The sequence below is a fragment of the Nostoc sp. KVJ20 genome (genome assembly GCF_001712795.1).
Lineage (GTDB): Bacteria > Cyanobacteriota > Cyanobacteriia > Cyanobacteriales > Nostocaceae > Nostoc.
Genome location: NZ_KV757542.1, coordinates 1 through 57,671, shown reverse-complemented (window position 1 = coordinate 57,671; position 57,671 = coordinate 1). Strand labels below are relative to the sequence as shown.

Sequence of the window (57,671 nt, the reverse complement as noted above, 5' to 3'; positions counted from 1 at the left end):
TATTGATGACCTTATCATAGGCTAGAAGTACTGTCTTCAAAGGGTCTGAACTAAACTGTCCATGAGTGCTAATATGAACGATTGGGAAATTATTTTTACTTATTTCTTGCTCTAGACGGGGAGTAGTAAACTTTTCGTCTAGTAGTGTAAGGGAAGATTGTGTTTGACTTTGGACATCTTTTACTTCTTCTTTGGCTTTGGGTAGTGATCTAACGCCTTTAGGAGCGTTGCGATCTAACAAGCTGGGGCTGGGCTTAGACAAAGCAGCAATGAGAGCTGTAAACCGCTTTTTTGATAAGGGTTTGGGATATCTAATTCTAGAACCGAGAGTGGCTGCAATACTGTACTGCTCGAGTAGATAATTTTTCCCATTATATAATATGCCCATTGGTATACTTTGAAAAGATTTATCTAAGATAAATATCAATGTTCCTGATGCAGGTAAATATGATGCTATTGGCGCAATTAATTTTTCATAAAGTGCTTGAGAAGGCGAAATAATTTGTTGTACATCAATACTAGGGAGTTTTTGATCCTGTAAACTCCATAAAAGATCACTAAGATTATCTTTAACTATATTTGCTTCAACAGAGTAATGATGAAGAGAGCGGTTTGAAGACTGGAAAATAACTTCTATAGTGTCATCTAAATCAATGATATGAATGATCCCATAAGCACTATTTAAGTCTGTAATATCATTCAGAGCAATTAGGTCAAGCTTGCCACATTTTAAAAAATTTTCTAACTGTGCTGTTTGTAAACGTTCGTTTATTTGAATGACTTCTTTTAGATTAGGATTAGAATCTTTCAAAAGTAACTTCATATAATCACGGTACACAGGTTCAACTTCTTGTTGAAAGAAGAACTGTATATCTATATTGCTTGACAATATGCTGTCACGAATATGTGCCAGATTGTCAATAGCAGATTTGTACATTGTGAGGGCTTCTTTAGCCCTTCCTTGCTTGTTGTACAAGTTTCCTAGCTGTTGTTGCCATTGGTAAGCAATATCTTCTGCTTGAATTGATTGAGCCAAACTTAAAGCTTTTAAAAAATATGCTTCTGATTTTTCTGGTTGTAATTTACCCAGAGTGCCAAAACTGTAAGACTTGATTCGCTGATTACTTGTACTTTTAGCTGTTTGCAAAGCGGACTGACCATATTCAATAGCTAATGAACGTAATTTCTGATCTGGAATTTGACTTAAACTATTAGCAAAATTGAGTTTAGTATAAACAAGTTGGGTAGCTGATAATTGAGAGAATGTAGAAGAATTTTTTAAAATTATGTTAACAGCTGGTTGAATTTGTTGTTGAATTTGATTGCGAATCTCAACTAATTTTGAATTACCTAAATTTAACTCTGTTGTTAAGAAGTTATCAAAATCTATTAGCAGGCTAAAATGATGCAGTTGAGATTTTAATTGTGTTACCGGATAATTTGCTGACACCAGATTCACTTGATGATAAATTTCAAGTGAATTGAGTGCTTGTTGCTGAATCATCTCCACAATTTCATTTTTAAAATCTGGTTCTTCTACTTCATAATATTTATTTCGTGCTTGCTTATAAATAGCTTCATGAGTATTAGCTAATGACAGCAAAATCTCATGATTATCAACAGTGGACGTTTTTTGAGCAATTGATAGTGTTTTTGCTAGAACAACCTTTGATTCATCTAATTTACCAATTAAGCGCAAGACATCTCCTAAGTTGTGCCATGCAAATAGATTTACTGGCAAATGTTTTTGACTATCAATCGCTGCTATCAATAGTTTTGTTGTAAATTCAGTAGACTGTTGTGGCAAGATGGCACAAATCTTAGTATCTGTATTTAGCTTTAGAGCTTGTAATAGTGTATTACAAGCAAAACGATTTAAACCCAAAGCTTGTAGAGCAAGATTTTGGTTAATTAAGCTGCCAGTAATACCCTCTTCGTAGCCAAGTTGACGATAAATTTTTGTGGCTGTTTTCCAAGACTCAAGAGCCTCCGATGCTCGTCCTTCATTTAAATACTTTTCTCCTATTTGGGTTAGTAGTCGCGCTTGATTACGTTTTTGTGCTTCTTTATTTACAGCTTGAGCAGCGATAATGGATGGCTTGCCTACAACTGTTAATAACCCTAGAATGCTTGAAAATACATACTTAAACCAATCTCGGCGTTTAATCATTGCTGGGCATGGGTTGTTATAGTACTTTTTGACACATTTTCTTCAGAACATAAGCTAGCGAACGACGCAGCATAAGGTGTTGCTGAATTTGCTTCTGCCGTTAAGATCACATTCCCGTAAGAGTCTTGCACCCAACCTTGAGCTTCTACAATTTGTGTTGCTTGTTTTTGCAATTTTGGCTCCTCTGAATTATTGTTGACCTGACTAGAAACAAAATTATCTTGCCAAGTTGGTTTAATAGGTGGTACATCGTTAGGACTCAGAGGTAATCTGTCCACGCCACTCATAACAAATTCACTTTCTGCCACGTCTGACTGTCCCTGGCAAGCTGATGCAACTTTTGGACTTTGTGCAAGTCCTTCTGGTACGGACTCAATACCATTAGGGTCAACGTAAAAGCCGTTGATCTGAACGTCACCATTCAATCCGAATTGTGAACTAGCTGTAATTTTACTGTTGGGAGAGAAAAATAATCCACGAGCATTTATCAGGATATTTCCGCCTCGTCCTTTAAAAGCGTTAGCTGTGATGCTACTGTTTTCCGCAAGAACTAGGATATTTGTGTTGATATTGATGTTGCCACCATCACCATTTGTGTCTTGCTGACCAGCAGTTGTAGAGATAATTCCAATGCGTATAAAAATATTATTTGAGGTAATATTAATATCACCACCCTGTCCGGCAGTAGTGGTTGCGGTAACGCCTCCGTTGTTTGTAATGTTAATCGTATTGGACTTAATTTCAAGTCTTCCTGCATCACCCAAACCTCCATTTGCTACGCTAATTAAACCTCCTTGGTTGACATTTAAAAGAGGAGTGTCAATGGTTATATTTCCAGCAGAACCAGTTGGTATCAAAGGTAGTCCAAATATTTTTCTGACAGTTTCATTTGCAACATTGGCAGATGAGCTTATAAAACTAGGTTGAGAGTTAGAAGCTTTTCCACTTACTTCTATAAAGTTTTCAGCATTAATATTTATACTGCCAGCATTTCCAGTAGCAAAAGCAACAGAATTAACTATTCCTCCATTTTTCAATCGCAATTGTGATGTATTTATGTTTATACTTCCAGCATTTCCAGCATTAAAGGCTGCTGCTGCTATGGTGCTTGGAGCAGAACGCTCTGGTTTTATCCCTGTAATTTCGATAGAATCTGCATTGACAATAACGTTGTTTCCATCTCCAGTTCCAAAGCTTGATGATGCCACTGTTCCTCCATCAGTAATTCGTAGCTGATCTGTTGACATTTGAACAGAACCTGCTTGCCCAGAAGCGAAAGTAGCAGCACTGATTAAGCTAATAGTATCTCCACGACGAAAAGGATTAGCAAGCCTGTTTTCTAACAATTGCACAGAATCAGAGGCATTAATAGTTACGTTACCTCCAGAAGCGTTACTGTATGTACCTGCTCCTACTCTTGCTCCATCCTGAAGCGTTAATCGTTGGGTAAAAACTTTTAGATCGCCACCTTTTCCAGTATTTACTGTTTCCGTGAGTATACTACTAGAAATATTGCCATTTGGAGAAGTTCCTTCCAAAACCAAAGACCTAGAAGCATTAATATTGATATTTCCAGATGAAGTCTCGCCTAAATTCTGAATCAACATTGTTGAACCGTCTGTCAGATGGACATTATTTCCATGTACCTGAATTGTTCCAGCGCCTATACCACTAGCATTGATTAAAGCTTGTTTCGATAACTGAATATCTTCAAACTTGCGAACTCCTTCGTAATCAAAAGTCCATCCTTGGTTATTGGATTTGAGGTCAACAAAACCAGATCCTACACTACCCAATTCAGATTGTCCCCCTGGAGTGGTTATAATGCCACCTTCCAGATTTACGTTACTCCCGATTAAAGCTAAAGTCTTTCCTGGTTGTACTAAAAGCCCTGTTGAATTGTTGTTTACTATGGTAGGGAATAAACCTGCATTTGGTGTAATTTGATGTCCGCCACCTAAAACTTGAATAGTTCCAGTTGAATTATCTCTAAATGCTAGCCCTGTAGGGGCGCTAATTGTTAGCAATGGTTCTTTCTGGTTGGGTTGAGCAAAAAACTGTTTACCATCAGCAAATTTAATACTGTTGGCTGTGGTTGCGACAAGTGACCCACCAATATTTAGTTGAGCATTAGAACCAAAAATAATTCCATTGGGGTTGATCAGAAATAGGTTAGCTATTCCATTAGCACGAATTAAACCATTAATGTTAGAAACAGATTTGCCTGTGACACGGCTAATAATGTTTGTAATATCAGCAGCATTATTAAAGAAAGCAGTATTCCCAGTAGAAACAGAAAAGTCTTGAAAGCTGTGGAACAAATTAGTTCCTGCTCTAGTTCCTTCATTGATAATATCAATACTGCCTTGATTAGTGACGCGAGAATTGTTAGTAAGACTAGTATCTGGAACGATTTGTGCCGCAGTTGGATTTGAAAATGATATGTAATATAATATACTAGCTTTAAATAAAAAAATACTAGCTTTTCCCCATTCTATTTTAATTTTTGTCTTATGCACCTGTAGCTAAATCCTTTTTTTTTACACGAAAATATTATAAAGTTTAAAAAGAACTAGCTACAAATGATTTAAATGATTTTGACCATGAAGTTAATATATGCGATTAATCAGTTATCTCTCTATCTATTGCAATCATTGAACTTCCCCTCTATGCAAGCAACACCCCACTGACAAAACTTGGTAATCAACTTTTGGATAAGAATCTATAAGCACTGAGTTATTATCCCAACACTCCTGAAAAAACTCAAATCTGGAATTAGTGTTCAAAATTCTTGCCATCTTGAGCTTTTTCACTCTGGTCAATCATTTGACCAAGCGATATTGCCTCACTTGACGATTTATTTATCTGTTATCACTCACGGTTCATTGGCTGCTTACCATTAATATCTCATTATGGCGGTTGCATATACTAAACGTATAATTACTTTTTGTTTACTCAAATGAATACAAAAATACAATCTGATTTTGATTTTTTTCGACAATGGTATCCACTTTCTCCTATCGAAGATATCAATCCAAAGTGCCCCACCACAGTTGTTATTCTGGGATTACGCTTAGTCATTTGGAAGCCTAAATCATCTAAAGCTTACCAAGTATTTCTAGATCAATGCCCCCATCGCCTTGCTCCCTTAAGTGAAGGACGTATTGATGAAAAGACGGGTAATTTGATGTGTAGTTATCACGGCTGGCAGTTTGATTCTCAAGGAGTTTGTACATATATTCCCCAAGCAGAAGATCCAGAAATTATTACTAGGAATCAAAAAAACTTCTGTGCAGTTACATTCCCTGTTCGTCAGCAAAATGATTTACTTTGGGTTTGGCCAGATGCTAGATCAGCAGAACAGGCTGCAACTACGCCATTACCTCTTTCACCTCAAGTAGATGCTAGCAAAGGTTTTGTTTGGGATTCTTTTGTACGCGACTTGGAATATGATTGGCAAACTCTTGTTGAAAATGTGGCAGATCCAAGTCATGTTCCTTTTGCACATCATAAAGTACAAGGCATTCGAGAGCAAGGAGTACCTATACCTATTAATATTGAGAAATCAACAGTAAATTTGATTGAAGCAGTTATTGAAAGAAGCTCAGGACGAACAACAATCATTTTTGAACCACCTTGCCGCTTAGAATATGCAATTAGTGTTGGTTCTGGAAAGCAGTTAGGAATTGTCACTTACTGTATTCCAGTGTCTCCAGGCAGATCAAGAATTGTGGCTCAATTTCCTATTAATTTTGCTAAAACAATCTATAGTTTATTACCACGTTGGTTAGAACACATCATAATTCGGAATCCACTTCTTGATGGAGATATGATTCTTCTACATCAGCAAGAACGTTTTTTTCAACAAAAAAAGTTAGTTGAAAGCTGGAAAACTGCCTACAAGCTACCTACAAGTGCAGATCGTTTAGTGATTGAGTTCAGAAATTGGTTTGAAAAGTATTGTAATGGGGATTTACCGTGGAATGAAGTTGGAATTAATTTCTTACAAAACTCAAATATTAATGACAGTCGTACTGTACTGCTTGATCGCTACAAACAACATACTCAGCACTGTAGTAGCTGCCGAGGAGCGCTAAGGCTGATCCAGCGTTTGCAAGTGGTATTGTTGGCATACTCTGCTATTACTATTTCAGGAGTTGCTATCCTCCCAGATCCGCTTCGAGTTAAGCTTGGTTTAACGCTAATTATTACAGCACTATTAAGTTTAGCAGCTTACACTTGGCTCAAATTTTGGCTTGTTCCTAAATTTTACTTTGTAGACTATGTTCATGCTCAAAAATAACAGAAATAGGCAACAATTACAAAATTAATAATTTTGTAAGTAGCTCAACATATAGCGCCAATTCCGCAGTACTTATCTTCACCAAATGCTGTGCCAGGGGTATCTCTGCCTTGCTGGAAGGAGTACGCTAGCACTAATGGCAAGAAACCAGTAGCGACCGAGATAACCCAGGCGAAATTCTAACAACGACTCTTGTACTCCAAATAAAGTCATCCAAAATGCAATACTCGTGGTCAAATAATCAAGCATTAGCCGTTGTTTTACCCGTGTGTTGAAGAGGGTATTTCTAGAAGAAGCTGAAATTGAATTCAGTTGTCAGAAGTCAGAATTGAATTCAGGCTTTTGACAACTGAAGTTTTTCTTGTTGACTGTGGTATTCGGCTGATTTTCGTTAAAGTATTCTTTCATCGGTGCAAAATATAGAAAGCAATGAAAAACCCCAACCTGTTTAAAGGATGGGGGCATAAATAAAAACTCTATATTTCTATGATGACACAACTCAATATTTGTTCGGCTGCTGTCAGCCTAGAGGTGGGGCAATGAACAAACCACCATCCAGACGCAAGAAAGTTATCCCTGGGGCATCTGGGGAACCAAAGCCAGCAACCGATTCTGCTCCCGAAAATACTTCTGGCCAAGACAACCCAGCCTCAGCAACGATTACGGTGACTGCTGTTGAAATAAGAGAGTTGACCGAAGAAGAACAAAGCTTACGCTTGCAATTGGAACGTCAGGTAGAAAGGGCATTTTTGTCAGCAGGTCAGGCGTTGATGGAGTTGCGGGACAGACGGCTGTACCGTTCCACGCACCAGACATTTGAGGAGTATTGCCGCGAACGCTTCAATTATAGTCGTGATGCAGCGTACTTAAAGATTTCGGCTACTGTGGTTTATGAGAATCTTCAAAAGTTTTTGCCGACCATTGGTCGGCAAATTCCAATGCCGACCAACGAACGACAATTGCGCTTTTTGGCGAAAGCCGAGTTGGAACCGGCTGTGCAAGCGGATGTTTGGCAGCAGGCAGTAGAGCAAGCTGGCAATAAGATTCCATCTGGTCGCATAGTGAAAGACGTAGTGGATAGGATACGCGAAAGTCCGAAAGTACCCAATCCTTACCATATTGGTGAAATATGCATTCTTTTGCCAAAGGATAACCCAGACTTGAGAGGTAAAGCGGGTTATTGGGGCGTAGTCAGCCATGTTGGAGAATACAGTTGTACAGTCCAGACATGGGACGGTGACTACACGGTAAAAATCGAACACCTGAAATCACTGGAATTGCTTGACGAAGATTGCCAATTCATGCAGCAGCTATGTGTGAGGTTACAGCAGTTGCATCAAGTGGCCAGGCGTGACGAGGCTGTGGATTGGCTGTTGCAGGGGTTGGGGAAACAAGCTAAACCTTATTTATCTTCGTTGCAGGCAAAGCTGCTGGCGGCTATGGAACGGGAGTACAAAATCGAGTGGAGGCAACAGAAATGATTGTGTAGCGAGGAAACAATAATTTAATGCAACAAAGTTTACTTAACGAGTTCACTTTCAAATATTTCTCGCCACAATTCAAATTCTGGACAATTACACCAAAGGGTAACGAACCCATCAAAAAGTTTAGTTCCTGAATTTTGAACTCCCCTTGGGAGAACTTGGATCAAGATAGGAATATCCAAATCACATGTCCAATTTTCTATTTCTTTTTGAATTTGGGCAATAGTGTCTTGATGGAATCCTCGGTCGTTGTTAGAACACTGAACAAGTAAACATCCACTATCAGAATCTTTGACTCGCTTGAGCGAGAAATTAATCTGCGTCCACATTGATTGGACTTCATTCAAAATATTAGGCAAACCATAGTGATTGCCTAATATCGCCTTTCGGCGTTTCGATTCACCCATAAGTCCCCCTCAGCAATACAAATTTTGACAAGGATGACGAAGAAGATAAGAAATCTCCTGACGACGAGTAAGCTCAATAGCGCTCAGACTAACCCTCTGGGGGTTATTAACTACTAATACTATTGTAACGATAAATCAATGTTTCAAGCATTTTGCAGTTGCAAGAATTGGGGATTTTGCCAAATTTACCAAAAGCTGAAAACTATTGGCTGGCGGCTGTTAGTCCGAGTGTCTTGGGACTGATCACGCACTGCGTAAAAAAGCAATCGCACTCATACGTTCCAAAATGAGTAGCTACCAACTAGCAAAGGAGCGAGGCGATCTCTTCATCTTCATGCAAGTCATTTCCCCGATTTAGGTGGTAAAAATACACCTTTAAAAGAAAAACCTAAATATAGACGAAATAAATAAACTAAAAATGACTTTATAGTTAATAAATGATATGTCAGGTCAAAAACATACTCTAAAATTTGTAGTATATAAATATTACAAATAGAGACTTTGGTTAAAGAAAACGGGTAAAGGTGCTTATTTCAAAGGACTTGTACAAAATTTTCCCGTGCTTGTCTTGCTTTCACGCCAAATGATGTCTTATCGGAATAATCCGCTTTTTAATCGCTATCCTGCCATGAAACTATAGAGTCATTTTTAGTTTATTTTTTGAGAGTGGTGGTAGTGTCTTTTCGATAACTTTATTTAGAAAACTAGCGTGACGGGCTTCATCACGAGACATCAGGGAGAATCCACTCGAAAGGACGCTGTTTGTTTCCTTAAGTTTATATGATAATTCTTTGTATAGGATAAACCCTGAGTACTCAGCAGCACAGTACATTTCCAGAAGTTTAATTATGAGTTCTCGCGCCTCACCTTGAATGTGATCCCAAGACTGCTCAAATTTCTCGTCACGTATATACTTGTCTTTAGTGTAGTCGTTCTTTAGATTGGCGATAGCAGTACTAAAAGCTCCTTGAAAACTTGAGGTATCAGTACTAGAAAATTTTTTGATGTTAGTTGTATAAAATCCTGGGAAAATGAGAGTTTCTTTCGCTAAAATCTCAGTGTTTGACTGTGTGTTTTCAACATATCCCATATTCTAAATCCTCTATTAAATGTCAGTCTTGATACTATTCCAATAGAATAACCTAAGCTTTATTTATCGCCTTTTTCTGCACCCTCACAGACATTAGTGCAATTACCTTAACCTGATTTTATGCGCTTTTTTGGACTTTTTGACCGTCATCCCTCAAGGATGTTGCTGCTCATAATTGGAGAACTTTTCACCCAGACATTATGGTTGTGATAAAAATCTCCACGTTGCTCCAAGGTAAACCCACCCAGCAATAATCCCAACCATACTTCTACCATCGGCATTTGCAACACACGTTGCAGTTTAACTAAAGAAATCTCATCTTTGACATTTATCAGATGGTTAGCGATCGCGCTCTGCCATTTTTCCACATTCTCATCTGATGCCAAATTGCGGACATCTTCTAAAGTTGTCACCTCATCAAGCATTGCCAAAACATTTGCTTTTTCAACAGGTGCTGCTACAGAATCACCCAACTCAGTAGGAGATGAAAATTGGTGTGGGCCGTGTGGTTTAAAGGTTTGTGGTATTTGCGGTTCAATCAAATCATCTAAATCTAGGTGCATTGTTGTCCGCACTAAACCAGCAAAGAGATCGGTGCTAACAATTGGCCCCTTTGGGTTATTGCGATCGCGCGTATCTTGCAACAGCATTTCTGCACGAGACTTAAGAATATCCGCAATTTGGCTGAAGGCAAGCGCTGCGGTTAATAACTGTGCCTCTAAGGGTAAACTTTCTAGCTCGGCATCCAAATAATCCCACATAGCATCAAGAGAAGAAGTTGGTGGAGATTCGGACAACTCATCTAATACATCCCAGATTGTTAATTGGTGGTATGTGGCCATCTCTAGGATTCTGGATGTAACGGGCAAGGACGAACTGGGCAGTAACTTGAGGTAATTTCAAACATATCTTTATATTGATAGAGCGAAACACCATATTGTTTCGCAAACGCCTGCAACACCTGATCTGTATAGGTGCGGATCTTGCCAGCCGTTAGCCCAAAGCAGTGAATTGGTTCTAAGCGACAAACAGGTTTTTGCCCCAGCCAGAGTTCTGCCGACATAGCGTGCAATGGCTTATCCCCCGGTTCTTTATACAAATACAGCACTGCAAAATATGTTGCTGGTGGTTCGACTGCGATTGCATCAATTTCTGCTGAATTATTCTTGTCGCGGTGGCGGTAAAACGAACGGCGATTGTGGCAGACTTTTGGATTCCAACACCCGTCCCCTTGTGGCCCATGCAGTAGTTTTGCTTGAGTTGTTGGTAATTTGGCGCATAGCTGACACTTGGGGTCTAACGGTTTCGGCATACCTTACTCCGCTTCTTCACCGATTGCACGATAGTAAGCAGCGATCGCCGCTTCTTGTTCACTGCGAAGGGTATAGCGCCGAAACGCTTTCTCGCTTTGATGTCCTGTTAATTTTCGTGCATGGCTGGGGTCAACTCCCAATAGCAATAAGTCAGTAGCGTAAGTATGTCGAAAGGAGTGAGGGTGCAAATCCTCAATGTGAGCTATTTCACCAATTTTTTCCACCGCGAAGTAAATGCCGTGATAACTTAAGCGTTCACCTTTGTATGAAGCATGGTGTGAAATCATCAATGGACTGAGGCTGGTCAAAACCTCTCCTTGCTGTTCGCGCGTAAGCAAATATTCTGCTAAAACTTCCCGGCTCTCTTTTCGCAGTGGAACCAAGCGTGGTTCATTGGTTTTGGTGTCTGGTAAGAATAGCAGCTTGCCATCAAATGAGCCAACATTTAGCTGTACAACTTCCCCTGCCCGGAGTCCATGACTGAGAATGTGAACGAGTGCTGTATCCCGTTGCCTTGTTTCTCCGAGCAATTCCAACGCTGACCAAACCCGTTCCATCTCTTCTGGGGTTAAACTCTGGGCTGGTGGTAGTGGCACTTTTTCCAGTTTAATCCCCAGTGTAGGATTAGTAGCAATAATTTCAGGATACGTGTAACACATCCATTTGAAAAAGCTTTTGAGTGCCGCAATTCCCGCATTGATGCTGCTTTTTGAAAGCGGTTTACCTGCATCAGTCCGTATTTCATCACGGAGATATTCTTTATATAGCGCAAGGTGACGTGGACGCAGTTCATGATAGTGCAGCTCACTCCATGCCAAAAACCGCTTCAGTTCGCGCTCATAAAGCTTACGGCTGTTGGGTGCAAGGTTATTGCTGCGTAAAAATTCCAGCACCTTTACCCACCGAATATCGGTTGGTGGTCTTGTAACTCTAGTACGCCCAGAGAGCGATGCAGTTTCAGCGTCCAGAGGAATAAGTTTAATCGGAGGTAAGTTATTTAGTTCAGGGTTATTCACAGTAATCTTGCGCGATCGCACTCGGTAGTTCTGAATTTGATGGTTCAGTATACACCACGTACAACACAAAATAAGTAACCCTTATCTTTTATCCGCCAAAAACTACGATTAAAACCACTTTCCTTGATATACAACACTTCCACCAACATGCGATCGCGGAGGGTGCATGTTGGCAACGGAATACAAACTATTACGCCGCCGATAAATTTTGCTTGTCTTGGTATCGCCTTTGATGCGTAATCCAAGCGATAACCATTTACAGGGTGCTAACTTCCAGTTATAGTTAGCCGTAACTTATTATAGGCACAATGCAACTATAACTTTGACTTGGTGCAAAGATAGTTTACAAAAGTTGCTCAGGCGGTTGCCATAATATTGGTTCAGCGAAGAGACAGAGGTATTGCTGCACAAGAATGCATTCGGGAAAACTTTTCTCCCTTGCTTGATGCCTGTCCCTCAATCTCTAAGATTCGGATCATGGATAATTGCAACCGCCTTGATGCAGAACCGTCTGGGAATACAAATTGTCTGCTTTAACTACAGAAATCATCTACCCGAATATCCCGCCAGACATCAGAAACCTGCCAGCCGGAATTGCCCACCGATTGTACAGGAGGATTGTCAAGAAATGGAACATAGTCAGGAACTCTAGGCTCTGAAATTGCTACTGGTTTCTCCTCAACCACAGAGGCTGGAGAATTGTCAGTATTAGCTTGAAGAAGTTGGTCTTCTGCGTCTTGGATTTCCCTCATTTCCTTCAAAGTCAGCTTAGACGGTTTTTTGATGATCTTCTTCGTCTCTATATCATTAGAAGTTTTCATTGGCTGTTCCCTCGAAGGCATTGGTTCAAAATTTGGATGGGTAAAGTTAGGAGAAGTTAGGTGTTAATGATTGCACGGAATTAACAAGGTACACCAAATAAGATTGAAAATACGAGTACCTTGCTGAAGAATTTATCTTTTTCGATACAATTTTCTTTTTCGTGCAGATGCTTTTATAAGCAAGCGATCGCTTTTTAATCGTGAGTGTACGTCAATATTTTTTCCCGCTTAGAAATATTACAGCAATTGTGGGGTTTTGTACCAGAACTTCATGCAGACACCCGTGTGGTAGATGTGCATATCTCTAGAAAAGCGGACAAAGGTAGAATCCAACCCCAACGACCCAGAAGTTGCGCGCGGATTTTCTCCTGATTTAGCTGCTGGAATCAGGGGAGCTAGGATTTCCCACTCCATATCAGTTAAGTCTGTGGGGTAAGAGTTTCGCACCATAAGCAACTATGTAAATATACTGTTTGTAGTGTATTTACCTTTGCTTGAACTCCTTTCTCCTCGCTTCTAGATTTACTTATAAATAGCCTATAATTTACACCACACAGCAAAAAATGACTACGCTCTAGGGGTAGTAACAAAAGATAGAAAACATATAGGTTAAATACGAAATCTTTCATTTAGACTGGCGTAAGCGGCGAAACAGCCATTTAAATGGCGAAAAAGAGCGATCGCTATTTAGGTGGATAACATTAAACGGTAGTTCGATGGTAAAAGTACTACCTTTACCTAATTCGCTTTGCACATTCAAACTACCGTGGTGTACCTGAACAATTGCAGAAGCGATCGCCAATCCTAATCCAGAACCACCAGTGGTACGAGAGCGATCGCTATTCACGCGATAAAAGCGATCGTAAATTCGAGTCAGTTCCTTCTCTGGGATACCGATACCCGTATCATGAACCCGAATCACAGCATGATGGTCACTACAACCCAGGCAAACAGTAACCTCCCCTCCTTTGGGTGTATACTGAATTGCATTGACAATTAAATTAGAAACTAAACGATAAAGCTGGTCACTATCACCGACAATATCTACTGGCTTATTTACCTTGATGCTAGATTGCAGCATTACACCTGCCGCGATTGCCATCGCTTCAAATTCCTCGACTAAATCGCTAACAATATCATTTAGACAACATTGTTCTAGTTGTACTGGCAACTGTTGCCTATCTAAACGAGCCAATAATAATAAATCTACAACCAAAGTAATAAGTCGCTGATTCTGACGGTGGATAGTTCGCAGAATGTCCCGTGTTTCTTCTTCATCCAGTTCCGACATTAAAAGCGCTGATTCCACCGTTGCGCCTGTTGCAGCTAAAGGCGTTCGCAATTCGTGTGCAGCATCTGCTGTAAACTGTTGAATTTGTCGATAAGATTGATAAATTGGCTGCATAGCTAATCCTGATAGCCACCAACTAGCAACTGCAACCATACCCATTGCGATCGGCAATCCCAAACCTAAACTTAATTTCACACTATCCAGATAACGATTAAATTCTTCAAGACTTCGCCCCACTTGCATATAGCCCCAATCCCGATGATCTTGGGTGTGTAGCATTAAAGAATTTTGGTGATAATCATTGCCTTTGCTGTCTTTGAGAAATAACCATTTTTCATTACTGAAGACAGTAGACAATCCTTCTGGATAATTGCCTGTAGTAGCAATCAAGCGTCCTGAAATATCAAAAAAACGCACATAGTAGTGATCTTTGTTAACTACACCAAGAAAATGGCGTTTAGTATCTGACTGCTGTTGAGTACAGCCGGCTTCAACTCTACATAGATTTATATTTGGGAATAGCTGCTGTATAACAGGTTCCAAACTCCCAGGTTGCCTGAGCTTAAATTCAATAGTGTCATGGAGTGTTCCGGCTACAGACTCAATTTCACTGTCCAAGGCTACCACATGGGCACGGAAAACAGCTCTGTAGACACCGAAAGCACAAACGCTTAAAATTGAACCCATGACGAGGGCATACCACAGAGCTAAACGAACACGAGTTCCTCGAAACAGTTTATTTTGATTCATTAGTCACATTAAGACGATATCCCATACCGTGCAAAGTTTCAATCGGGTTGGCGCAGTCGAAGCAGGCTAGTTTGCGACGCAACAAACGTACTTGCGCTGCTACCACATTGCTAGCAGGTTCTGCACTCACTTCCCAAAGCTGATTGCGAATCTGTTCGGTGGTAACAATTTGATTGGAGTGCTTCATAAAATATTCCACCAGTTGGAATTCTTTATTAGTTAAAGAAATTTCCTGTTTTTCCCCTGTCGTATTTTGACCGACAACTGTACTATTGCTGTAATCTAAAGTAAAGTTACCAACGGTTAGTTGTTGAGGTTGTAAGTGGGGATGACGCCGCTGCAATGCCCGCAACCTTGCCAGTAATTCTGCCATTCCAAAAGGCTTCACCAAGTAATCATCAGCACCCGCATCTAAGCCAGCAACTTTATCTTCCATGCTATCTCTAGCTGTGAGCATCAAGACAGGCAAAGATTTTCCTTTTAAACGCAGCTTTTTACACAATTCCAAACCAGTAAATCCTGGGAGCATCCAATCTAAAATCGCCACTGTATATTGTGCCGAACTATTTTCTAAATATGCCCATGCTTCATTACCATCCATCACCCAGTCAACTAAATATTTTTGTTGCTTCAGCGTTCGCTTAATAGCAGCGCCCAAATCTGACTCATCTTCGACTAGCAGTATCCGCATATCAAATTGAAAAGTTAGAGGCTCTTGGCAATTTTGTGAAATCAGCATAGTTAATAACAGGGTTATCCCTTAGAAACAGATTGACAGAAGTTTATGAAATTAGGATGAAATTTTGGGTTATTAAATCATGTATACGAGTAAGCTATCTAAGATCATAAACAGATGCTACGCCTTGGCAGTAGATAATCTATAAGAAAAACTCAGTACATTCCATTGCTCAATTGGTGTGAGTGATACTCAGTTAGAGAAGTTAACAAGTCTAACTAATTGCAATAGGTCTACTGAGTTATTTTTTATTCTGACAGGTAATGATGAAATCAAGATGAAATCTTAAGTCATCTCAGAAAATCTCTAATTGCACTTAACCCAAACCACAATACACAAATCAAAAGCTAGGGTTTTGACTTCGTTTATGTACTAACAAATAAGTATTAGTTTTGATATACCACCCTAGACAAAATAGCCCTTATTTATATCAATTATAAATTTCAATAAATTGCTCATTTTCCCATATAAAAGCCCGCCCGCAGGCGAGCTAAAAATTTTCCAAATGAGAATAGCTAATAGCTAATAAATATTAACTATTATCTGTTAGCCTAGCCGTTTTAGAAAGCAAAAGTGTTACGCAGTTTACTAACGTAGATGGTGTCGTTCTAGCCACCGTAAGTCTGAATCCGGGCTAAACCAAGTGGAATTTCTTCTTTCATATCAACCTTTTTGACAGATACTGGATAATGCCAATTTTCCTCATAACCTGGAGTATTAACTCCTTTCATACGAATTGATATGCTTGTACCAGGGGCTACTGGTTCCGAAAAAGCTACTGTAGCTTTTCTGTTGTTAATGGAAACCGTTGTCGGAATTTTTTGACCTAATTTATTTTGGACTTCAATTCCTTTATCAATACTTACCCCCTCTGGTAAATCAATCGCTAATTCTGAAAGAGCTTTACCTTGGACATGAACATCAAACTTATGAGTAGCATCTAGGGTACGGGCATTATTAGGAACAGCAGCACTATTTCCGAGATGGGAAAATTTAGCATCATTTGGATTTTTCGCCCAAGCAGTAGGAACTGAAGATGCGAGAACTAAGGTAAAAGCAAATGTGTAAATCAGCTTTTTCATCAATATTCTCCTTGTTTTGTTAATCGGTTAATTACCTCTATATCTATAATTGTGAAAGGTCTTGATGAAATAGAAATGAAATATTCTTATCTTACGTAAGATTTAAACTATAGTTATTAATTATCAATAATTTAAAATTATTAATAATTAATAATATTTGGAAAATTGTGTTAAAAAATCAAAAAAGCTCCTGACATTTAACTTANNTATAAGTTAAATGTCAGGAGCTTTATTTATTGAAGAGCGCTAAGTTTAAGGATTTATACGAAATCTAGCTACACCTATAGGTATTTCTGCATTAGTGCCAACAAGATTAGCAGATAAATGGTAGACAGGGCCATTACCGAGAAATGGTTGTTTGACATTCTTGATGTCAATCTCTAGCTTAGTATTAGGAACAATTGGTTCAGCAAAAGCTAGTAGTATAGTTTTGCCATTTACAGAAACATTAGTGTTAATTTTTCGACCATTCTTTTCGTTTATAACGACATCATTAGTATTATCACTCCACCTGACAGTATTTGGAACTTGAATTTTTAACTGCGAAACACTCTTGCTATTTTTGGGAACGTGTACTCGCAAAGTATGTCTAACAGCCGACCAGCGAGTCTGAGGAAATTGAGAGTTACCATCAACATGAGGAATATTACCATCTTCTTCATTGGCACTTGCATCATTGGCAGGAATTAAAAGTGCAGCAGCTAGAGTAGATATAGCAACGTAAATTAGCACTTTATTCATGTTTACTCCTCACTTAATTATTAATGTCAGCAAATCAAAATGAACCTGTGATAAATCAATACGTAACAATCTGGTAAAACTAAATTTAACTACCTTCTACATTTCTTACTTTTCACAATGTGAAAAAAAGATTAGGTGTAAAGGTTTTAAGTTTTTACACTTTTACACCTCGTAATACCAACAAGTTCAAAAATTTCCATGAAAAGTCAGTCTACGCTTACACGTTAATTAAAGGAAGTTAGAAATATTACCGTTGACTTGTTTACCGTTTGAAGTTCAAAAGGTATACTACCTTTATTGATCAGTTTGACAGGTCGGAATGAAATCAAGATGAAATTTTTGATTAATGTCAAAATTTAAGGATTAAAATGTAGGGAATTGAGCTACACCAATGGGAATCTCTATCTCACTACCAACAACCTTCGCTGAAAAGTGGTATACAGAAGCTGGGCCTGTCACTGGTTGTTGAACTTGATTAAAATTAACTAAGAGTTTAGTGTTAGCAATAACCTTTTCAGGGAAATCTATAATAATCTGTTTGTCATTGACGGAAATATTAGTATTAATTTTCTGACCATTCGCATCGAAGACATCAATGTTATTACTCACTGCTACAGTAGATGGAGTTTCAATAATAAGTTGGGAAAGAGGGTTGTTATTTTGAGGGATGTTTAACCGAAAAGTATGTTTTACAAGCCGCCAACTATTAGCAGGATATTGCAAATTATTATCAATATTAGTTTCCTTAGCACTTGCATGACTAAGGGAAATGAAAGCTGTAGTGGCAAGAGCAAACACTGTACTTGTGTAAATCAATCTTTTCTTCATCGGGAATTTATAAGTAATAATTATGTAAAATAAGCTACATATTTTTGCTTATTGAATGAACCTTTACATTATGAGTTTGACAGGTCACGATGAAATCAAGATGAAATTTCGGCTGGTTTGGGAAAATTATTCATTCATGCTATGGTAGGTAGCCACGGCTGAAGGAAAACTGCGGTTGACGTAGCGAAAAATCCAATATTTGAAAATTGTATCCATGACAACTGGGACAATAGCAATGAATAGTGAAATCAGACTTTTGTTTTCTGGAAGACCAAAATGCTTTGAGGTGTTTTCTAAAATTATTTCCCAACCATAGGTAGAGTGATAGCCGACAAAGATATCAGTAGCGAGAATAATGAAAAAAGCTTTCGCAGAGTCGCTTAAGCCATAAATTAAGTCGGCACTAAAAAATTGAATAGTGGTAAGCTGCTGCTTACCAAAGACACATAATATAATAAATGACAATAATGAAAGTATATCTGCAAATACGTTAGCAACTGCATCAATACTTTCAGTTTTGTATTTTCGGGATAACGCAATAGCCTCATCTTTGACCTTCTGTTCTACAATATTTGAAGAAAGTTCTGGAGCTTTTCCCAGCAGTACTTCAAATTTAATTTTTCGCTCAAATCTTTTCAATTCAGTTAAGGCTCTTTCTTCCTGAGAAGAATTTAAGAAAATTTCTGATGCTTCTTGGCTCCAGTATTTATAAATCAAAGGTTTGATTACAAATGTTTTAAACAGATTATTCACTAATAATGGAACAATAAATAGAATTAACAAATAACGGAGAGAACTAATTGTTCTCTGACGAGAAGCGCGAAACTCTTCAACAACCTTATGCTCCGCATTTGGCTCTAGTGATTGTTTTAGCTTGTTTAGGGTTTGTAGTATCGACCGAGGAACAAAGCTAGGTTTTTGAGATTTTGGATTAGGTTTCATTCTCATTTGCTCGATAAAGTCAGGCTAGTAGTATTACCGTTATGGCTGAACTAAAAAGCCTGAGAATAGTGTGGAGCAAAGCCAAGGAATAAGCTCCTAAAAGTTACTATATATAATCAGGATGAAATTAGGATGAAATAAATCATCGAATACTAAATATTCAATAATAAAAAATCAAACTTTTGTTCATACAGTAACTAGTTATGACCAAAAGTCTGATTAAGCTTTAAAAATAAGGAGCATGAAACTAAAATCTAGTATAGACACTTTAATTACATTGATATGCAATAGATTTAAATTTTATTCTAATAAGTAGATTGCTTGGCTTAAGTCTTACTACACAATTATGAAATTGAGATGAAATTTCTAGGAAATTTTAAATAAAAAACTTACTCCTGTAGACAGAAGTTAATGCTGGGATAAATTCATAAATTTAAATCTTATAACGAGAAAGCAAGTCAGATTCAAGTCAGATTAAGGTATATAGTTGAATTTTCAATACAAAGCTGGGCACAGTCAAAAATATTTGGGAGTTTTAATAATTAATCAAGCTTTTTAATTGATAAATATACATTATTCTTCTTTTTAAATTCAGCAATAATTATCATTTTTGTTAGGAAATATAACTAATAGTTTTGCTTGACTTAAAGTTAAAAACTTGATATAAACTAAAGGTTAAAATCCTGATAATAGGGTACTTTATCTGCTTTCAACCACCCCGATATACTTAGAGGTTTGGGGTCTGTTATGGCGAGGAGCAGGACTCTATGCTGAATTTGAGAAATGTATTACCAAGTTTGCCAAATAAGTAGATTCTTCGGAAAAAACAGTCAATTTTAATAATTTATCTGTGTGCCGCAAAGATTATCAAAACGTAAACGTTTAAAAAAATTGCTAGCTTTGGTATTCAACTCTTCAGGTTGGATTCCTACCCACGCCTAAATGATGGAGTTAGACAAACATCAAAAAATGCTGGCAATTTTCCAAACGATTGTAACTAGTCTGTGTGGGCGGCATAGCCTTTTAAAGGCACCTCAGTTGGTTGGCTGTTTTTTTATGTCCACGTACCTACAACTAAAAAAATGGCAATCAGAGACATCTTTGACAAACGATTCATCACCGATGACCTATTAGCATCCATAGTTGTATTTCTTGTCGCACTGCCGCTGTGCATGGGGATTGCGATCGCTTCGGGAGTGCCTCCAGCTCGTGGCTTAGTGACAGGAATGGTAGGCGGAATTATTGTTGGCGCGATCGCAGGTTCCCCACTACAAGTCAGCGGCCCAGCTGCTGGACTTGCTGTCATTGTCGCAGAACTGATCCGCGATTACGGCATTGAAATGCTCGGGCCTATTCTTCTGCTGGCAGGATTAATCCAATTGCTGGCGGGAGTATTCAAGCTGGGTCAGGTGTTCCGCGCCATATCTCCGGCAGTGATCTATGCAATGCTTGCAGGTATAGGCGTACTGATCTTCGCTTCCCAATTCCACGTAATGGTCGATGACTTGCCACGCGCGAGCGGAATTGAGAACCTAATTTCTATTCCCAACGCCATCTACAAGGGTATCTTTTTCAGCGACGCCAACAATCATCAAACTGCTGCGCTTATAGGTCTGGTTAGCATCTTCACCCTCGTAGTTTGGGATAAGTTTAAGCCTCGAAGATTGAACTTGCTACCTGGTGTTCTGATTGCTGTGGTGGTAGCAACTGCGATCACCGCCATCATGAAGCTGCCAATTAAATACATCGATGTGCCTGCTAATCTTGCTTCTGCAATTCAATTGCCAACGCCTGGTTCCTTAACGCGCCTGCTTCAAGCACCACTGCTTATGGAAGCAATAGCGATCGCCTTAATCGCCAGTGCAGAAAGCCTACTCTCAGCCGCCGCAGTAGACCGACTGCACCAGGGACAAAAAACGGATTTTGATCGCGAACTAGCCGCGCAAGGTTTTGGCAACATAATTTGTGGAGTGCTGGGGGCGCTACCAATGACAGGGGTGATTGTCCGCAGTTCCGTTAACGTGGAAGCAGGGGGTAAAACGAGACTTGCCACGATGTTTCACGGCGTGTGGCTGCTGGCTCTGGTGATTGCTGCACCAGATGTTCTAAAGCTAATTCCTACTTCCAGTCTGGCAGCGATTCTAGTTTACACGGGCTACAAGCTGGTGGAAGTAGAGAAAATCCGCAAGCTAAAGCAGTACGGGCGCTTTCCTCTGGCGATTTACTTTGCCACCTTAATCGGTATTGTCGTTACCGATTTACTTACTGGCGTGCTAATCGGCATTGTACTGTCAGCGGTCAAGCTGATCTACAAAGTATCTCATCTGAAAATTCACTTTGAAAAAGATGAAAAAAATCAACGGATTGATATGTACTTAGAAGGAGCGGCAACATTTATTCGGTTGCCAATGCTTGCAAAAGCCCTAGAACAGGTTCCACCAAGAACTGCACTGCATTTGCACCTAGAAAAATTAGCTTACATTGACCACTCTTGCCTCGACTTATTCTCAGTGTGGGAGAAGCAACAGAAGCAGACGGGAAGCACCCTCGTCGTGCAGTGGGATGGTTTGGTGGAGCGCTACCGCCAACCGTTTGTCATTGGGCGATCGCAAAGAGCGACGTAGAAATCTTCGCTGTCTGCTTGTTCTGGAGAGGAGTATGCAGATTCCCTGCTACTTCCACCAACTTCTCATTGGAAAGGGATTGAAAGTAGTCCTGGTGAGGCGATCGCTGTCATTGACCGTTCGACTCAGGGTAGCCAGTACTTTGGATTGGGAATCAATTCTCAGGGCGATCGCTTGTATGCCACAGGTCAATTAAACTACATAAAGCTATACTAGTATTAAATCAAACAATCACTTACACATAGCTCACTCCAAATCGTGGTTTAATTATCTGAAAATTGCTGTAATTCAAGCTATAAGCACTAGTATCCAAGTTATTAGTGTTTTTTCATTAAGTGTGAGGACGAACAATGTCAAAAATTTTCAAGAAGGCTTTACGGATCAGTCCAGTCTTCTTGGGTGCTATGTTGGTGCTTGCTAACAGTGCCATTGCAGCTGAGGCTCCTGCTGTTGAAACCGCTCAAAATCAGTTAATTACAGTCACAGACCTATCTACAAGTTTTCAGCAACCAACCAATCCATGTACCCAAGAGTCTAATACGTTGGCGCAAATAACTCCCGTCTTTGAGCAGTTGGATGTCAATTCTATGCGAGTTCCGACAAATAGTGTCCTTACTGCTGAAATGGCTCGAACTCAGTTAATTCCAGCTATCATTCAACCCATTAACATTAGTCTTCTTGCATCAATTTATCGACCGACTCAAGAGTCCAAGTCCAATACCTTAACTCAATTACCTAACCTTTCTCAGCAATCTGGGGATTGCCTCAGTCTCTCTCCACCTTCCTACAGCCTGAAAGCTAGCGACCTCCAGCTTAATACTCCATCTCCTGTGCCGGAAAAGAGCCAATATTACTTACCCACAGCCAAACAGGAGATATCAGAGGCAGTTACTCAACAGCCCAATCAACCTGAAAATACCCCACCTGACAAGAGCCAATACAACTTGTTCAATCCCACACCCAGGGAACTGATGCGAGATTTTAATTCAGGTCGTCCTAGCAAAACTGACAGTCCCTATACCGTTGATGCCGGACATTACCAAATTGAGGTGGATTTAGTAACTTATACCAGGGATACTAATAACCAAGACGACATAGATGTTAAAAGCTTCCAAACTTTCATTCCCAACATTCGAGTAGGTTTGCTAAATAACGTTGAGCTTCAGATTAGCCCGCAAACATACAACAACGTGCGTACCGAGTTTAGAGATGGTACTACAGAAAAGAATTCTGGCTTTGGTGATACTACAGTTGGTGTGAGAGTCAACTTTTGGGGCAATGATGGCGGCACAACTGCTTTTGGTATGGTATCTTTTATCAAATTGCCCACCAATCAAGATAATCTAGGAAATAATTCGATTGAGGGTGGCGTTACTTTTCCCTTGGCGATTGAGTTATCTGAAAAATGGAACGTAGGTTTGCAGACCCAGTTCAACTTCAATAAAAATGAGGCTGACCTCGGATATAATGTGGGATTTGTCAATAGCGTTGTCTTCGGCTACCAAGCTACAGATAGACTGGGTACCTATTTCGAGCTATTCACAGATATTACTACTGAGAGTGGCTCAGAATTAGTTGCCACCTTTGATACTGGTGTAACATACCTCCTGACAGAGAATTTGCAGCTAGATGCGGGTGTCAACATTGGGATAACGCAGGCAGCAGATGATTTTAATCCTTTTGTAGGCTTCGCTGTGCGCTTCTGATACCTACTGGAGCTTTTGGGCGATCGCGCACAATATTAACGGATGAAAATGGGCATGGGGTATGGTATCTATATCGATAAACATCGAAGTAGTATTTTCAAGTCAGCTAACAATTGAATTAAACTAGGTTATCAGGAGCAAAAGGACATTGGTAACTCGGATCGCCTATTTCCACCTGAATGGTTGGGTGTTCAATGCTGAAATTGTCGTGAAGCTCACGGACTACCCGTGCTAAAAAAGTATCACCGGGATAACCTGCTGGGATGACAAGGTGAACAGTGAGTGCTGTTTCTGTGGTACTCATTGCCCAAATATGCAAGTCGTGAACTTGAGCCACGCCAGGGAGTTCGGTTAGATAAGTACGGACAGCCAAAGGTTCTATTCCTGCTGGTACAGCATCTGTAATTAAATTCAAGGATTCCTGTAAAAGTCCCCAAGTGCCAGCTACAATCACCACAGTAACAATCAAACTCACCGCTGGATCAAACCACAGCCAACCTGTAGCAATAATTGCAATACCAGCCAGTACAACCCCTACAGATACCGCAGCATCTGCAACTAGATGTAAGAATGCGCCTCTGATGTTCAAGTCACTTTTACGCCCCGACAAGAACATCAAGGCACTTACTGTGTTAATGACAATTCCTATAGCTGCTACTGTAATTACTATTCCTCCTGCTACCGGAGCAGGTTCACGAAACCGTTGAATTGCTTCCCAGCCAATACCGCCAGAAACAACTAGGAGAAAGGCGGCGTTCAAAAGCGCAGCCAAAATTGAAGAACGGCGCAGCCCGTAGGTGCGACGTGATGTCGGGCGACGACGGACGAGAATGCTTGCTCCCCAAGCAAGTAGTAAACCCAGAACATCGCTTAAATTGTGACCTGCATCAGCAAGCAAGGCAAGGGAGTTAGCAACAATGCCATAGGTTGCCTCAATGACGACAAATCCTGTGTTGAGGGCAACACTGATAACAAAGGCACGGTTGTAATTACTGCCACCGCGATCGTGTCCGTGACTATGATTATGAGACATGACTGCCTTTCACGCTCCGGTGGAGAGAACTTCTATGGTTTGACAAGTAACAAACTTGCCTTTAAGCATATATTTGACCAAGGAAAAAAATTCGGTTATTGCAGTTTCACTATCAATAACCGTAACGAGAAGCGGTAATGCAGAGGACTCAGTAGACGAGTCTAGCTGATTTAGAGTACGAAAAACGCCATGTTTGCCATATCCAGAAATTGCCCGCACTACCGTTACCCCTGTTAATCCTTGTCTGCGAGCCATTCCGAGTAGAACTTGATGAAGGGGTTGATGTTCCCAACAATCCAACTCGCTAACATAAATTGTTAATTGTTTCCATGTTGTCATGATAATTTCTTTATATTTACGAATATGTAAAGATAATTTTTGACTGAGATACTAAGTAGGTAGACAGGAATAAATAGACGTGGTAATGGAAGGCTTTGGCTATCTCAGCTTTTCAAAAATTAAATGGAATTGCTATATCTCCCTTTCATCTTAAATAATAGAAATTATTCTAGTTTTGAACTTTGCTTAGTAACACAAGCAGTTGACTCTCGTTGTTTATATAATTAGGGACAGGAGTTAAATAATGAAATAAACTCATTTGAAACATAACTGTCCCACAAGCAAGACAAACTTGCTATTGATTAAAATTAAACCGACCGTTTAGCTTTTCACCGCCGACATCCGCAGTAATTTTCACCTGATATTGACCAGTTGCTTGTTCTGATACTTCTGCTTCGTAAAGTTTACCATCAGCGTTATAGGCAAGAGGTACCGACTTTTGTTTCCCATCTGGTAGTTGAATTGCAGCTGTCACTTGAGCATTAGAAACTACCTCATGCTTCTCGCCTTTTTTCAAATAAAAATCTAAATGAGTTCCTTTATCTTCTTTTTCTGTGACTAACTCTAAATGATATTGACCTGATTCAACAACTTGACCACCATGTGAATGTTCTTTACCTTCTTGTGATTCATCGTTTTTATGAGAATGGCCTTTTTCATCATGTTCTTTAGATGAATCACCTGATTTAGTAGCTTCGGTTTTTGAAGTATTTGCTGCTGGATTTGTAGTAGATTCCGTGTTACTGCTTGAATTATTTTCTTGACTTCCACCACTACAAGCTCCCAAGAAAAGTAATCCTATACTTGTAAAAGTAACCAAACCTAATTTTAATGATTTCATGGGTTCACTCCTTATCACTTGTTAGTAATTGAAACACAATTTGGTATCTGAATAGTTGGCAAAAATATAGAAAAATAGTCCTAAATACCAATTCATACGCATTATAGTTACAAATCATTCCTCCCTTGCCGCCTGCTCCCTTGCTGCCCATTTGTAGCAACCTGAAAGTGAAATGGTATAAACCAGTTAACAAGGAGCAGGTAAAGGGTACGGCGTTATCAGCCCCAGAAAATATGAGGTTTTTACCTCATGCAGTCGAACCTTGGGTAACTTCAATATCTTGTATTGGTGTGGTCTTTCTCGGCACCAAAAATTTCCTAAACTGCACATAGGAAGCTGGAAGTACTAACAGGGTTAAAGCAGTAGAGGTAAACAATCCACCTAATACTACAACGGCTAGTGGCTGAAGAATTTCTTTGCCTGCACCACTACCAATTACCAAAGGTACCATACCCAATGCTGAAGCCAATGCTGTCATCAAGATAGCAACTAAGCGTTCCATTGAACCTTCCATCAAAACCTGCGGTAAAGGTTGTCCTTCTGCCAATCTGGCATTGTAGTTCTCAACCAACAAAAGTCCGTTACGTGCTGCCACACCAAATAGAGTAATAAATCCTACCATTGAAGCTACGGAAATGATGCCACTTGTCAAGGCTATGGAAATCACACCACCAATTAATGCCAAAGGCAAATTAATTAAAATCATGATGGTTGCAGGAATTGATTTAACAGCAAAGTAAAGGATGAGTGCGATCGCCACAAATGCTAATGCCCCAGCCGAAAGTAAAGTTTTCGTCGCTCCCTCTTGCGCTTCAAATTGACCACCGTATTCAATAAAATATCCAGAGGGTAATTGCACCTGTTGCTTAACTCTCTCCCGAATATCCTTAATTACAGAACCTAAATCTCGTCCAGCCACGTTGCTGGATACGACAATATAGCGGGAGACGTTTTCGCGGTTGATGGTATTGGGGCCTGTACCATAGTTGATTTTTGCGACTTGGGCTAAGGGAATTTTTTGTCCGTTGGGTGTATCAACTAGCAAATTACCGATAATTTCAATATTGTTACGGTATTTTTCTTGCAACCAAACCACCATATCAAAGGTTTGTTGTTGCTCCAATACTTGGGAAACGACTCGCCCATTCAGTGCAGTTTCTACTACCTCTGACAATTCGCCAATAGTTAAACCATAACGAGCTGCTGCGTCGCGGTCAAATTGAATTTGTACCTGTTTAATCGGTACTTGCGGTTCTAGTTGCAAATCTACTAGACCCGAAACCTGGCCCATAGCTGATTGTACTTGTTGACCAAGGGTGCGGAGTTGTTCCAAATCGGAGCCAAAAATTTTCACAGCGATCGCACTCCGTACACCTGAGAGTACCTCATCCATCCGGTGCGAAATAAACCCGCCGATATTGGGAACGACTCCGGGAATTTTATCAAATTCTTTACGAATCGTTTCAATTGTTTTTTCTCGATCTTTTGCCCCCTCCTCACTGAGTTGGACATCTATTTCCGCCCCGTTTACACCAGCTACCTCAGTATCCCCCACAGCCCGTCCAGAGCGCAATTGAGCCGTTTCAACCCCAGGATTTTTTTTCAGGGCTTCTTCGATCGCTAACCCTACTTGATTAGTCGCATCCAGAGATTGACCAGGCATTAAAACTGCGGCGATCACCAAAGAGCGGTCTTGGAATTCTGGTAAAAAAACTTGCCCTAAACCCTGCATAATTACCAATGAAGCCACAAAGGCAGCCATTGCCATTCCCAAAACAATTTTGGGGCGGCGCATAGAAAATTTCAAAGCTGGACGGTAAAGTTTATGGGTTTGTTTTTCCAACCAAGTTTCTGTACTGGGTAATCTTGTATTCGTTAGCAACAGGGCGCACATTGCTGGGGTTAATGTCAGCGCTACTAGGGTGGAAGCAGCAATTGACAGCAGATAGGCTAAACCCATTGGTGTAAAAATTCGACCTTCCACACCAGAGAGGGCGAAAATTGGTGCGAAGACAACTGCAATAATAATTGTGGCGAAGAGGACACTAACCCGCACCTCAACTGAACCATTGAAGACTACTTGCAATGGTGGAATGGGATTACCCGCTAGTTGGTTTTCCCGCAAGCGGCGGTAGACGTTTTCCATATCTACAATGGCATCATCGACCACTGAACCAATAGCCACCACCAGTCCGCCCAAAGTCATGGTGTTAATGCCTTGTCCTGTCCAGTTCAGAATCATCATTCCTAATAATAAGGACACGGGTAAGGCGCTCAAACTAATGATTACCGTGCGCCAATTCATCAAAAACAGAATCAGGATGACGGAAACGATGATAGTACCATCACGCAAAGCTTCTTCGACGTTTTCGATCGAGGCTTCGATAAAATCTTCCTGACGGAAAGTAGTTGTAATTTTGACATCTTTAGGCAGACCGGCTTGAATTTCCTCTATTGCTGTCTCAACCGCCTTCGTTACTTTTGGCGTATCTGCTGTTGGCTGTTTGTTGACTGTCAAAATTACTGCTTTTTTACCTGCAAAACTGCCATCGCCGCGTTTGAGTGCTGCACCGATTTGTACATCCGCCACTTGTTCCAACAGTACTGGCGTGCCATTTTTGGCTTTAATTACTGATTTTTTCAACTGCTCGATAGATTCAATCCGCCCTACCCCTCGCACCAATGTCTCTTGGTCAGGAGTAATTAAAAATCCCCCTGGTGCATTGGCGTTGGATGCTTGTGCTGCTTTGGTGACATCATCAAGGGAAACATTAAACGCTTTCAGCTTATCAGGGTTAACCAACACTTGATACTGACGCTCATCCCCACCAAATACAACAATATTACTTACACCAGGGACAGCCAGCAGGCGGTTCTTCACTTGCCAGTTGACAATCCGCCATACCTCCATTAGTGGAGTGGTTTCGGAGGTAAAGGCGTATTTGACAGTCCATCCTAAAGGCGAACTGACGGGAAGAACCTCTGGATCTTCTACACCTTGCGGTAGTTGACTGCGTGCTTGTTGTAACCGTTCTGTCACCAATTGGCGAGCGCGATAAATTTCTGTATCCGAGCTAAAAGTCGCTCTCACAGCAGAAAGACCTACAGCTGAGGAAGAACGCAATGCTTCCAGTCCTGGGGTACCGTTGATAGCACTTTCTATTGGTCGGGTGACTAGGGACTCAACTTCTTCTGCTGCAAGTCCTGGGGCTTCGGTCATAATTTCCACTTGCGGGGGAGCAAAGTTGGGAAATACATCCAGTGGCATTTGCGTAAGGACGAGAAAGCCCCAAACAGATATGAGGATGGAAGCAATAACTATTAGCCAGCGTTGAGCGATCGACCATTTAACAATATAATCAAGCATTTTTAAACGTTTTAAGGGATGTCTGCTTGCTGTGCAGCTAAGTAAGTTTAAAGATCAAGTACTTTACCTACTCTCCCAAATGAAGATGAAATTGAGATGAAATTTTTAGCTTTAACTTAAAGTTGCCCCACGTCTGTCCCTTCGGGAAGCGCGGGATGAATTTTTGGGCATTGTTACTAAACCATCAACAGTCAATCTAATTCGCAATTGGTAATTCCAATGGGAACCCGGCAGAAGGTTGTAATCACGACTTGGAAGGTAATTTTGGAAGCCTTATGGAACAAGGGCTTTAGAGCCTATACCTGACGCTTTTTTCTATGGAGAAACAGGTTTTCGGGGTGTTTTGAGGACTGAACCCTCCAAATCGTGAACTTATCTCGGTTAGCCGTTGCTGGAGAACGTTGCGATATATATTGGGCATAGTTTTTAACCTATTCTCTCTATCTTTACTGCATATCATATTCCCAAAAAGGATCTTTTTGAAGAGCGGTTAAGAGAATTGATAACTTGCATAAAATAGTTAAAAAATATGAATTTATTGCCAATATATCAGTGCAACTGTACACAATCCGATATTGTCTGAATGCTACATCGGGTCTGGAAGAGTTAGTTACCAGCGTTAACAGTGAGACTTTAATGTTAAATGACTATCACGCTCTGGTTGCTGAGTCACGATGTTTATTGATCTATTTAAACTCTAATATTGGGAGATACACAGTGTTAAAAATCCAGCTTGTTGCTAACTACAAACAAAAATCATCAACGGTAACTTTAACAAAGTTTTACTTAGGAATTGCCTTCTTAACTTGCATAGGACTTTTAAGTGCTGCTCATCCAGCTTTAGCACATCATGCCATTGGTGGTAAAACACCGTCTAATTTCTTTGAAGGGTTTTTGTCTGGGTTAGCCCACCCCGTTATTGGTCTTGACCATTTTGCCTTTGTGGTTGCTATTGGTTTACTTAGTGCTAGACAACAAAATGGATTGTTAATTCCAGTAGCTTTCGTTTTGACAGCTATGGCTGGAACTGGAATTCATATACTAAAATTCGATTTACCCTTAAGTGAGATCGTCATCGCTAGTTCGGTGATTGCTTTTGGTGCAATGTTGCTGCTATCGAAAAAACCCAATTGGTTTGTGCTAGCTCTGTTAGGAGCAGTTGCTGGTTTATTTCATGGTTATGCTTACGGTGAGTCCATTGTCGGCGCACAAATGACACCGCTAGTAGCTTACCTAGCAGGCTTCACCTTAATACAATATGGGATTGCTATCGGTGCGTTACTAATTGGTAAAGTTGTAAGCGAAAAATTTGCCAATCAATTCTTAAAGATACTGCAATTTATTGGTTTGGCTATTTGTTCAATAGGAGTTGTTTTCTTGACCACTTCTCTCGTTGGTTAATAGCAAAGGCTTTAAATTAAAATTTTGCAGATTGGTGGGTTATGAATCACGCTAACCCACCTCAATAGATTATAAAAGTTGTGAATTTTTTATAGTATTACTACTTAAAATCTTGATGCCAAACTCAGCAGACACATAACAAATAGAATACACCTAACTTTCCTTACAATCAAAATACTAGTAAACCATTGGTGCTTGACCGTGCAGGATGCGTAGAGAATTCATACAATATGGGCAGTCGCAACCAAATAGCTGCATTGCTTTCTTCTTCGGTAAAGTCTAGCATTGCAATTTTCTTATTACATGACTGTGCCGAGTTAACTGTCGATATAGGTGTAGAACGGCGAAACATTAAATCCTTAATTGAATAACCCAACTATTCCGTAAGATTTGTTGAAAAGTTGGGTTTGACAATTATTTGAATTACTTTAGGGCTGAATCTGCTGAAGGAGAGCTTGTGTTTGCTGATACCGAAGAGTATCTCCTTGCCGTTGAAACAGACTTGCAGCTTGCTCTAAATCATTAATGGCATTTTTGCGATCGCCTAAAGCATATTCAGCAAGTCCTCGGTTGCCGTAGGCATCAGCTAAATTGGGGTTGATTTGTAGTGCTTGGTTAAAATCTGCGATCGCCAGTTTATGATTTCCCTGTCTATAATTCAAAAAGCCCCTATTGTAGTAAGCATCTACAGACTTCGGATCAATTCTAAGTACCTGGTTAAAGTCGGTAATAGCTGCTTCAATGCTTCCTAGTTCCGCATGAGCAGTCCCTCGACCGTTGTAAGCATCTGTATGGTTTGGGTTGAGTCGCAGTGCTTGATCAAAGTCGCTAACGGCTGCTTTAAAGTCTTTTAATTGAGACTTTGCTAAACCTCTAAGGCAAAAACCTTCATAGTATCGGGGATTTAACTGTACTACCCGACTAAAATCTTCTATTGCGCCGTTGAAGTTACCTTGCTCAAGCTTTTGCACTCCCTGGTTATGGTATTCCTGAAAATTCATCTGTTGGATGCGCGTTGGTGCTTCTTGTGCAGCATGGACAGCAACAGGTATTCCACTCAGTACGCTAGTTGTTATTCCTAAGATGGTAGCAGCTTTGCGAATATAGTTCATAGCTTGACTTTCTCCTTGATAGATATATCAAGACAGATGCACGGGATTGTTCTCGACTAGATCCATCCTAAGCGGTTTTTAAACAGATTTAGAGATTGAAACCCAGCCAAATCAAAATACTTTGTAATAGCAACCAAACATTTAACCCGACGATAATAATAGCAACCAGCCAAGCTAGAGATTTTAGCCACAGGGGATTTACAAACTCTCCCATTAAGCGACGGTTACTCGTAAACATCACCAATGGAATCACTGCAAACGGTAACTGTAAACTGAGGATAACTTGACTAAGAACGATGAGGCTGCTTGTACTACGTTCCCCAAAGATAATAATCGTAATCAACGCTGGAATGATGGCAAGCAGACGGGTAACTAAACGGCGTAACCAGGATGGAAGGCGAAATTGTAAAAACCCTTCCATAACAATCTGCCCAGCCAAGGTTGCAGTCAGTGTTGAACTTTGACCGGAAGCAAGTAAAGCAATTCCAAAGATGGCGCTAGCAGCACTAACGCCTAATAATGGTGAAAGCAGTTTGTAAGCTTCTTGAATTTCTGCTACATTTTGATTCCCAGAAAAATGAAACGTGGCGGCAGACACAATTAAAATGGCTGAGTTGATAAACAGTGCCAACGATAGAGCAAAAGTTGAATCAATTGTGCCAAACTTAATCGCTTCCCATCTTTTTTCATTACTAGGTTGCCAATCACGGGTTTGCACAATAGAAGAGTGTAAATATAAGTTGTGAGGCATCACTGTTGCGCCTAAAATGCCAATAGCAATATAGAGCATTTCTGGGTTTTGTAAAATTTCTTTCTTGGGCAGATATCCTAACAAAATTCCCCCCATATCAGGTCGAGAGAACAGAATTTCCGCTGTGAAACAGATGCCTACGGTTGCTACCAACATTATTACCAGGGCTTCTGTATAACGAAAACCCTTACTTTGCAGGAATAGCAATATCAAGACATCCAGCGCAGTGATGCACACACCCCATATCAAGGGAATACCGAATAAAAGTTGCAGGGCGATCGCACTTCCCAGTAGTTCAGCTAAGTCACAAGCGGCGATCGCAATCTCACATAGTATCCACAAACAAAAGTTGACCTTTGGATTGAAATACTCTCGACAAGCCTGTGCCAAATCTCGTCCTGTGGCAACACCCAAACGCACACATAGCGATTGCAGTAATATCGCCATCAGGTTCGACAGCATAACTACTGTCAACAAGGTATAGCCAAACTTAGACCCCCCGGCGATATCTGTTGCCCAGTTTCCAGGGTCCATATATCCCACTGAAACCAGATACCCTGGCCCTGCATAAGCCAGCATCTTGCGCCAAAAGCTTTTAGTGTTGGGAATTTTAATACTGCGGTGAACTTCAGGGAGACTGGGGCGGTTTTCGGGAGGGGTCATTTATTTTCTGGGGAAATTCTTTCATATTCTTCTCATAATGTCAGAAAATCTGGACTAAACATCAATCTTTAGTGGCAAAATTTTCCTTCCTTGCAGGGAAGTTGCAATTTAAGCTCTAGTAGGTTCCCTAGCCTTCGGATTCTGCTCAGGCTCAATCCCTACTAATATTAATTGTCCTATCTAAGTTCTGGTCATACCACGATACTGGGTCTTCCAATGGTTCAAGATGGGTAAGGACATAGGTTTCTGGCAACGATCGCATAATTAGCTGACCACCAATTTACGCAATTTCAGATCCAGCGAGAAATTGAAGTTGAGGGTATGGCATCACCACTGTTTGTACGGTTGATTGTCCTCGCCTATTTAACTGCTAAAGCGATCGCTGGTAGATATTCTTATTGACGAAAGACAAGCTGTCAAACTTGCTTCACTGAAGCATCTTTATACAAACAGTAAGGCAACCGTAACTCATTAGCTGTGCTTACTCCGTCGTTTAATTCCAGAAATTACGTGCAATCCCAAAGCAATGAAACTAATAAACAGCAACCCCATTGCACCTGCTAGGGGATTGCGGTCAATACCTGTTATCCAAACGGGAACTTGACCTGTGTATAATAACAAATCCCCTACATTGATAATGTAGTAGCCCCAAACTAAACCTGCGTGTAATCCAATAGCAAATCCTAACTGCCCTTTACACAATTGCCTTGCCCACCCCAATGTTAGACCTAGCAGCAACAGCCCTGGAAAACTAGGTAAAGTCCGCAAAATTTCCGCCCAAGGTTTAATGAAATGTAAAACTGCATAAATGGTGCTGCTAGTCCATAAAGCCACTTTAAAACCATAATCAAATTGCAACTCATCTACCAGCCAGCCTCGAAACAGTAACTCCTCTGCTAACCCAACTCCCAAAGCCACAATCAATCCTTCTAATATAGTCTTGGGTAAAAATTGAGGAGTTTGTTGCCAAATTAACCAACCAAATCTGCCTTCTAAGAGAAACAGGCAGAAAAGGCTTATTAGTCCTAAACATAGACCCCTTAAAAGCGCTAACCCGTTCTGACGAGTTCGTACTAAACCGTAATTTTCAAGCGGATGGGGAGAGGAATGAACTTTTTCCCCCCATAGTCGAAGAAGAAACACAAAATCGCCATACAACACGAGCATAGTAATGATACTGACTGTGTTGCCAGTACCCCAAAGCCAGTAGATTGGTGCAGCAAAAGGTAGCCATAGCAGTAGTAAAGCCATCACAAATATACCCAGCCGCGCGGGTGCAGGATAGTGAGCAAAGCGGGCAAAATTCAAATTAGGTGCTGGCATGGGATCAATTCACTAAGGCAACCTATATTTAACTTAAGGTGAAAACCTAAACACTTGGTTCATTCAAATTTTCTACTAAAGAGCGATATAAGTTGATCGCGTGACTGTCAGCTAGAGTGTAATAAACATTCCGACCTTCTCGACGATAGTTGACTAAACGCATGACTTTCAATAACCGTAGTTGATGGCAAACGGCTGATTCCGTCATTTTCGTCAATGCTGCTAGATCGCAAACACACAACTCCTGATTTACTAAAGCCGAGAAAAGACGTAGGCGGTTCGGATCTGCCAGTATCCCAAAGATTTCTGCCATTTGCTGTGCTTTATCTGTAGCCAAGATTTGTGCCTGAGTTGAGCGTACATTATCTAGATGTACCAAATGTGTCTCACAGGTCGGTGCATCAGAACTTTGAAGTAAGTCCAAATCCTGCTTTTTCTTGTGTTTATTCATACTAAGTTTTATTTGTAATGGTTATCAATCTCAATAATAACTAAAATTTTAACAACTGTACAGTTGAATAGTTATTCAATAGTTGTATTAGAATATTGGCAGTTCACTCTGTTGCTTTTGCTATCAAGCTGCCATTAGCGATCGCGGTTTTAGCAGACACGGGAACTTCCTTATTAGTGATCGCGAATGGAATGCGGCTGTTTAGAAGCAAGGTTTTTGAGGATTAATATTAGCGAGCGATGCTGCAAAGCAGCCGCTACGCGAACGCGATAATTCAAGATAAAACCGAGGGAATGAACACTTCTTAGTCAAAATTGAGACAATACTTACAGAACTATGAAAAAAACAACAAATTCTCAAGATTCCGGCAGTTGCAGTTGCCAAAGTGACCACAACCATAATGGGAATCATAACCACGACGACGCTCATGATGGCGACCATGATCACGACCACGACCACGACCACGACCACGACCACGACCACGACCACGACCACGACCATGACCACAGTCATGGAGATGGGGAATTTAACCTAAAAAAAGAAGTGACTCCTATTATTTTGGTTGTCATTTTATTTATTGTTGGTTTTATTTTTGAAAAACAACTACACAACACACCCTACTCTATCGGTGAATATTTGGTTTTCATTCCTGCTTATTTATTAAGTGGCTGGGGGGTTTTAACTACTGCTGGTCGCAATATTCTGCGTGGCAAAGTGTTTGATGAGAATTTCTTAATGACTGTGGCAACATTGGGGGCTTTCGCTATTGACAAGCTTCCAGAAGCCGTAGCAGTTATGTTGTTTTTTAGAATAGGAGAGTTATTTCAGGAGTATGCCGTTGGTAATTCTCGCAGGTCGATAAAATCTCTTTTAGAAGTTCGCCCTGATTATGCCAATCTTAAAGTCAACGGTGAAGTCAAAAAAGTATCTCCAGAACAAGTAACAGTAGGGGACATCATCATTGTCAAGCCAGGAGAAAAAATTCCTTTAGACGGTGAGATTCTAGAAGGGAATTCTCAACTTGATACCTCTGCATTAACTGGAGAATCTGTTCCGCGAACAGTGCAAGTAGGAGAAACTGTTTTAGCAGGCATGATTAACCAGACAGGTGTGATCACTATCAAAGTCACAAAACTGTTTGGTGAATCTTCAATATCTAAGATTTTAGAACTTGTACAGAATGCCAGCAGTAAAAAGGCTGAAACGCAGAAATTTATTACCAAATTTGCTAAAATATATACACCCTTTGTAGTTTTTGGATCACTAGCAGTTGCGATACTTCCTCCTTTATTTATTCCTGGTGCAACTCGTTTAGAATGGATTTACCGTGCCCTCGTACTATTAGTTATTTCCTGCCCTTGCGGACTGGTTATTAGTATTCCTCTAGGGTATTTTGGAGGCGTTGGCGGTGCTGCTAAACGTGGAATTTTAGTTAAAGGCTCTACGTATTTAGATGCGCTTGCAGCAGTTAAAACGGTGGTGTTTGATAAAACAGGAACACTAACTAAAGGTGTTTTCAAAGTAACGCAAATCGTGCCAGACAATGGTTTTTCAAAAAGCGAATTATTAGCTATGGCTGCTAAAGTAGAGTCACACTCAAATCACCCTGTGGCTCAATCAATTCGAGCAGCTTACGAAAACAAGATTGATGAATCTGAGGTTGAAGATTACGAAGAAATTGCGGGTCATGGTATTAAAGCAAAGGTGAAAGGGCGAGTCGTACTGGCAGGAAATGACCGCCTATTGCATAGAGAAAATATCGCTCATGCTGTTTGCAATGTGGACGGTACGGTTGTTCATCTTGCTGTAGATAATATCTACGCGGGATACATTTTAATTGCGGATGAAATTAAAGAGGATGCAGCACAAGCGATTTCTGCTTTGAAGAAATTGGGAGTAGAAAAAATAGTGATGTTGACAGGGGATAATCAAGCTATTGCCTCCCGCGTTGCTCAACAAATCGGTTTAGATTCTTACGAAGCGGAGCTATTACCAGAAGATAAGGTGAATGCAATTGAAAAAATTCTTAGTAAAACTCCAAAAAACAGTAAAGTTGCCTTTGTAGGAGACGGGATCAATGATGCTCCAGTAATTGCCAGAGCAGATGTAGGTATGGCGATGGGTGGATTAGGTTCTGATGCAGCAATTGAAACAGCAGATGTAGTTATCATGACAGATAAACCATCAAAAGTAGCCGAAGCAATAAAAATTGGTAGAAAGACCCATCAAATTGTTTGGCAGAATATTATTTTGGCGATGGCTATTAAAGGTCTATTTATCGCTTTAGGGGCTTTTGGAGTAGCAACGCTGTGGGAAGCAGTTTTTGCTGATGTGGGTGTAGCTTTGTTAGCGATTTTTAATGCTACGAGAGTGCTGAAATAAAAAGCTGAAACACCTAAATTTGTCCAAATATATTTTTTTATTTTAGGGAGAGTACAAGTATGTTGTGTCCTGTCTGCAACGTTGAACTTAGGTTGTCAAACCGTCAGGGAGTAGAAATTGATTACTGCCCTCAATGTGGGGAATTTGGCTAGACCGTGGTGAGCTTGAAAAGTTAATTGAGCGCTCTACAGCAATTCCTTTTGAAGATGAGATATATACAGATAAACACCAAGGCAAACATGAGTATCGAGAAGGAAGTCATAGAGAAAGATATCGAGGGGAAAAAAGACGCAAATCATTTTTGGGGGAATTATTTGATTTTTGATTTACTATCCATCTGAGATTTGATTAGTGTCGTTGGGTTTTGGCTATGTATTCGGATTGATTAACAATCTGCTTAAATTATAGTTGATGAATATGTATTTTGTGTATGTAACTAAAACTCAAAAGACACTACAAATTTTTATTTTTGTTGAGATAGATGAGACAGATAACATCAAATTATACGTAAACTACAATCAACTAAAAACTTGACTTAAATTAAAATAATTTAAACTTTTACTCTTAAAATATATTCCATTGCTTGAATTTTCGTTTATCCTCAATTTTTAAATTAGAAGCTTTGAATCTAAAAAATAAAGATGGATTTTACCAACCCAAAATTGCAACATTCCCACCATTCCTACACCAAAACTGTAGATGATACGCAAAAATTAAAGTTACTTTGGGTTATTTTAGGGCTGCGAAGTTGCCTATTTTTAATAGAATTAGGAGTTGGACTTTGGGGAGGTAGCCTGTCACTTTTAGCAGGTTCGGGACACCTATTCTCCGATGTTGTGACTTTGGGATTGACAGTGTTCGTAGTCTGGTTAACAGAGCGCCAATCTTCAGGTGAAACGAATTTTAAGTACCAGCAAATAGAAGCTTGTATAGGATTACTAAATGGGGCGAGTTTAGTAACTTTAGCTGGTTTCCTTGCTTTAGAAGCTGTGGAACGTCTTCAAAATCCTCAACCTGTATCAGGCTTACCCATGCTGATTGTAGCTACCTTGAGCATAGTAATTAACGGTTTGAGTATCCAACCATTGCACAAACATAGTCATCATGATTTAAATCTGCGGGGAGTTTTCTTACACGGGATTGCTGATGCTGGCAGTTCTATCGGTGTAATTCTGGCTGCTGGTTGTGTTTATTTTTTTAATTGGCTATGGGCAGATGCAGTAGCTAGTTTACTAGTTGCCTTGTTTTTGAGCATCAGCGCTATTTCTCTAATTAAAGATAGTCTGAGGCAGTTTCAACTTACTTGCAAGCTCTGACGTTCGGTTCAGTTTGACACTTTGTCTCTTGACAGAAGCGATCGCTATAGTTAAGAATTCGACTACCAGCTGCCATGCACCACAATGTCACACCAATCAAAGATTAATATAAGCTTGATGGGAGCGGTATTTCTGTCACTGCTCGTCACCCCAGTGTTAGCACATAAAATTCAACTATCGGGGGATGTGGCTGGTACTTGGCACGTTGAACCAAATCACAGTCCCAAAGCAGGAGAAACAGCGAGAGTCTGGGTTGCACTCACCCGCAAGGGAGGGAAAATCTTGCCAGTGTCGCAGGCGAATTGCCAAATGGCTGTCTACTCTCAACCCCGTAAACAGAAAGATTCGCCTGTATTACAGCCTACGGTGCAAGCGATTTCAGTTGAGAGATATCAGGGTATTCCTGGTGCAGATGTTGTTTTTCCTAAAACAGGAGCTTATCAGTTAGAGTTAGGTTGCACTCCCAAAGTCGAAAGTAATTTTAAACCCTTTCAGATGCAGTATGAGGTAATAGTAGCTAGTGGTGTAGCAGCATCGACACCAGCGCCAGTTACAAGCTCTCAAAAAACTGAGCAAGAATTACCATCGAGTCAGTCAACCAAGTCTGCGAATCAATGGTTTACTGGAGCTATGGCGATCAGTGTCATTATTGCAGGTTTGGGAACCTTTTGGTGGATGAAGCAAAGGGTGAAAGTCAAATAACTGCTACAAGCGTTCAAAATTAAGGAGCATCAGCCAGATAGCTGTGTGAGTTAACCCCATATCTTCGTAGAAGTGTGAGAGCTTGTTGTTGCACTTGTCGCACTCGTTCCCGACAAATGCCCATACGTTGACTAATCTGTACCAGAGTAAGTTCGTGTTCACCTGCTAAACCAAAGCGCAAGATTAATACTTCCTTTTGCTGGGGAGTCAGCTTTGCTAATAGGTTGTGAATGTCTTGATAGAGTAATTCCCGCTCCGCGTAGCGTTCGGGAGATATTCCATCATCCTCCAGCATATCTTGCAATTGAGTATCCTGCTCAGGCCCAATTCGCATATCTAAGGAAACAGGTTGACGAGCAAACTGCAAACATTCTCGAATCTGACTGGGTTCCAGATTGAGTGCTTGGGCGATTTCAGTCACGTCGGCAGTGTAACCAAGCTTTTGAGATAACTCTCGTTGAACACGCTTAATTTTGTTCAGCTTATCAGCCATGTGAATGGGTAAACGAATGGTGCGGGATTGTTGTGCAATCGCTCGTGTAATTTCCTGACGAATCCACCAGTAAGCATAAGTAGAAAACTTGTATCCAAGAGTTGGATCAAATTTCTCTACCCCTCGTTCTAGCCCCAATGTACCTTCTTGAATTAAGTCTAGAAACTCAACATTGCGTTTTTGGTATTTTTTAGCAATAGACACTACCAGCCGCAGATTAGCCTGAATCATCTTCTGCTTGGCAATTTGTCCTTGACTTAATTGTTGCAGCAGCACATCTTCTTTCAACTGCATCTTGTCAGCCCATTCTTGCAGAGTCGGTTCACGCTGTAATTTTTCAGATAGTTCTTCCTTCGCAGTAATAATTGCCATCATTTGCTGAACTTGTTTAGCAAAAAAAATTTCTTGCTCATGGGTTAACAGAGGTACACGTCCAATTTGACGAAGATAGATACGCACTGTATCTGCTGTAGATGAAAATTCGTTATTCTTGCTCTTAACTTTGGTTAATTGGGATGCTGAGTTAGGCATGAATAGGTTAGCCTCCATTGAATAAATCTTGAATAAACAAATGTTCAAAAAATCATAAATAAATATAAATTAATTGAAAGGATGAAAATATTGTAAACTTCCTCGCTAGCTCTATCTAAAGTAATTATCGTGACATTTTCTAGAGTTTACTAAAAGGCAGGAGTTATGAGGCAGGGGGCAGGAGGTTATGAGTATCAATTAAAACTTTAGTTCTGGTCTAAAGCCGATTAAAAAGCAATAATTATACTGAGACTGCTTGCAGCGTTCGCGCAACGTCTCGCAGAGAAGTATAAAACGTCCTTATTGTAATCTCACTTTTTTAAAGGTGGGTTCCTCCTGGCTTATGCCTCCTAAATAAAATTTAAAAAAGTGTAAAGTTACTCATTAAACAAGAGAGATAGTTATCAAGGCTTTTAATATTTTTAATTTTCACAAATCAAAGGAAGGGTGAATATTTTTGGCAGTTTATTGTTTCAGGAGATGAAAGCTGTAAAATTCGCATTTCATCCCTATCCCCAAAATCAATTTTCCAACACAGATTCCGCTACCTTCCCATTTTCCACAACAGCCGCACTTCGCTTAGGTAACAAAAACCTACCAAACTTCGAGTACAAAGCAGGTAAAACCAACAAAGTTAACGCCGTAGAAGTAAACAACCCACCTAACACTACAATCGAAAGAGGTTGTAAAATTTCCTTCCCTGGCCCCACTGAAATTATCAACGGAACTAAACCCAAAGCTGAAGTTAAAGATGTCATTAAAATAGCGTTGAGTCGTTCCATTGATCCAAAAATTAATACTTCTTTTAAAGACATCCCTAACGCAACTTTTGTGGTGTAATTATCTACTAATAATAATCCGTTTCGAGTAGCCACACCAAACAAAGTTACAAACCCCACCAATGAGGCTACAGAAACAACTCCACCTGTAAAAGCTACCGCAATTACTCCACCCACTAATGCAATGGGCAAGTTAATCATAATCATTGCTGTTGAAGCGATTGATTTCACAGAAAGATACATTAGTACTGTAATCACAACAAAGGAAATAGCACCGAAAACCAGAATATTTTGTGAGGCTCGTTCTTCTGCTTCAAATTGACCTCCATATTGGATAAAATAACCTGAAGGAAGTTGCACTTGTGCCTTAACGTTATTTTGAATATCTGTCACTACAGAGCGCAAATCTCTACCTTTTGCGTTAGCAGATACCACAATTAAACGTGAAACATTTTCCCGATTGATAGTATTCGGCCCAGTGCCATAGGCAACCGTAGCAACTTTAGCTAAAGGGATTTTATTTCCATCAGGGGTATCAACTAACAAATTCTCAATAGTTTGTAGATTGTTGCGATACTGTGGTTGCAACCATACAACCAAATCAAAGCTTTGTTGCTTCTCTAAAACTTGAGAGACTACTCTTCCATTGAGCGCTGTTTCAATGATATCAGATAATTGTCCAATAGTTAAACCGTAGCGAGATGCAGCAACACGGTCAAACTTAATTTGAATTTGTTCGATAGGAATCTGTGGTTCGAGTTGTAAATCTACAATTCCCGAAATAGATTTCATTGCGTCTTCAACTTGCTTTCCAAGCTTGCGAAGTTCTTCTAAGTCGGAACCAAAAATTTTGACCGCGATTTGACTTCTGACCCCAGACAAAATTTCATCAATACGGTGAGCAATAAATCCACCAATATTAGATGCAGCCCCTGGTATTTTGTTAAACTCTTCGCGCAACCATTCTACAGTAGCTGCGCGATTTTTCATTCCTTTGTCACTCAACCCAATATCAAGGTGAGCCAAGTTCACAGGTGCAGCATCTGCATCATTGGGGGCGCGTCCGGCGCGTAATTGAATATACTTTAATCTAGGGTCGTCTTTGAGTTTATCTTCCAAAGCAAAAGCAGCACTATTGGTAGCTTCTAAAGATGTACCTGGGTAAAGTGCTAAGGTATTTACCAAAGTTGTTTCTTGGAATTCAGGTAGAAATGCCCGTCCTAAAGTTGGGAAAATTATAATTGCTGCGATCATTCCCGCCGCAGCCACAGTAATCACAACTATCGAATTTCTGATAGCAAAATCGAGAAAAGGGTAATAAATCCTTTTACAAACTCTTGGTACAAAGGGTTCCCTGACTGACATTTTATTGTGAGGTAATAAAATTGCACATAAAGCCGGACTTACAAGCAGCGCTTCTAAGCTAGAGACTACAACTACCACCAGATAACTAAGACCCATTGGGCCAAAAATCCGACCTTCCACACCAGCGAGGGCAAATATTGGAGAAAAGACGACTATAGTAATTAAAGTTGCCCCAATTAGAGATTCCTGGACTTCCTGTACTCCTTCAAAAACAATTTCCAGTACTGGACGCGGGTTGGGAGAGTATTTATTTTGTCGCAACAAACGAAAAACATTTTCTGCATAGACAATGGCATCATCGATCGCTGTACCAATGGCGATCGCTAATCCTCCCAAAGTCATTGTATTCAGCCCTAAGCCCAAAAAAGATAATACTTGCAATGAAAATATAAAAGTCAGGGCAAAATTCAACAGCACAACTCCAAGAGTCCGCCAATTCATTAAAAAAGGGATGAGGATAACTGCTGCAATGATACTACCTTCCACCAAGGCTGACCTGACATTTTCCACCGAAGTATCGATATAATCTGCTTGGCGGAAGGTTTGATTTACTTTAATTTCTTTCGGTAAACCTGCTTTTAGCTCAGATATTGCGGCTTCAATAGCGCGAGTGACGGTGGGAGTATCAGCTAGGGGTTGTTTATTCACCATCACCACAACAGCATCTTTCCCATTTAAACTACCATCGCCGATTTTCACAGCACCACCAATTTGCACTTGGGCGACATCTCCCAAGCGGACAGGCGTTCCTTGACGGGCGACAATGACAGATTGTTGAAGATCATCAAGGGATTCAATCCGCCCAATTCCCCGAATTAAAGTTTGTTTATCAGGAGTAGTTAAAAAGCCACCAGGAGCATTGACATTTGCCGCCTGTACAGCTTCACTTACCTGTTGTAAAGATACATTAAAAGCTTGTAGTTTGTTGAGGTCTACTAACACTTGATACTGACGCACATCGCCGCCATACACAAGTACTTGACTGACACCGGGAACTGCTAAAAGGCGATTCGTCACTTGCCAATCAACAATTCTGCGGACTTCCATGAGGTCGATTTTAGTGGCAGATTGGTTATTGCCTTCCCCTTCCACAGTCAAGGCGTACTTTAATACAGTACCGATGGGAGAGCTAGTGGGAGCAATTCGTGGGGTTTCAACTCCTTCTGGTAGCTTGCTTATGGCTTGTTGCAGTCGTTCTTGTATCAACTGGCGGGCTTGAAGGATATCTGTTCCCCAGCCAAAAACAACTCTGACTACAGAAAGTCCTGCTGAAGAAGAGGAACGAACCGTGGTTAAGCCTGGAGTCCCATTAATGGTACTTTCAATTGGTAATGTCACCAAAGATTCGATTTCTTCTGGCGCTAGTCCAGGGGCTGCTGTCTCAATTTCGACTTGGGGAGGTGCAAAGGCTGGAAAAACATCCAGTGGCATTTTGGGGATGGTGTTAAAGATGATGACTAATGTGGAAATGAGCGCAGCAATTACTACGAGCCAGCGTCGAGAAATTACCCATCTAGCAACTGTACTAATCATTTGGTTTTTGGTTAAGAAATGGCGAAGGGTTTGTTTGTTTGTGATAAACGAGTAAGTAAATTTAAATATTAGGTGTGGCTGTTGCTAGAATTAAGCCCCAAATCAGCCCAAAGCGAACTATTCCTAAATAGGATATGAACAAATTACATTTTTATAGTCTGCACTCGGAGCGTGAGATTTATAAACTGTTCTGTTCACCATCTAAATAGTCTTGCTGTAGGTTGGTTTGATGTTAGAAAATCTAACAGAACCCAACTTCAGGTATTATCTGCAACTTCACTAATTTTTAAATACCATCAGAATTTCGGGGATGATCGCGCTCCTCAACATTTTTATCAGAAGTAGACAAGGTTGGTTGCTTGTGGTTATCGAGATAAACCTCTGTTTCATAATCGAACCCGTCATACTCTAAATTACCTGCTGGTACTAAACGTGAACGGGTACGACGATTAGACCAAAAAGCACCTCCCATGAAAGCAACTGTCGCAAGTGCTGCTCCTCCACCTGCTGTTAACCACAAAGGTACTGGGAAACTGTTAGTTTTAACTTCAGTTTCTTCTGCATGAGAACCACTTTCTTCGTTGTGTTCTTCTTCTGGTTTACTATCACCCCGCAATGATTGAGCGTAAAGTTGGGGCGCACGTTGGGTGACGATCGCATCTCCCTCAAACAAACCCGTCTTCACCTCAACCATGTCCCCAGAGGTTTGACCCAAGGTCACTTCCGCAGATTGAAAAGCGTTCCCATTTTGGATGTAGACCATTTTTTTCCCATTCGCATCGACTACAGCCGAGCTAGGAACCGCCAATACAGGTGCAGATGCTTGGTTTGTTAGTACCTCTAATTCGGCGAACATTCCAGGTTTGAGTTGTCCGCTTGGGTTATTTACTTCAGCTTGTACTGAGACAACCCGTGTTTCCCCTTGTACTACCGCACCAATCTGTGTAATCTTTCCAGAAAAGGTACGGTCTGGTAAGCTAGCAACTTTTAGACTTACTCTTTGACCTACTTTTACTTTGTCTAAATCTTTTTCATAAATATTGGCTGTGGCAAAAACCCGACTATCATTGACAATAGTCATGAGTGTGCCACCTGCATCATTAAAAGTTTGACCAAGGGTAACTTCGCGATCGGCAACTTTACCGGAGATGGGAGCAGTCACTGTTACCAATCCCTTGGCATTTGGACGGTTGCCTATTTGTTGCAGTCTAGTATTATAAGCAGAATCACTAAGACGTAAACGCTCTTGTGCTACTTGAACAGCAGACTCAGCGCGTTTCATTTGGGCTTCGCTTTCAATGATATCTCGTCTGCTGTTGGCTGAGGTGAGTTTGGCTTTTGCTTCCGCTAATTGTGTTTGAGATTCGAGCGCGTTGCGACGTGGTAAAGCGCCTTCATTAGCTAACTGTAAATCCTTATTATATTTTTCTTCCGCAAATGCTACCTGGCTTTGGGCTTGGGCAATGTCGGCGTTAGATATTTGTAAATATCTTTGATAATTTTGTTGAGCTAATCTGGAATCGGCTTGCGCTTGCTGCAAAGAAGCTGTAGCTTCCGCTCGTTTTTCTTGGGAACTAACCCGTAACTCCACCAGATCGGGACTGGTGACAACGGCAAGGGGTTGACCCTTTTTGACTACAGCACCGGGTTCCACCAACAATTCAACCACTTTTGCCCCTGTAATTGGGGTATTCACTTCCACTTTTTGGCTAGGTAAAGTTTCAATCTGTCCAGTACTTTTAATACCCAAAGCCAGCCGTTGCCGTTTCACTGGCTCGACTTTAATTCCTAGCCTCTGGGCGGTTTCGGCATCAACTTCGACAGAACCACTTGCTTCGCTTCCACCACCCTGAAATGAACTTGCACCGCTATGGTCGTGTCCAGCACCAGCTAACACAGCTGTGGGAGTTGTCAGCAATAAAAGGCTTAGGACTGTGCCGGAAACACAACGAATTGCTGTAGGTGGTTGGAGACTTTTAGAGATTCCCATCGCTATTTTGTGTCCTTGAGTTACTGTGGTGTAGATTTGTACTTAGACGTTGGTTGACTTTTTAAGCGGGATTTCGAGAACCGCTTTTGGCAAGCAAGCGGTTTCGCTCTTGGAATTTGTTTACGAAGCCAAATTAACCACTTAACTTAATAGTCTTTCATACAAATATGAAATTGGGATGAAATTAGGACGAGAGATTAGCATTCAAGCAGCTGACCCACTAACTTGCAATGCTAATCCAACCTGAGTTCGGGATAAGCTGAAACCCTTATTACACCGTTGCTTGATTCTGAGATATGTCAACGTGTTTGCGTCGTTTCCGTCAACGAATGCTGAATAAATCTTCTTAACCCGAACTGACGTTAATCCAGAAATATCCCCAACAACTACCCCACCAATTATTCCTGTCACCAAACCACAAGCCGGAAAATTCCTGAAGCGATCACAATACCCATCAACACTGGAAAAGCAACGAGAAATACGACAAAAGACGCTATTATATCTTTGTTTCCCTGTCTGAAATTCAACAAGTGCTAGGCATCCGTTCCCAAGGCGACCCTGCTTGTCCACTAGTTCGGGACTTACTCAAACAGAAAATTGCTCATCTTGAGGAGCAGATTTATCGTATGAAAGAATTGAAGGATGAGCTAAAGGCATATCAAGAGTGTTGGGCAAACCGACCTTTGGATAATCCTTGCAATGGAGTTCCGATGCCCCTGAGCGTGTACGCTACATCTGCAATAATTTCCACGTTCTCACAGCCTGGAGGAAGATAGTCGTAGCTCTTGGCCCCACTGAGCAGTTCAGGCATGAGCAAATGCAGGCGTAGTAGATTTGACTGGAGTAGGGTAAGGGTACTGCCATTGTCAGTACCCAAATCAACTGTAGTTTGTTCCGTTGAAAGGAGAATGGTTTGGATCTCTTTGATAATGGTTAGAGCCTGTCAAGAAACAACTTTTACAATTTATTATCTAAAAAGCTTACTGAGAAAGCATTTCTAGCTCAAAAGAGGCAAGGTTGTTACATGACTTGCTCTTAGTAATTTTTTTCTGAGGTTATGCCTTAGCGTTCACGCCAGCTTTTATCTATATAGCGTTGATTTTCCACTTCTGAGACTTGGATAGAAGCTTTATAGCCGCGTGCTGTGGTTGTAAAAACCTTAGTCTGAACTTTGATGTCTATCGGGTTTATGCCTGCCTTTAAGCCTTCTTTGAGTACACGACCGTCAAAGTTTTCATTGCGATTAATACCCTTAAGTGCCAAAATCGTGGGAGTAATATCAACGTTACTGACTGGGGTATCAATAGTTACCCCTTGCTTGAAATCGACTCCCCAAGCAATAAAGGTATTGCGAATATTCCAAGGACTCATACTGCCATGACCGCTGCTATTGCCTGTAAGCGGCCCAGTCGTTCCACTAGTAGTTTCTGTAAAATCAGTTCCTTCGACTCCAAAGGCGTTCTTTTGCGATGTCCAGGGAAAAGTCAAAATGATGTCAGCACCTCGTTCTTGATTAAACTCATGGATGAGTTCTAAAGAAAAGGTTCCACCTACCCAACCTTCTGGTTTGACATGATTTTGCTTATTTTGTTGAGCAAATGAATCGTCAAGTTGGGAGTTTTGGGGTCTGTATGCTGCTGTAAATAGAACCCCAGCCCAGTCCTTTTTTTGTAAGAACTTGACTATTTTCTCTATCTGCCGGGGGTTGCGGTCTTTAATATGTAGTAACACTGCCTGACCACTGCTAGCTAAAACTACGTCATCTGAGTCTTTTGAAAGCTTTAACCCAGCATTAATTAATTCTTGTGTCAGGTTGACTGTATAGGTATGAACACTAAAGCCGTGATCTGAGATCACAAAGATATTAGTTCGGTCATACAATCCAAGTTTTTTGAGTTTATCTAGAATTAAACCAATATTGCGATCATCGTTGCGGATTACATTAATTGCTTCTGGAGATCCTGCCCCAAGCTCATGCTGAGTACTGTCAGGTTCGGTTAACCAATTAAAGACTACATCAGGTTTTAATTCTGGAATGACATAATCTAGAAGAACTTTCTCACTCCAGTCCACTGCTTCATTTAAGCGACCGTCGTTGTTAGTATCTTTATTTGTAGGGGCAGCACCGAAACGAGTTAAAATTGCCCGGTTAACTTCAGGGGGGAATGCTACAAGTTTACCAGGATCAAAGTAGCCGTTAATCAAAACGCCAACATTCTTACTAATGCTTCGAGGATTAAGTAGTAAAGCACTTCCGGTTGAACCAGAACTAACAACAGCCAGTTTCATCCCGTTTTCTTGAAGGTGTTCACCTAAACTTTTGACAAAAATTAATTTTCCGTCCGTTACCTGATCAAGCTTAAGGAGTTCGGGATATTCTCCTGTGCTAAATGATTTGGTTGGGTTGACTTGTGGCACATACATAGAATTGCTGACAATTCCATTTTTACCTGGGTAATACCCAGTGGCGATCGCTGCCGAGTTCACCCTTGTGACTGTGGGAAAAACAGCGTGTCCATTGAGGTAGTTAACACCTTGTTGTCGTAGACGATATAAGTTTGGTGTATTTTGTGGATTGATGGAATCAGGGCGTAGCCCATCTAGAATTAAAACTAGATTGAGACGAGCTTGCCCAGGTGGTAAGACATAAGGCTTCTTTTGGTTGGCTATATCAGCCAATGTTATTGGATTCTGGCGTAAGAGAAATTCTCCTCCCCAGAAAGTAACAGCAGACATCCCAATAATTAACCCACCCAAAAACAAACGTCGCTTAACTCTACCAGGGAGCATTTTGGGAATCTTGTTTGAGAGCGCAGATGGTAAAAGTTCTTTTTTGTTTTTGTTCATACAATCTCTATTTTAAAATTCATTGCGAGGTACTACCTAGTAATCCTTGCTTTAAGTAATAGCTACTTAAAGAGCAAAGATGCTTAAAATGAGCTTTATTGCTAAGGAAAGGCAGCAAATAAAATCTTGTTTTCATTTGTAAAAACAAGCTTATATATTCACTGTTCCTAATTGTGCTTTAGTTTGAAGGCTATGCTTTAACGTTTATTTACCGATGACTTAAATTAAAGTTAACTCTGGGTTAAAACCAGATATATTGAATAAGTTTTAAGTAGATATATGAAATAAATTTAACTATTAGTATAAGAACTAATAAATTCTAATCATGATTGTTTCTAAGCACTACTTCTACAATGCGAGCAATCACTTCTAAAGAAATCCAAACCTTTTTAGATGAACTTAATCAAGATTTGCAACCAGAACAATGGAAAATTCACTGCATTCGTTTTGCTCCTAATTGTCCAGAGCAAAATCCTATTGAAGATATCTGGTTGCAGGCTAAAACATGGGTTCGACGTTTTTGTGCCTTGATTCCAACATTTTCTCATTTAAAGTGGATGTTTGAGTGGTTTATTCGACACACTACCTTTGATTTCAGGACTCTTGGGATGTACGGAGTTTTTTCAAAAATCAAATAGGAGTCCTATAATAACTACTAACATACAATTAAGTATATAGGGTTATGTCTTTTTATATGCACAAGTTACGCCAAATTGGCATGACGTAACCAATAAGAAACTGCTACAAAGTTAATAAACTTAGTAAAAAAATCCTCTTCAACAGTTTTGTAAATACAAAATACTTTAGGGGTAGCAACTTTTGCTTTGTGGTTAACAATGCTTATTTATAAAGCAATAGGATTCACTTAAAGCTTGATATTTCCTAAAAAAGGGTTGGGAGCAATTATAAATAAAGAGGTGCAATTTTAGCTAGCCTTTTCTGGAACTTGAATGCACATTGTTTTATGCTCCTTCTGTTGCTTTTATTGACGACGATCCGCGCAAGTTTCGTGCATACATCCGCGGGATTCCTGTAGTGGGCGATCGCTATCAAATTCCCGATGTTTTAAAATCTCTCAAAATCCATAAAGTTATCATGGCTTGGTTGTCGCTCTGATTGCCCATATCCTCAATAGAGACAGTGTAAATTATCCGTCTTTCCAGTCCCCTGCTGACTAGCGATCGCCTATTCTTTTCCGATTTCCCATATTGCATTTATTGTCTTTTTTGTCAATGCGTAAGTTCTGTGCTAGAGAAAAAGCCATGAAAAAAAGTTATAAAATAGAAGTAAAACAGGGTAAACGATTCCAATTTGGTGAGAACTGGAGACACTTTTTATTGGTTCTCAATGATAAACACATTGCAGAAGCTGAGAAGTCTCTCAAGCAAATGCTAAAGCTAGATACTTTGCAGGATAAAAGCTTTCTTGATATCGGTTCTGGCAGTGGTTTATTTTCCTTGGCTGCACATCGCCTTGGAGCTAAAGTTTATTCATTTGATTATGATCATGATTCTGTAGCTTGTACACAAGAACTCAAACGTCGATATTTCTCAATGGATGATTCTGATTGGATTATTGATGAAGGTTCAGTTCTAGATTTGGATTATTTAAAATCTTTAGGGCAGTTCGATATTGTCTATTCATGGGGTGTCCTTCACCATACTGGAGACATGTGGCGATCTCTAGAAAATGTTAGTTTGACCGTTGCGAATGGGGGACAATTGTTTATAGCAATTTATAATGATCAGGGTGGTTGGAGTAAGCGGTGGAAACAAATTAAAAAAACTTACAATACTCTACCAAAATTTTTCAGGCTACCCTTTGCAATTTTAGTACTGTTTCCGCGTGAAATAAAATTGATGGGAGTTGCATTATTAACCTTACGGATAAATAGCTACATTCAATATTGGCTGCAATATCACGAAAACCGAGGCATGAGCCGTTGGCATGACTTAATTGACTGGATTGGTGGCTATCCTTTTGAAGTTGCAAAGCCGGAAGAAATTTTTGAATTTTATCGAGCAAGAGGATACACATTGGAAAGATTGAAAACTTGTGCTGGCGGTCTTGGATGTAATCAATTTTTGTTTTCAAAGCAATGATAAGCATAAAAAAATGGTGGATCAGTATAAGCAGCTAGTAGAGGTTTAACAAAGCTACCATAAGGCAATTTTAAATAGTGATTTAGATTATTTTCGTTTTGTTATCTTAAATCTTCTGTGTCCATCTGTGCACACGGTCATTTTTCGTTCTATGCAAATATCAACATATTTAACCAATGTGGAAGTCTAGTTTTACTTGAATGAAGATAACATTAATTATTCATTCCCTTACTTATGCTGGTGCAGAACGTGTCATGTCAATCATGGCAAATTACTGGGCAGCCAAGGGATGGCAAATTACTATATTGACATTAGATGACAATAAAATACCTCAATTTGATTTAGATAGCCGTGTTGTTTACATTCCTTTGGGCATCGCTAGCAAATCACCAAATGCGATTATCGGGATCTGGAATAACTTGAAGCGCATCGGAACATTACGAAATGCAATTATTAACAGCAGGCCAGATGCTGTGATTAGCTTCACTTCTAAAATGAATGCGATCGCTTTATTAGCAACGCGATGGTTGAATATACCAGTGGTTGTGTCTGAACGTAGTAATCCAGTAAAAAGTTCTTTAGGTGGGAATTGGCAACAACTACGACAACACACTTATCCATTTGCAGATCGGATTGTTTTTCAAACTAAAAGAGCAAGAGATTATTTTCCATCAAAACTGCAAACTAATAGCTGTATTATCCCTAATATGGTTGTATTACCACCGATAGAAAAACAATTATCAGACAAGGTTTTAAGAGAGCGATCGCTCATTGCTATGGGACGCTTTGTCCGAGAGAAAGGTTTTGATCTGTTACTGCAAGCCTTTGCACAACTGAAGGATCGTTACCCAGAATGGACATTGACAATTTTAGGAGACGGAACACTACGCCCAGAGTTGGAAGCTTTGCGTAACCAACTTGGATTGAGCGATCGCATTTATTTTCCTGGAATGGTGAAAAATAATTATGATTTTTTGCAGCAAGCGGAGATTTTTATTATGTCTTCTCGCTTTGAGGGCTTTCCTAACGCCCTTTGCGAAGCGATGGCATCTGGATTACCAGTCATTTCTACAGATTGTCCCAGTGGGCCACAAGAGATTATTCGTGATGGCATAGATGGCATTTTGGTTCCAAATGAAGATGTATCAGCATTAGCCGCAGCAATGGAAAGATTAATGTCTGATGAAGAAAAACGGAAGTCTTTAGCTGTTCGTGCTTTAGAAGTAACTGGGCGGTTCAGTGTAGAGAAAATAATGGGGATGTGGGAAGAAGTTTTGGCTGAAGTTATTACTTCACGTTATATGGAAAAGCCCACAAAAAATCTAACCCCCTCTTTCCCGACGCGGTAAAGGGGAAAATTCAAAGTCTCTCTCCTTACCCCTCTTCTGTCACTCTCCGAAAACATTTGCCTTTTCTAAAATCTAGAGCTTTTGTATAGCAAGCGATGTCTACGACGGGCTACGCCTACGCGCGATTCTTTTCTAATAACAAATACAAGACCGATTTTTTTCTAATAGTATAGCTTGTATTGATTGCCTCATGAAGCTTCTAGCGATCGCCCTCCCGGAGAGTGACAGAAGAGGGGTATAGGAGAGATATTTTTCAGATAGCGTGAAAAGTCAGGAATTTATTTAGAATAAATCCTGAAAATTAGTAACCGATTTTTATTCTCAAAAACATGAAAAAGAAGATTGTATTCCTTATTCGTAGCCTGAACTATGGAGGTTCAGAAAGACAATTAGTGACACTAGTAAAAGCTCTTGATAAACAATGCTTTGATGTCACCGTTTTATGTTTTTACCCTAGTGGCTCATTATCTTTAGATCAAGACTTGAAAGATAGCGGTATCCCAGTTATATGTTTAGAGAAACAAGGACGTTGGGATTTATTTGGTTTCTTTTGGCGTCTTATTCAACATCTTCAACGTATACATCCCGATGTGTTGCATGGATATATTGGGATACCGAATTTACTCACTATCTTCTTAAAGCTCTTTTTTCCTTCAACCCGCATGATTTGGGGAATACGCTCATCTAACGTAGATCTTGATTTTTACGATTGGCTAGGGCGTTTAGTTTTCCGATTAGAGTGTCTTTTATCTCGCTTTCCTGATCTGATTATTGTCAATTCCTATGCTGGTCAAGCATATTACCTTACTCATGGATTTCCTGCTAACAAAATGACAGTAATTCCTAATGGTATTGATATCGAACTATTTAAACCTGATCAAGCAGCTAGGATAAAAGTACGAAGCTTGTGGGGAATTTCTGAAGACACCATTTTAATCGGTTTAGTGGGGCGACTAGATATAAGGAAAGACCATCCCACATTTCTTAGAGCAGCAGCACTATTGTCTGAAAAGAGACAGAATGTGCGTTTTGTCTGTGTGGGTAGTGGTTCGGAAAACTATGCACGAGAGTTGTATGAACTGGCTGATGAACTAGGTATCTCTGATCAAGTTATCTGGGTAAAAGCATGTGCAGATATGTCTGCAATATACAATGCCCTAAATATTGTTGTTTCTTCATCCTATACAGAAGGATTTCTCAATGTGATTGGCGAAGCTATGTCCTGCAGTGTTCCTTGTGTAGTGACAGACGTAGGCGATTCCGCTTTGATTGTTGGTAATACCGATTTAGTAGTACCTCCTAAAAATCCAGAAGCATTGAAAACTGCCATGAATAGGTTGATAGAAACTCTGGGTAATAATGATTGCGATCGCAATCAAATCCGACAGCGAATTATTGACCAGTTCTCAGTAGCGAAATTAGTCCTTAAAACCAAAGCCGCTTTACTTTGTCTATCCCATGAATCTATCTCTAAATAAAAAAATCGATCTACTGTTTTATTATCAATGCGCCCTTGCAATAGGGGCTATTTTGACTTTTTTCACAGAAATTAGTTCTTATTTATACACATCGGGAATTTTCTCTCGACCTCCCTTATTTTGGATCGTATTCTTTGCTATAGCCTCCATTCCAGGGAGCAATGCGGTTTTGTCAGATTCGGTAAACAAGGTGCGATGCCTGCGGCGGGCGTAGCCATCGCAAAAATCAAATCTAAGTAGGAAGTGACTTTATTTACTAATAATATACTAATAGCCACGAGAATTCATCTTGATGAGATATCTCAAAAAGATTACTAGCGAGTCATTTGACGATTGTTAACAAAAATATCTACAATTAGTCTTTTATACTTAGTGTTAATTAAACCAAATAATAAATTGAGAGTAAAAGTCAAGTATAAAATTTATAAAGCAGTTTCTGGTTTGATAAAGGAATTAAAGATGGAAGCACAAAAATTATCCCAACTTTTAGCTATCCATGTGTTTGCCTTTCCAATTTTTGGGAGGGTACAGCGAGATTGAGATGCCTTCGCCTCGGATTTCGCCACGGTAGAATGACGTGTACACTGTCATAATCGCACCCGCTCCAAGTCATAGTCAGTCACCCGTGCGATGGGCGAAGTCCCGCCAAGGGAGATCGCATCTCTGAAAGTAAAAAGCTCGTCACCGTTTTCAGATATTCCTGGGGATATCCATTCGATGCAATAGAACCAGGAATCGCAAATCAGTTGGATGCCTTGGACAATTCTTGCTGGTGGCCCGTCGCCATGAAATCGGAACTCGACTAATTCACCCAGTTCAAACACAGGCTTTTCTTTGGTAACTAATTGTAAGTTACCTGTACCAATGATTTCACGTCCTAAAACAGTTAGATTATCGTTGCCGGAGACAATCTCATAACTCCAACCTTTAGCTGTCCACTCTACACCGCAACAGTAACCGAAGGATTTGGTGGTAGTGACGTAGACTTTCTCCAACAGGGAAACTTCTAAGGGGGGAATCTCTTTACCCCAAGGTGGTGAAAGATACCAACAAGTTTCTAGATTCTGAACAAGGTTAATCATGGTTATGCCTCCTGACTGGACTTTAGACCCCACAAGTAATCAATTCGTTTCCAAGCGATCGCAGCTTGCCGGGGAGAGCAACTCAAGCCATAAGCACGACGGGCATCGTAATTCCCCTTGATTCCCTTGGCTACTCCAACGGGAATCCCAGAAGCCACCTCACGAATACCGGGTTCAAAGCTTCGGTCTTCATAAGAGAACCGTACTTGCGTAATCTGATTTCCAATTTGGTCTGCCCAGGAGGTTGGCTGTTGACGGTGGAATAAGCCATCGGCGTAGGCAATGATAAAGACTCTTTCTCTTTCATGTGGCAAGCCGAGGCAGTACGCGGATATAGTTTCCCACTCACATACGTACCGGATTTGGGAAAGGTCTTCGAGGACTGTTGCCATTCCTCTAGAGAGTAGCCCTGTTGGGTTTTCGATGAGAGCGATTGCTGGTTTACACTGGTGGATGATGCGGAACATTTCGCGCCACAGTCCAGACCTGGGGTCGTTAAGTCCTTTTTTATCTCCAGCGTTACTGGTGCCGCTACAGGGGAATCCCCCGCACAAAATGTCGAATTGTCCTCGGTGGCAGTGGTAGTTGGTAATATCTGCGTGGATTGGAATTCCTGGTTGTTCATGGCGCAATTTTGATTGAGAATAAGGGGAGATTTCGACAAATTGCTGGACTCGGAATTTGTGGAATAGACCTGCGGCTGATATTCCGTGGTGGCAGAGTCCGCCGATGCCGGAGAAAAGTGAGAGGACTGATTTCATGAGGCGATCGCACTCCTAACCAATTCATCAGGTACTTCAAAAATTCCCAACCGCCCAATGTAAGGAATCGGTGTAATCTCGCGTGGATTCTCCAGCTTCCAGTGGTATTGCTCAGGCATTCCCCAGCCAGAAGCAACTTGTGAAAACTTGCAATCTACTATTGTGACAATGCCAATAACTTGACCGCGACGTAGAGAGATTAATTCTGGAATTTCTACCCCCATCCCTTGGCAAAATTCTCTCGCTAGCTGGTACTCTTTTTTGGTGCAGGTTTTGGCGGCGTGAATCAGAATGTCGCCGCGATAATGAATAGGCCAGCCTCGGTTTTCTATATTTTTGAGAGCATAAATAATTGCCCATGCCCAAGGCTGACGAACTGTGATTGCTTTCATAACACACCTTCCCCTTTCCTCAGTCCTCGCAGCCAATATTTACCTACTTCAGTAAATTGGTTCATTAGTTTATCCTCCAGTAGAGCCTTAAAAACTACGACCACGAGATAAATTCTTGAATCTGGTAAACTGATGGTCAAATAAAAGCTTGACTGTACCAGTGGGGCCATTACGTTGCTTGCGAACGACTAACTCAGCAATGCCACGATCTGGAGTATCGGGGTTATACATTTCTTCGCGGTAAAGCATGATCACAACATCGCTGTCTTGCTCAACAGCACCACTGTCTTTTAAATCACTTAGTACAGGGCGTTTATCGTTACGGTGTTCAACTTCGCGGTTGAGTTGGGACAAAGCCAGTACAGGCACATCCAAATCTTTGGCTAATCTTTTTAATCCTCGGCTGATTTCACCGACTCGTTGAGCCATGTTCACCCGTGAATCAGTATCAAGAGCCATCAGTTGTAAGTAGTCAATGATCACAAGCCCAACACCACCGTAATGGGATGAAATTCGGCGGACTTGGCTACGAATTTCATTAAGAGAAGGGCAAGATTCGTCGTTGATAAAAATCTGTTGTTCGCTTAACTGCGCGATCGCCACACTCAAGGGTTGCCACTGGCTGTCAGAGACATTCCCAGTTTCTAGAAAATTATTTTCAATGCCAGATTCACTGCTTAAAAATCGCTGTACGTACTCATCAGTAGACATTTCCAAGCTGAAAACGCAGATCGGCATCTTCCCAGTTTTGGCAACATTGAGAGCGAGATTACCAGCCAAAGCGGATTTACCAACAGAAGGACGAGCAGCCAGTACATACAACCGCCCTTTGCGAAAACCACCGCCGAGTATACTGTCCAGGTCATAAAATCCACTCTTCAGTGCTGGTGAGCCTGTACCAGCATGACGCGCTTCAATTTCGGTAAAAGTGTCGGCTAGGGCATGAGAAATATGAACCAAGTCAGAGGCAGAATGCTCAGACTTAATGCAGTAGACTTTTTGTTCGGCTTCGTCGAGAATTACAGGTAAATCAGTTTCGGTGGCATAGCCGAGTTGAACAATCTCAGTGCCAGCAAGGATTAACTGCCGCCTTTGGTATTTTTCCATTACCAAGTCAGCTAAAACATCGATGTTCACAGCTGACACAGTACGGTCAACCAGACTGGCAAGTTTATTGCGTCCACCGATACGGAACAATAAACCATTATCAGACAACCAGTTGGTAATGCAAAGCAAATCCGTTGGTAATCCCTGGCTGTACAGTCGTAGGGCTGCTTGATAAATGTCTTTGTGGGCATTGATGTAAAAAGCATCTGCACTCAGACGATCACTGATTCGGCTCATGGCACTTGGATCGAGCATGATGCCACCGAGTATCACTTCTTCAGCTTCAATGCTTTGTGGGGGTAAGCGGTCTTGTTGCGATATGAAGTTTGTTTTGTCTTGTGTCATAGTTTACCTCATTTGAAAATTTTGATTTCTAGAAAATCTAGATTCCGTTTTGTTCATGCAGCTTGTGGGTGTAAGTAGGCATACATGGAGGGATGTGTCAGCTTTAACCAATCCAACCATTTGAGCGTTGCGCCTACGTCTTCTCGGTCATAGCGAGTGCTGAAAGAAGCGATCGCTTTGTCCTTGCCAACTTCATCCATGCGGTCTAGAAGTTCACTGAAGGTCGCTTTATGCCAATCAAGAGAACGGTTTGAGTAATAACCTATGGGTTGGTCATTGGCTTTTGATTGTTCAGTTTGTGGCGTAGATGAAGAGAGAACTTTTGACCAATAGACCAGCAGTTCTTCTAAACCAGCTTTACTCACCTCCAAATTGCTGATTGATTTGATCACAGTGGGGACTTTTTGCTGCCAATTAACCTTGTCCCACTCGGCTCTCTCCTTGGCGATTAACTCCACCAAACGGCGATCGCAGGTTTGGTAAATGTTGTCTCTGCAAGAAGTGCGCCAAGGGAAACGCCAAGAACGGAGCT

At 40.6% G+C, this 57,671-nt stretch carries 49 protein-coding genes and 4 pseudogenes (1 of these 53 running past the window's edge); 20 read left to right on the top strand and 33 right to left on the bottom strand.

Annotated features, from left to right (window positions below):
- Together A4S05_RS01315 and A4S05_RS01310 are read right to left on the bottom strand one after the other, a co-directional pair.
- Window positions 1-2,170, bottom strand: the 5' portion of a protein-coding gene (locus A4S05_RS01315; RefSeq protein WP_069068032.1) for a CHAT domain-containing protein. 344 nt of this gene lie to the left of the window's left edge; 2,170 of the gene's 2,514 nt are visible here — the first part of the coding sequence; its start codon is at window positions 2,168-2,170; the stop codon falls past the left edge of the window.
- A complete protein-coding gene (locus A4S05_RS01310; protein ID WP_069068031.1) occupies window positions 2,167-4,689 on the bottom strand; it encodes a two-partner secretion domain-containing protein in 2,523 nt (840 codons plus the stop codon). The genes A4S05_RS01315 and A4S05_RS01310 overlap by 4 nt, the downstream gene beginning before the upstream one ends.
- A 452-nt stretch (window positions 4,690-5,141) precedes the next feature.
- Between A4S05_RS01310 and A4S05_RS01305 the strand changes: the two genes are divergently transcribed.
- A complete protein-coding gene (locus A4S05_RS01305) occupies window positions 5,142-6,473 on the top strand; it encodes an aromatic ring-hydroxylating dioxygenase subunit alpha (protein WP_069068049.1) in 1,332 nt (443 codons plus the stop codon).
- A 539-nt stretch (window positions 6,474-7,012) separates the two neighbouring features.
- Window positions 7,013-7,954, top strand: coding sequence for a hypothetical protein (locus tag A4S05_RS01300; RefSeq protein WP_069068030.1), 942 nt, complete (start codon window positions 7,013-7,015; stop codon window positions 7,952-7,954).
- Between the two features lie 38 nt (window positions 7,955-7,992).
- On the opposite strand, the gene A4S05_RS01295 is transcribed toward A4S05_RS01300, so the two are convergent.
- The 7 genes from A4S05_RS01295 to A4S05_RS01270 all read right to left on the bottom strand — a co-directional run bounded on the left by A4S05_RS01295 (window position 7,993) and on the right by A4S05_RS01270 (window position 12,604).
- Window positions 7,993-8,364, bottom strand: a complete 372-nt coding sequence (locus A4S05_RS01295) for a hypothetical protein (RefSeq protein ID WP_069068029.1) — start codon at window positions 8,362-8,364, stop codon at window positions 7,993-7,995.
- Between the two features lie 634 nt (window positions 8,365-8,998).
- The gene (locus A4S05_RS01290) at window positions 8,999-9,454 is read right to left on the bottom strand and encodes a ferritin family protein (RefSeq protein ID WP_069068028.1); all 456 of its coding nucleotides are present in this window, start codon (window positions 9,452-9,454) and stop codon (window positions 8,999-9,001) included.
- A 146-nt stretch (window positions 9,455-9,600) separates the two neighbouring features.
- Window positions 9,601-10,296 carry a hypothetical protein gene (locus A4S05_RS01285; RefSeq protein WP_069068027.1) on the bottom strand — a complete coding sequence of 232 codons (696 nt, stop codon included), beginning with the start codon at window positions 10,294-10,296 and terminating at the stop codon, window positions 9,601-9,603.
- Window positions 10,297-10,298: 2 nt separating this feature from the next.
- A complete protein-coding gene (locus tag A4S05_RS01280; protein WP_069068026.1) occupies window positions 10,299-10,766 on the bottom strand; it encodes a hypothetical protein in 468 nt (155 codons plus the stop codon).
- A gap of 3 nt (window positions 10,767-10,769) precedes the next feature.
- Entirely contained in the window at window positions 10,770-11,783 is a 1,014-nt protein-coding gene (locus A4S05_RS01275; RefSeq protein ID WP_069068048.1) for a tyrosine-type recombinase/integrase, read from the bottom strand.
- 44 nt (window positions 11,784-11,827) lie between these two features.
- Window positions 11,828-12,028 (bottom strand): hypothetical protein, encoded by a 201-nt coding sequence (locus A4S05_RS39925; protein WP_141699620.1) that lies wholly within the window; start codon window positions 12,026-12,028, stop codon window positions 11,828-11,830.
- A 288-nt stretch (window positions 12,029-12,316) separates the two neighbouring features.
- Window positions 12,317-12,604, bottom strand: a complete 288-nt coding sequence (locus A4S05_RS01270; RefSeq protein ID WP_069068025.1) for a hypothetical protein — start codon at window positions 12,602-12,604, stop codon at window positions 12,317-12,319.
- Window positions 12,605-12,823: 219 nt separating this feature from the next.
- Between A4S05_RS01270 and A4S05_RS42895 the strand changes: the two are divergent.
- A pseudogene (locus tag A4S05_RS42895) lies at window positions 12,824-12,965 on the top strand (winged helix-turn-helix domain-containing protein); the annotation flags it as partial.
- Here A4S05_RS42895 and A4S05_RS41230 read toward each other — a convergent pair.
- From A4S05_RS41230 to A4S05_RS01235, 7 genes and pseudogenes are all read right to left on the bottom strand, one after another.
- A pseudogene (locus tag A4S05_RS41230) lies at window positions 12,953-13,054 on the bottom strand (transposase); the annotation flags it as partial. The pseudogenes A4S05_RS42895 and A4S05_RS41230 overlap by 13 nt on opposite strands.
- A 175-nt stretch (window positions 13,055-13,229) precedes the next feature.
- Window positions 13,230-14,645 carry a two-component system sensor histidine kinase RppB gene (rppB, locus tag A4S05_RS01260; protein ID WP_069068024.1) on the bottom strand — a complete coding sequence of 472 codons (1,416 nt, stop codon included), beginning with the start codon at window positions 14,643-14,645 and terminating at the stop codon, window positions 13,230-13,232.
- The gene (rppA, locus tag A4S05_RS01255; protein WP_069068023.1) at window positions 14,632-15,384 is read right to left on the bottom strand and encodes a two-component system response regulator RppA; all 753 of its coding nucleotides are present in this window, start codon (window positions 15,382-15,384) and stop codon (window positions 14,632-14,634) included. Before rppA ends, rppB begins: the two co-directional genes overlap by 14 nt.
- A 605-nt stretch (window positions 15,385-15,989) precedes the next feature.
- Window positions 15,990-16,463: a DUF2808 domain-containing protein gene (locus A4S05_RS01250; protein WP_069068022.1), complete on the bottom strand. Its 474-nt coding sequence runs from the start codon at window positions 16,461-16,463 to the stop codon at window positions 15,990-15,992.
- 252 nt (window positions 16,464-16,715) lie between these two features.
- Window positions 16,716-17,204, bottom strand: coding sequence for a DUF2808 domain-containing protein (locus tag A4S05_RS01245; RefSeq protein WP_069068021.1), 489 nt, complete (start codon window positions 17,202-17,204; stop codon window positions 16,716-16,718).
- Between the two features lie 363 nt (window positions 17,205-17,567).
- Window positions 17,568-18,032, bottom strand: coding sequence for a DUF2808 domain-containing protein (locus A4S05_RS01240; protein ID WP_069068020.1), 465 nt, complete (start codon window positions 18,030-18,032; stop codon window positions 17,568-17,570).
- A gap of 126 nt (window positions 18,033-18,158) precedes the next feature.
- Window positions 18,159-18,974 carry a hypothetical protein gene (locus A4S05_RS01235; RefSeq protein ID WP_069068019.1) on the bottom strand — a complete coding sequence of 272 codons (816 nt, stop codon included), beginning with the start codon at window positions 18,972-18,974 and terminating at the stop codon, window positions 18,159-18,161.
- Between the two features lie 1,082 nt (window positions 18,975-20,056).
- Between A4S05_RS01235 and A4S05_RS01230 the strand changes: the two genes are divergently transcribed.
- The 3 genes from A4S05_RS01230 (at window position 20,057) to A4S05_RS01225 (ending at window position 23,304) form a co-directional block, all read left to right on the top strand.
- Complete coding sequence (locus A4S05_RS01230) at window positions 20,057-21,598, top strand: SulP family inorganic anion transporter (RefSeq protein ID WP_069068018.1); 1,542 nt, start codon at window positions 20,057-20,059, stop codon at window positions 21,596-21,598.
- Entirely contained in the window at window positions 21,537-21,794 is a 258-nt protein-coding gene (locus A4S05_RS39915; RefSeq protein WP_141699619.1) for a hypothetical protein, read from the top strand. The genes A4S05_RS01230 and A4S05_RS39915 overlap by 62 nt, the downstream gene beginning before the upstream one ends.
- Before the next feature lie 154 nt (window positions 21,795-21,948).
- Entirely contained in the window at window positions 21,949-23,304 is a 1,356-nt protein-coding gene (locus A4S05_RS01225) for a transporter (protein WP_256090773.1), read from the top strand.
- Between the two features lie 118 nt (window positions 23,305-23,422).
- On the opposite strand, the gene A4S05_RS01220 is transcribed toward A4S05_RS01225, so the two are convergent.
- The 4 genes from A4S05_RS01220 to A4S05_RS01205 form a co-directional block, all read right to left on the bottom strand.
- Window positions 23,423-24,337 carry a cation diffusion facilitator family transporter gene (locus A4S05_RS01220; protein WP_069068017.1) on the bottom strand — a complete coding sequence of 305 codons (915 nt, stop codon included), beginning with the start codon at window positions 24,335-24,337 and terminating at the stop codon, window positions 23,423-23,425.
- Window positions 24,338-24,346: 9 nt separating this feature from the next.
- Window positions 24,347-24,676 carry a DUF190 domain-containing protein gene (locus tag A4S05_RS01215; protein WP_069068016.1) on the bottom strand — a complete coding sequence of 110 codons (330 nt, stop codon included), beginning with the start codon at window positions 24,674-24,676 and terminating at the stop codon, window positions 24,347-24,349.
- A 295-nt stretch (window positions 24,677-24,971) separates the two neighbouring features.
- Window positions 24,972-25,517, bottom strand: a complete 546-nt coding sequence (locus tag A4S05_RS01210; RefSeq protein WP_069068015.1) for a hypothetical protein — start codon at window positions 25,515-25,517, stop codon at window positions 24,972-24,974.
- Window positions 25,518-25,764: 247 nt separating this feature from the next.
- On the bottom strand, window positions 25,765-28,884 hold the full coding sequence (locus A4S05_RS01205; protein ID WP_069068014.1) for an efflux RND transporter permease subunit: 3,120 nt from the start codon (window positions 28,882-28,884) through the stop codon (window positions 25,765-25,767).
- Between the two features lie 552 nt (window positions 28,885-29,436).
- On the opposite strand from A4S05_RS01205, the gene A4S05_RS01200 reads away from it, so the two are divergent.
- A complete protein-coding gene (locus A4S05_RS01200) occupies window positions 29,437-30,285 on the top strand; it encodes a HupE/UreJ family protein (protein WP_218107924.1) in 849 nt (282 codons plus the stop codon).
- A 188-nt stretch (window positions 30,286-30,473) separates the two neighbouring features.
- A complete protein-coding gene (locus A4S05_RS41225; protein ID WP_176726883.1) occupies window positions 30,474-30,656 on the top strand; it encodes a hypothetical protein in 183 nt (60 codons plus the stop codon).
- A gap of 57 nt (window positions 30,657-30,713) precedes the next feature.
- Here A4S05_RS41225 and A4S05_RS01195 read toward each other — a convergent pair whose 3' ends face one another.
- The 4 genes from A4S05_RS01195 to A4S05_RS01180 form a co-directional block, all read right to left on the bottom strand.
- On the bottom strand, window positions 30,714-31,397 hold the full coding sequence (locus A4S05_RS01195) for a tetratricopeptide repeat protein (protein WP_015186432.1): 684 nt from the start codon (window positions 31,395-31,397) through the stop codon (window positions 30,714-30,716).
- A gap of 88 nt (window positions 31,398-31,485) precedes the next feature.
- Window positions 31,486-32,811, bottom strand: a complete 1,326-nt coding sequence (locus A4S05_RS01190; protein ID WP_069068013.1) for an Nramp family divalent metal transporter — start codon at window positions 32,809-32,811, stop codon at window positions 31,486-31,488.
- A 471-nt stretch (window positions 32,812-33,282) separates the two neighbouring features.
- Window positions 33,283-34,134 (bottom strand): CPBP family intramembrane glutamic endopeptidase, encoded by an 852-nt coding sequence (locus tag A4S05_RS01185; protein ID WP_069068012.1) that lies wholly within the window; start codon window positions 34,132-34,134, stop codon window positions 33,283-33,285.
- 46 nt (window positions 34,135-34,180) lie between these two features.
- Window positions 34,181-34,585, bottom strand: coding sequence for an ArsR/SmtB family transcription factor (locus A4S05_RS01180; protein ID WP_069068011.1), 405 nt, complete (start codon window positions 34,583-34,585; stop codon window positions 34,181-34,183).
- A 95-nt stretch (window positions 34,586-34,680) separates the two neighbouring features.
- Here A4S05_RS01180 and A4S05_RS42890 point away from each other — a divergent pair, with 95 nt between their 5' ends.
- The 6 genes from A4S05_RS42890 (at window position 34,681) to A4S05_RS01160 (ending at window position 38,985) form a co-directional block, all read left to right on the top strand.
- Window positions 34,681-34,812, top strand: a complete 132-nt coding sequence (locus A4S05_RS42890) for a hypothetical protein (RefSeq protein ID WP_255264445.1) — start codon at window positions 34,681-34,683, stop codon at window positions 34,810-34,812.
- Window positions 34,813-34,921: 109 nt separating this feature from the next.
- On the top strand, window positions 34,922-36,967 hold the full coding sequence (locus A4S05_RS01175; protein ID WP_084226932.1) for a heavy metal translocating P-type ATPase: 2,046 nt from the start codon (window positions 34,922-34,924) through the stop codon (window positions 36,965-36,967).
- A 59-nt stretch (window positions 36,968-37,026) separates the two neighbouring features.
- Complete coding sequence (locus A4S05_RS44120; RefSeq protein WP_218107923.1) at window positions 37,027-37,119, top strand: TFIIB-type zinc ribbon-containing protein; 93 nt, start codon at window positions 37,027-37,029, stop codon at window positions 37,117-37,119.
- Window positions 37,101-37,292, top strand: a complete 192-nt coding sequence (locus tag A4S05_RS01170; protein WP_218107922.1) for a TFIIB-type zinc ribbon-containing protein — start codon at window positions 37,101-37,103, stop codon at window positions 37,290-37,292. Before A4S05_RS44120 ends, A4S05_RS01170 begins: the two co-directional genes overlap by 19 nt.
- 316 nt (window positions 37,293-37,608) lie before the next feature.
- Window positions 37,609-38,283 (top strand): cation diffusion facilitator family transporter, encoded by a 675-nt coding sequence (locus tag A4S05_RS01165; RefSeq protein WP_084226931.1) that lies wholly within the window; start codon window positions 37,609-37,611, stop codon window positions 38,281-38,283.
- A gap of 84 nt (window positions 38,284-38,367) precedes the next feature.
- A complete protein-coding gene (locus tag A4S05_RS01160) occupies window positions 38,368-38,985 on the top strand; it encodes a hypothetical protein (protein WP_069068010.1) in 618 nt (205 codons plus the stop codon).
- A gap of 19 nt (window positions 38,986-39,004) precedes the next feature.
- On the opposite strand, the gene sigB is transcribed toward A4S05_RS01160, so the two are convergent.
- The 3 genes from sigB to A4S05_RS01145 all read right to left on the bottom strand — a co-directional run bounded on the left by sigB (window position 39,005) and on the right by A4S05_RS01145 (window position 45,676).
- Entirely contained in the window at window positions 39,005-40,009 is a 1,005-nt protein-coding gene (gene sigB, locus A4S05_RS01155) for a sigma-70 family RNA polymerase sigma factor SigB (protein ID WP_069068044.1), read from the bottom strand.
- Between the two features lie 521 nt (window positions 40,010-40,530).
- On the bottom strand, window positions 40,531-43,686 hold the full coding sequence (locus A4S05_RS01150; RefSeq protein ID WP_069068009.1) for an efflux RND transporter permease subunit: 3,156 nt from the start codon (window positions 43,684-43,686) through the stop codon (window positions 40,531-40,533).
- A 286-nt stretch (window positions 43,687-43,972) separates the two neighbouring features.
- On the bottom strand, window positions 43,973-45,676 hold the full coding sequence (locus A4S05_RS01145) for an efflux RND transporter periplasmic adaptor subunit (protein ID WP_069068008.1): 1,704 nt from the start codon (window positions 45,674-45,676) through the stop codon (window positions 43,973-43,975).
- Window positions 45,677-46,206: 530 nt separating this feature from the next.
- Here A4S05_RS01145 and A4S05_RS01140 point away from each other — a divergent pair.
- Window positions 46,207-46,452, top strand: a complete 246-nt coding sequence (locus tag A4S05_RS01140; protein ID WP_370684380.1) for a MerR family DNA-binding protein — start codon at window positions 46,207-46,209, stop codon at window positions 46,450-46,452.
- A 286-nt stretch (window positions 46,453-46,738) separates the two neighbouring features.
- On the opposite strand, the gene A4S05_RS01135 is transcribed toward A4S05_RS01140, so the two are convergent.
- Window positions 46,739-48,523: an alkaline phosphatase family protein gene (locus A4S05_RS01135; protein ID WP_069068007.1), complete on the bottom strand. Its 1,785-nt coding sequence runs from the start codon at window positions 48,521-48,523 to the stop codon at window positions 46,739-46,741.
- A 368-nt stretch (window positions 48,524-48,891) separates the two neighbouring features.
- Here A4S05_RS01135 and A4S05_RS01130 point away from each other — a divergent pair.
- From A4S05_RS01130 to A4S05_RS01115, 5 genes and pseudogenes are all read left to right on the top strand, one after another.
- Window positions 48,892-49,161: pseudogene (locus A4S05_RS01130) on the top strand (IS630 family transposase); the annotation flags it as partial.
- Window positions 49,162-49,480: 319 nt separating this feature from the next.
- Window positions 49,481-49,639: a nucleoside-diphosphate sugar epimerase/dehydratase gene (locus A4S05_RS41220; RefSeq protein ID WP_176726882.1), complete on the top strand. Its 159-nt coding sequence runs from the start codon at window positions 49,481-49,483 to the stop codon at window positions 49,637-49,639.
- A gap of 146 nt (window positions 49,640-49,785) precedes the next feature.
- Window positions 49,786-50,625: a class I SAM-dependent methyltransferase gene (locus A4S05_RS01125; RefSeq protein ID WP_069068006.1), complete on the top strand. Its 840-nt coding sequence runs from the start codon at window positions 49,786-49,788 to the stop codon at window positions 50,623-50,625.
- A 200-nt stretch (window positions 50,626-50,825) separates the two neighbouring features.
- On the top strand, window positions 50,826-51,974 hold the full coding sequence (locus A4S05_RS01120) for a glycosyltransferase family 4 protein (RefSeq protein WP_069068005.1): 1,149 nt from the start codon (window positions 50,826-50,828) through the stop codon (window positions 51,972-51,974).
- Between the two features lie 329 nt (window positions 51,975-52,303).
- Window positions 52,304-53,452: a glycosyltransferase gene (locus A4S05_RS01115; RefSeq protein WP_069068004.1), complete on the top strand. Its 1,149-nt coding sequence runs from the start codon at window positions 52,304-52,306 to the stop codon at window positions 53,450-53,452.
- A gap of 587 nt (window positions 53,453-54,039) precedes the next feature.
- On the opposite strand, the gene A4S05_RS01105 is transcribed toward A4S05_RS01115, so the two are convergent.
- The 5 genes and pseudogenes from A4S05_RS01105 to A4S05_RS41215 all read right to left on the bottom strand — a co-directional run.
- On the bottom strand, window positions 54,040-54,534 hold the full coding sequence (locus tag A4S05_RS01105; protein ID WP_069068002.1) for a DUF1392 family protein: 495 nt from the start codon (window positions 54,532-54,534) through the stop codon (window positions 54,040-54,042).
- A gap of 2 nt (window positions 54,535-54,536) precedes the next feature.
- Window positions 54,537-55,295, bottom strand: a complete 759-nt coding sequence (locus tag A4S05_RS01100) for a DNA cytosine methyltransferase (RefSeq protein WP_069068001.1) — start codon at window positions 55,293-55,295, stop codon at window positions 54,537-54,539.
- Window positions 55,292-55,687 carry an ASCH domain-containing protein gene (locus A4S05_RS01095; RefSeq protein ID WP_069068000.1) on the bottom strand — a complete coding sequence of 132 codons (396 nt, stop codon included), beginning with the start codon at window positions 55,685-55,687 and terminating at the stop codon, window positions 55,292-55,294. The genes A4S05_RS01100 and A4S05_RS01095 overlap by 4 nt, the downstream gene beginning before the upstream one ends.
- An 87-nt stretch (window positions 55,688-55,774) precedes the next feature.
- A complete protein-coding gene (dnaB, locus tag A4S05_RS01090) occupies window positions 55,775-57,139 on the bottom strand; it encodes a replicative DNA helicase (protein ID WP_069067999.1) in 1,365 nt (454 codons plus the stop codon).
- Between the two features lie 53 nt (window positions 57,140-57,192).
- Window positions 57,193-57,671, bottom strand: a pseudogene (locus A4S05_RS41215) (helix-turn-helix domain-containing protein); the annotation flags it as partial.

Excerpts from the sequence above, each read along its gene's own strand:
- dnaB (WP_069067999.1), bottom strand. The coding sequence starts at position 57,139 with ATGACACAAGACAAAACAAACTTCATATCGCAACAAGACCGCTTACCC.
- A4S05_RS01195 (WP_015186432.1), bottom strand. The coding sequence starts at position 31,397 with ATGAACTATATTCGCAAAGCTGCTACCATCTTAGGAATAACAACTAGC.
- A4S05_RS01290 (WP_069068028.1), bottom strand. The coding sequence starts at position 9,454 with ATGGGATATGTTGAAAACACACAGTCAAACACTGAGATTTTAGCGAAA.
- A4S05_RS01135 (WP_069068007.1), bottom strand. The coding sequence starts at position 48,523 with ATGAACAAAAACAAAAAAGAACTTTTACCATCTGCGCTCTCAAACAAG.
- A4S05_RS01300 (WP_069068030.1), top strand. The coding sequence starts at position 7,013 with ATGAACAAACCACCATCCAGACGCAAGAAAGTTATCCCTGGGGCATCT.
- A4S05_RS01160 (WP_069068010.1), top strand. The coding sequence starts at position 38,368 with ATGTCACACCAATCAAAGATTAATATAAGCTTGATGGGAGCGGTATTT.
- A4S05_RS01225 (WP_256090773.1), top strand. The coding sequence starts at position 21,949 with ATGTCAAAAATTTTCAAGAAGGCTTTACGGATCAGTCCAGTCTTCTTG.
- A4S05_RS01115 (WP_069068004.1), top strand. The coding sequence starts at position 52,304 with ATGAAAAAGAAGATTGTATTCCTTATTCGTAGCCTGAACTATGGAGGT.
- A4S05_RS01220 (WP_069068017.1), bottom strand. The coding sequence starts at position 24,337 with ATGTCTCATAATCATAGTCACGGACACGATCGCGGTGGCAGTAATTAC.
- A4S05_RS01105 (WP_069068002.1), bottom strand. The coding sequence starts at position 54,534 with ATGATTAACCTTGTTCAGAATCTAGAAACTTGTTGGTATCTTTCACCA.
- A4S05_RS01175 (WP_084226932.1), top strand. The coding sequence starts at position 34,922 with ATGAAAAAAACAACAAATTCTCAAGATTCCGGCAGTTGCAGTTGCCAA.
- A4S05_RS01240 (WP_069068020.1), bottom strand. The coding sequence starts at position 18,032 with ATGAAGAAAAGATTGATTTACACAAGTACAGTGTTTGCTCTTGCCACT.
- rppA (WP_069068023.1), bottom strand. The coding sequence starts at position 15,384 with ATGCTGATTTCACAAAATTGCCAAGAGCCTCTAACTTTTCAATTTGAT.
- A4S05_RS01280 (WP_069068026.1), bottom strand. The coding sequence starts at position 10,766 with ATGCCGAAACCGTTAGACCCCAAGTGTCAGCTATGCGCCAAATTACCA.
- A4S05_RS01165 (WP_084226931.1), top strand. The coding sequence starts at position 37,609 with ATGGATTTTACCAACCCAAAATTGCAACATTCCCACCATTCCTACACC.
- rppB (WP_069068024.1), bottom strand. The coding sequence starts at position 14,645 with ATGAATCAAAATAAACTGTTTCGAGGAACTCGTGTTCGTTTAGCTCTG.
- A4S05_RS01150 (WP_069068009.1), bottom strand. The coding sequence starts at position 43,686 with ATGATTAGTACAGTTGCTAGATGGGTAATTTCTCGACGCTGGCTCGTA.
- A4S05_RS01250 (WP_069068022.1), bottom strand. The coding sequence starts at position 16,463 with ATGAAAAAGCTGATTTACACATTTGCTTTTACCTTAGTTCTCGCATCT.
- A4S05_RS01170 (WP_218107922.1), top strand. The coding sequence starts at position 37,101 with ATGTGGGGAATTTGGCTAGACCGTGGTGAGCTTGAAAAGTTAATTGAG.
- A4S05_RS01100 (WP_069068001.1), bottom strand. The coding sequence starts at position 55,295 with ATGAAATCAGTCCTCTCACTTTTCTCCGGCATCGGCGGACTCTGCCAC.
- A4S05_RS01235 (WP_069068019.1), bottom strand. The coding sequence starts at position 18,974 with ATGAAACCTAATCCAAAATCTCAAAAACCTAGCTTTGTTCCTCGGTCG.
- A4S05_RS01185 (WP_069068012.1), bottom strand. The coding sequence starts at position 34,134 with ATGCCAGCACCTAATTTGAATTTTGCCCGCTTTGCTCACTATCCTGCA.
- A4S05_RS01285 (WP_069068027.1), bottom strand. The coding sequence starts at position 10,296 with ATGGCCACATACCACCAATTAACAATCTGGGATGTATTAGATGAGTTG.
- A4S05_RS01125 (WP_069068006.1), top strand. The coding sequence starts at position 49,786 with ATGAAAAAAAGTTATAAAATAGAAGTAAAACAGGGTAAACGATTCCAA.
- sigB (WP_069068044.1), bottom strand. The coding sequence starts at position 40,009 with ATGCCTAACTCAGCATCCCAATTAACCAAAGTTAAGAGCAAGAATAAC.
- A4S05_RS44120 (WP_218107923.1), top strand. The coding sequence starts at position 37,027 with ATGTTGTGTCCTGTCTGCAACGTTGAACTTAGGTTGTCAAACCGTCAG.
- A4S05_RS01205 (WP_069068014.1), bottom strand. The coding sequence starts at position 28,884 with ATGCTTGATTATATTGTTAAATGGTCGATCGCTCAACGCTGGCTAATA.
- A4S05_RS01210 (WP_069068015.1), bottom strand. The coding sequence starts at position 25,517 with ATGAAATCATTAAAATTAGGTTTGGTTACTTTTACAAGTATAGGATTA.
- A4S05_RS01095 (WP_069068000.1), bottom strand. The coding sequence starts at position 55,687 with ATGAAAGCAATCACAGTTCGTCAGCCTTGGGCATGGGCAATTATTTAT.
- A4S05_RS01230 (WP_069068018.1), top strand. The coding sequence starts at position 20,057 with ATGGCAATCAGAGACATCTTTGACAAACGATTCATCACCGATGACCTA.
- A4S05_RS01145 (WP_069068008.1), bottom strand. The coding sequence starts at position 45,676 with ATGGGAATCTCTAAAAGTCTCCAACCACCTACAGCAATTCGTTGTGTT.
- A4S05_RS01270 (WP_069068025.1), bottom strand. The coding sequence starts at position 12,604 with ATGAAAACTTCTAATGATATAGAGACGAAGAAGATCATCAAAAAACCG.
- A4S05_RS39915 (WP_141699619.1), top strand. The coding sequence starts at position 21,537 with ATGGTTTGGTGGAGCGCTACCGCCAACCGTTTGTCATTGGGCGATCGC.
- A4S05_RS01245 (WP_069068021.1), bottom strand. The coding sequence starts at position 17,204 with ATGAATAAAGTGCTAATTTACGTTGCTATATCTACTCTAGCTGCTGCA.
- A4S05_RS01295 (WP_069068029.1), bottom strand. The coding sequence starts at position 8,364 with ATGGGTGAATCGAAACGCCGAAAGGCGATATTAGGCAATCACTATGGT.
- A4S05_RS01180 (WP_069068011.1), bottom strand. The coding sequence starts at position 34,585 with ATGAATAAACACAAGAAAAAGCAGGATTTGGACTTACTTCAAAGTTCT.
- A4S05_RS01120 (WP_069068005.1), top strand. The coding sequence starts at position 50,826 with ATGAAGATAACATTAATTATTCATTCCCTTACTTATGCTGGTGCAGAA.
- A4S05_RS01190 (WP_069068013.1), bottom strand. The coding sequence starts at position 32,811 with ATGACCCCTCCCGAAAACCGCCCCAGTCTCCCTGAAGTTCACCGCAGT.
- A4S05_RS01215 (WP_069068016.1), bottom strand. The coding sequence starts at position 24,676 with ATGACAACATGGAAACAATTAACAATTTATGTTAGCGAGTTGGATTGT.